At 47.9% G+C, this 57,671-nt stretch carries 49 protein-coding genes and 1 riboswitch (2 of these 50 cut by a window edge); of the genes, 25 read left to right on the forward strand and 24 right to left on the reverse strand.

The features are described 5' to 3' along the window. The 3 genes in view from NDA01_RS19410 to NDA01_RS19420 are tightly spaced (at most 30 nt apart) and all read right to left on the reverse strand, a layout consistent with a single transcriptional unit that may run on beyond the window. A protein-coding gene (locus NDA01_RS19410) for an MBL fold metallo-hydrolase (protein ID WP_348229233.1) crosses the window boundary here: on the reverse strand, positions 1-283 show its beginning. It extends 500 nt beyond the left edge of the window; only the first 283 of its 783 coding nucleotides appear in the window; the start codon lies at positions 281-283; its stop codon lies beyond the left edge, outside the window. Positions 284-313: 30 nt separating this feature from the next. After that, entirely contained in the window at positions 314-1,309 is a 996-nt protein-coding gene (locus tag NDA01_RS19415) for an ABC transporter substrate-binding protein (protein ID WP_348229234.1), read from the reverse strand. A gap of 23 nt (positions 1,310-1,332) precedes the next feature. Then, positions 1,333-2,193: an ABC transporter ATP-binding protein gene (locus NDA01_RS19420; protein WP_431193456.1), complete on the reverse strand. Its 861-nt coding sequence runs from the start codon at positions 2,191-2,193 to the stop codon at positions 1,333-1,335. A gap of 173 nt (positions 2,194-2,366) precedes the next feature. After that, a riboswitch (guanidine-I (ykkC/yxkD leader) is annotated at positions 2,367-2,486 on the reverse strand. A gap of 244 nt (positions 2,487-2,730) precedes the next feature. Between NDA01_RS19420 and NDA01_RS19425 the strand changes: the two genes are divergently transcribed. Then, complete coding sequence (locus NDA01_RS19425) at positions 2,731-3,252, forward strand: AAA family ATPase (RefSeq protein ID WP_348229235.1); 522 nt, start codon at positions 2,731-2,733, stop codon at positions 3,250-3,252. Here NDA01_RS19425 and NDA01_RS19430 read toward each other — a convergent pair. Beyond that, on the reverse strand, positions 3,249-4,109 hold the full coding sequence (locus NDA01_RS19430) for a cysteine peptidase family C39 domain-containing protein (protein ID WP_348229236.1): 861 nt from the start codon (positions 4,107-4,109) through the stop codon (positions 3,249-3,251). The two genes, NDA01_RS19425 and NDA01_RS19430, sit on opposite strands and share 4 nt — an antisense overlap. A 366-nt stretch (positions 4,110-4,475) precedes the next feature. Here NDA01_RS19430 and NDA01_RS19435 point away from each other — a divergent pair, with 366 nt between their 5' ends. The 5 genes from NDA01_RS19435 to NDA01_RS19455 all read left to right on the forward strand — a co-directional run bounded on the left by NDA01_RS19435 (position 4,476) and on the right by NDA01_RS19455 (position 9,343). Continuing rightward, positions 4,476-5,549 carry a DUF2382 domain-containing protein gene (locus tag NDA01_RS19435; protein ID WP_348229237.1) on the forward strand — a complete coding sequence of 358 codons (1,074 nt, stop codon included), beginning with the start codon at positions 4,476-4,478 and terminating at the stop codon, positions 5,547-5,549. Between the two features lie 110 nt (positions 5,550-5,659). Further along, on the forward strand, positions 5,660-6,169 hold the full coding sequence (locus NDA01_RS19440) for a BON domain-containing protein (RefSeq protein WP_190553182.1): 510 nt from the start codon (positions 5,660-5,662) through the stop codon (positions 6,167-6,169). A 212-nt stretch (positions 6,170-6,381) separates the two neighbouring features. After that, positions 6,382-7,239 carry an aldo/keto reductase gene (locus NDA01_RS19445; protein WP_348229238.1) on the forward strand — a complete coding sequence of 286 codons (858 nt, stop codon included), beginning with the start codon at positions 6,382-6,384 and terminating at the stop codon, positions 7,237-7,239. Between the two features lie 146 nt (positions 7,240-7,385). Beyond that, complete coding sequence (locus NDA01_RS19450) at positions 7,386-8,654, forward strand: family 10 glycosylhydrolase (RefSeq protein WP_348229239.1); 1,269 nt, start codon at positions 7,386-7,388, stop codon at positions 8,652-8,654. 176 nt (positions 8,655-8,830) lie between these two features. Then, positions 8,831-9,343 carry a 2OG-Fe(II) oxygenase gene (locus NDA01_RS19455; RefSeq protein WP_431193457.1) on the forward strand — a complete coding sequence of 171 codons (513 nt, stop codon included), beginning with the start codon at positions 8,831-8,833 and terminating at the stop codon, positions 9,341-9,343. A gap of 6 nt (positions 9,344-9,349) precedes the next feature. On the opposite strand, the gene NDA01_RS19460 is transcribed toward NDA01_RS19455, so the two are convergent. From NDA01_RS19460 to NDA01_RS19475, 4 genes are all read right to left on the reverse strand, one after another. Then, complete coding sequence (locus tag NDA01_RS19460) at positions 9,350-10,090, reverse strand: diacylglycerol/polyprenol kinase family protein (protein ID WP_348229241.1); 741 nt, start codon at positions 10,088-10,090, stop codon at positions 9,350-9,352. Between the two features lie 615 nt (positions 10,091-10,705). Further along, entirely contained in the window at positions 10,706-11,539 is an 834-nt protein-coding gene (locus NDA01_RS19465; RefSeq protein WP_431193458.1) for a class II glutamine amidotransferase, read from the reverse strand. A gap of 38 nt (positions 11,540-11,577) precedes the next feature. Next, positions 11,578-12,243, reverse strand: coding sequence for a Uma2 family endonuclease (locus NDA01_RS19470; protein ID WP_348229242.1), 666 nt, complete (start codon positions 12,241-12,243; stop codon positions 11,578-11,580). Between the two features lie 121 nt (positions 12,244-12,364). After that, a complete protein-coding gene (locus NDA01_RS19475; RefSeq protein ID WP_348229243.1) occupies positions 12,365-15,934 on the reverse strand; it encodes a HEAT repeat domain-containing protein in 3,570 nt (1,189 codons plus the stop codon). A 169-nt stretch (positions 15,935-16,103) separates the two neighbouring features. Here NDA01_RS19475 and NDA01_RS19480 point away from each other — a divergent pair, with 169 nt between their 5' ends. Continuing rightward, on the forward strand, positions 16,104-16,712 hold the full coding sequence (locus NDA01_RS19480; RefSeq protein ID WP_348229244.1) for an outer membrane beta-barrel protein: 609 nt from the start codon (positions 16,104-16,106) through the stop codon (positions 16,710-16,712). Positions 16,713-16,764: 52 nt separating this feature from the next. Here the strand turns inward: NDA01_RS19480 and NDA01_RS19485 are convergent, their stop codons facing one another. Beyond that, positions 16,765-18,099 (reverse strand): ATP-binding protein, encoded by a 1,335-nt coding sequence (locus NDA01_RS19485; protein ID WP_348229245.1) that lies wholly within the window; start codon positions 18,097-18,099, stop codon positions 16,765-16,767. Between the two features lie 98 nt (positions 18,100-18,197). Here NDA01_RS19485 and NDA01_RS19490 point away from each other — a divergent pair, with 98 nt between their 5' ends. After that, complete coding sequence (locus NDA01_RS19490; RefSeq protein ID WP_199295732.1) at positions 18,198-18,530, forward strand: TMEM14 family protein; 333 nt, start codon at positions 18,198-18,200, stop codon at positions 18,528-18,530. A gap of 69 nt (positions 18,531-18,599) precedes the next feature. Here the strand turns inward: NDA01_RS19490 and NDA01_RS19495 are convergent, their stop codons facing one another. Further along, positions 18,600-20,708, reverse strand: a complete 2,109-nt coding sequence (locus tag NDA01_RS19495) for a cytochrome-c peroxidase (RefSeq protein ID WP_348229246.1) — start codon at positions 20,706-20,708, stop codon at positions 18,600-18,602. Positions 20,709-21,070: 362 nt separating this feature from the next. Next, the gene (locus tag NDA01_RS19500) at positions 21,071-21,805 is read right to left on the reverse strand and encodes a PPC domain-containing protein (protein WP_348229247.1); all 735 of its coding nucleotides are present in this window, start codon (positions 21,803-21,805) and stop codon (positions 21,071-21,073) included. Positions 21,806-22,590: 785 nt separating this feature from the next. Between NDA01_RS19500 and NDA01_RS19505 the strand changes: the two genes are divergently transcribed. Next, positions 22,591-24,588 (forward strand): glycoside hydrolase family 10-like protein, encoded by a 1,998-nt coding sequence (locus tag NDA01_RS19505; RefSeq protein ID WP_348229248.1) that lies wholly within the window; start codon positions 22,591-22,593, stop codon positions 24,586-24,588. 189 nt (positions 24,589-24,777) lie between these two features. Then, on the forward strand, positions 24,778-25,563 hold the full coding sequence (locus NDA01_RS19510; protein ID WP_348229249.1) for a histidine kinase: 786 nt from the start codon (positions 24,778-24,780) through the stop codon (positions 25,561-25,563). Between the two features lie 143 nt (positions 25,564-25,706). Here NDA01_RS19510 and treS read toward each other — a convergent pair whose 3' ends face one another. Both treS and NDA01_RS19520 read right to left on the reverse strand, forming a co-directional pair. After that, on the reverse strand, positions 25,707-29,042 hold the full coding sequence (treS, locus tag NDA01_RS19515) for a maltose alpha-D-glucosyltransferase (protein WP_348229250.1): 3,336 nt from the start codon (positions 29,040-29,042) through the stop codon (positions 25,707-25,709). A gap of 266 nt (positions 29,043-29,308) precedes the next feature. Continuing rightward, positions 29,309-30,991: a R3H domain-containing nucleic acid-binding protein gene (locus NDA01_RS19520; RefSeq protein WP_348229251.1), complete on the reverse strand. Its 1,683-nt coding sequence runs from the start codon at positions 30,989-30,991 to the stop codon at positions 29,309-29,311. 816 nt (positions 30,992-31,807) lie between these two features. Between NDA01_RS19520 and NDA01_RS19525 the strand changes: the two genes are divergently transcribed. The 3 genes from NDA01_RS19525 to hemJ all read left to right on the forward strand — a co-directional run bounded on the left by NDA01_RS19525 (position 31,808) and on the right by hemJ (position 34,883). After that, positions 31,808-33,226 (forward strand): LCP family protein, encoded by a 1,419-nt coding sequence (locus NDA01_RS19525; RefSeq protein WP_313930053.1) that lies wholly within the window; start codon positions 31,808-31,810, stop codon positions 33,224-33,226. Between the two features lie 108 nt (positions 33,227-33,334). Next, entirely contained in the window at positions 33,335-34,141 is an 807-nt protein-coding gene (locus NDA01_RS19530) for a Nif3-like dinuclear metal center hexameric protein (protein ID WP_348229252.1), read from the forward strand. Between the two features lie 145 nt (positions 34,142-34,286). Beyond that, on the forward strand, positions 34,287-34,883 hold the full coding sequence (gene hemJ / locus NDA01_RS19535; protein WP_348229253.1) for a protoporphyrinogen oxidase HemJ: 597 nt from the start codon (positions 34,287-34,289) through the stop codon (positions 34,881-34,883). A gap of 141 nt (positions 34,884-35,024) precedes the next feature. On the opposite strand, the gene NDA01_RS19540 is transcribed toward hemJ, so the two are convergent. The 5 genes from NDA01_RS19540 to NDA01_RS19560 all read right to left on the reverse strand — a co-directional run bounded on the left by NDA01_RS19540 (position 35,025) and on the right by NDA01_RS19560 (position 40,989). Next, positions 35,025-36,197, reverse strand: coding sequence for a SpoIID/LytB domain-containing protein (locus NDA01_RS19540; protein WP_348229254.1), 1,173 nt, complete (start codon positions 36,195-36,197; stop codon positions 35,025-35,027). A 92-nt stretch (positions 36,198-36,289) separates the two neighbouring features. Continuing rightward, positions 36,290-37,357 (reverse strand): arsenosugar biosynthesis radical SAM (seleno)protein ArsS, encoded by a 1,068-nt coding sequence (gene arsS / locus NDA01_RS19545; RefSeq protein ID WP_431193459.1) that lies wholly within the window; start codon positions 37,355-37,357, stop codon positions 36,290-36,292. Between the two features lie 19 nt (positions 37,358-37,376). Then, the gene (locus tag NDA01_RS19550) at positions 37,377-38,492 is read right to left on the reverse strand and encodes an inorganic phosphate transporter (protein ID WP_348229255.1); all 1,116 of its coding nucleotides are present in this window, start codon (positions 38,490-38,492) and stop codon (positions 37,377-37,379) included. Positions 38,493-38,515: 23 nt separating this feature from the next. Continuing rightward, positions 38,516-39,481: an arsenosugar biosynthesis arsenite methyltransferase ArsM gene (arsM, locus tag NDA01_RS19555; RefSeq protein ID WP_348229256.1), complete on the reverse strand. Its 966-nt coding sequence runs from the start codon at positions 39,479-39,481 to the stop codon at positions 38,516-38,518. A 188-nt stretch (positions 39,482-39,669) separates the two neighbouring features. Further along, positions 39,670-40,989: a TIGR04283 family arsenosugar biosynthesis glycosyltransferase gene (locus NDA01_RS19560; RefSeq protein WP_348229257.1), complete on the reverse strand. Its 1,320-nt coding sequence runs from the start codon at positions 40,987-40,989 to the stop codon at positions 39,670-39,672. 568 nt (positions 40,990-41,557) lie between these two features. On the opposite strand from NDA01_RS19560, the gene NDA01_RS19565 reads away from it, so the two are divergent. Next, on the forward strand, positions 41,558-41,761 hold the full coding sequence (locus NDA01_RS19565) for a DUF2949 domain-containing protein (protein ID WP_190437468.1): 204 nt from the start codon (positions 41,558-41,560) through the stop codon (positions 41,759-41,761). Positions 41,762-41,827: 66 nt separating this feature from the next. On the opposite strand, the gene NDA01_RS19570 is transcribed toward NDA01_RS19565, so the two are convergent. Both NDA01_RS19570 and NDA01_RS19575 read right to left on the reverse strand, forming a co-directional pair. After that, on the reverse strand, positions 41,828-42,730 hold the full coding sequence (locus NDA01_RS19570) for an alpha/beta fold hydrolase (protein WP_348229258.1): 903 nt from the start codon (positions 42,728-42,730) through the stop codon (positions 41,828-41,830). A gap of 141 nt (positions 42,731-42,871) precedes the next feature. Then, positions 42,872-43,123 carry a hypothetical protein gene (locus NDA01_RS19575; RefSeq protein ID WP_348229259.1) on the reverse strand — a complete coding sequence of 84 codons (252 nt, stop codon included), beginning with the start codon at positions 43,121-43,123 and terminating at the stop codon, positions 42,872-42,874. A gap of 592 nt (positions 43,124-43,715) precedes the next feature. On the opposite strand from NDA01_RS19575, the gene NDA01_RS19580 reads away from it, so the two are divergent. The 3 genes from NDA01_RS19580 to NDA01_RS19590 all read left to right on the forward strand — a co-directional run bounded on the left by NDA01_RS19580 (position 43,716) and on the right by NDA01_RS19590 (position 47,085). Continuing rightward, a complete protein-coding gene (locus tag NDA01_RS19580; protein WP_348229260.1) occupies positions 43,716-44,450 on the forward strand; it encodes a Nif3-like dinuclear metal center hexameric protein in 735 nt (244 codons plus the stop codon). 156 nt (positions 44,451-44,606) lie between these two features. After that, positions 44,607-44,993, forward strand: a complete 387-nt coding sequence (locus NDA01_RS19585) for a hypothetical protein (RefSeq protein ID WP_348229261.1) — start codon at positions 44,607-44,609, stop codon at positions 44,991-44,993. 157 nt (positions 44,994-45,150) lie between these two features. Beyond that, the gene (locus NDA01_RS19590) at positions 45,151-47,085 is read left to right on the forward strand and encodes an ABC-F family ATP-binding cassette domain-containing protein (protein WP_348229262.1); all 1,935 of its coding nucleotides are present in this window, start codon (positions 45,151-45,153) and stop codon (positions 47,083-47,085) included. Between the two features lie 67 nt (positions 47,086-47,152). Here NDA01_RS19590 and NDA01_RS19595 read toward each other — a convergent pair whose 3' ends face one another. After that, complete coding sequence (locus NDA01_RS19595) at positions 47,153-47,956, reverse strand: cobyrinic acid a,c-diamide synthase (RefSeq protein ID WP_348229263.1); 804 nt, start codon at positions 47,954-47,956, stop codon at positions 47,153-47,155. Positions 47,957-48,430: 474 nt separating this feature from the next. Between NDA01_RS19595 and NDA01_RS19600 the strand changes: the two genes are divergently transcribed. The 8 genes from NDA01_RS19600 (at position 48,431) to NDA01_RS19635 (ending at position 54,431) form a co-directional block, all read left to right on the forward strand. Next, positions 48,431-48,742, forward strand: coding sequence for a BMC domain-containing protein (locus NDA01_RS19600; protein WP_190437449.1), 312 nt, complete (start codon positions 48,431-48,433; stop codon positions 48,740-48,742). An 80-nt stretch (positions 48,743-48,822) separates the two neighbouring features. Then, positions 48,823-49,182, forward strand: coding sequence for a carbon dioxide-concentrating mechanism protein CcmK (locus tag NDA01_RS19605; RefSeq protein WP_190437446.1), 360 nt, complete (start codon positions 48,823-48,825; stop codon positions 49,180-49,182). 111 nt (positions 49,183-49,293) lie between these two features. Next, a complete protein-coding gene (locus NDA01_RS19610; RefSeq protein WP_431193460.1) occupies positions 49,294-51,120 on the forward strand; it encodes an ABC transporter ATP-binding protein in 1,827 nt (608 codons plus the stop codon). 73 nt (positions 51,121-51,193) lie between these two features. Beyond that, the gene (locus NDA01_RS19615; protein ID WP_348229264.1) at positions 51,194-51,556 is read left to right on the forward strand and encodes a resolvase; all 363 of its coding nucleotides are present in this window, start codon (positions 51,194-51,196) and stop codon (positions 51,554-51,556) included. A gap of 119 nt (positions 51,557-51,675) precedes the next feature. Then, positions 51,676-51,864, forward strand: a complete 189-nt coding sequence (locus tag NDA01_RS32210) for a TLTLP motif-containing protein (RefSeq protein ID WP_348229265.1) — start codon at positions 51,676-51,678, stop codon at positions 51,862-51,864. Positions 51,865-52,271: 407 nt separating this feature from the next. Then, a complete protein-coding gene (locus tag NDA01_RS19625; protein WP_190437442.1) occupies positions 52,272-52,790 on the forward strand; it encodes an inorganic diphosphatase in 519 nt (172 codons plus the stop codon). A 338-nt stretch (positions 52,791-53,128) separates the two neighbouring features. Continuing rightward, positions 53,129-53,536, forward strand: a complete 408-nt coding sequence (gene panD, locus NDA01_RS19630; RefSeq protein ID WP_348229266.1) for an aspartate 1-decarboxylase — start codon at positions 53,129-53,131, stop codon at positions 53,534-53,536. Further along, entirely contained in the window at positions 53,523-54,431 is a 909-nt protein-coding gene (locus tag NDA01_RS19635; RefSeq protein WP_348229267.1) for an MBL fold metallo-hydrolase, read from the forward strand. The genes panD and NDA01_RS19635 overlap by 14 nt, the downstream gene beginning before the upstream one ends. On the opposite strand, the gene NDA01_RS19640 is transcribed toward NDA01_RS19635, so the two are convergent. The 3 genes from NDA01_RS19640 to NDA01_RS19650 all read right to left on the reverse strand — a co-directional run. Then, positions 54,399-55,487 carry an anthranilate phosphoribosyltransferase family protein gene (locus NDA01_RS19640; RefSeq protein WP_348229268.1) on the reverse strand — a complete coding sequence of 363 codons (1,089 nt, stop codon included), beginning with the start codon at positions 55,485-55,487 and terminating at the stop codon, positions 54,399-54,401. The two genes, NDA01_RS19635 and NDA01_RS19640, sit on opposite strands and share 33 nt — an antisense overlap. Before the next feature lie 80 nt (positions 55,488-55,567). After that, positions 55,568-56,530 carry a LysR family transcriptional regulator gene (locus tag NDA01_RS19645; protein WP_370587952.1) on the reverse strand — a complete coding sequence of 321 codons (963 nt, stop codon included), beginning with the start codon at positions 56,528-56,530 and terminating at the stop codon, positions 55,568-55,570. A 272-nt stretch (positions 56,531-56,802) separates the two neighbouring features. Continuing rightward, positions 56,803-57,671, reverse strand: partial view of a hypothetical protein gene (locus tag NDA01_RS19650; RefSeq protein WP_348229269.1) — the 3' portion only. The gene runs 88 nt beyond the window's last position; 869 of the gene's 957 nt are visible here — the last part of the coding sequence; its start codon lies off the right edge, out of view; the stop codon is at positions 56,803-56,805.

Consider the following 57,671-nt stretch of genomic DNA (forward strand, 5'->3'; position numbering starts at 1 on the left):
CCGCATGAATGGCTCGCTGATCAAACTCATATAGTCCGCCCGCATGGTCGAAATGAATGTGAGAGGCGATCGCTAGCAAAGGTTTATCAATTAAGGCAGCAATATGTTGCCGCAGACTCGCCACTCCTAACCCGGTATCAACCAGTAGATCTTGGGTTTGGCCTTTGATTAGCCAAAGATTGGCGCGATTATAGGCGTAGTAGTGAGGCTCTGTAATCAAATACAGGTTGTCTCGGACTTGTTGGGTGGAAAACCAATGCTCACAGACGGGTTTGTTGCACATGATGATAACGAGCAGATGAGCAATGGATGATTATGCTGCTTTCACGATGGAAGCGTCATATAAGGACTCGACTTTAAGAGCTTGAGGCACAAACTTAAAGTCATAAGCGGCTTTGGCAGTCATGTCCAAATTGCCAATCAAACTGTTGGCATTACTAGCATTGAAACCGACAGATTTATTGCCTTCTAAATCAAATAGTTTTACGCCTTCCAATTGCGTTTTGATCTCCTCAGCGCTCACCCCTAGCCTTGTACCTGCAAGCTTCAGAGACTCGGCATCGTTTGCATTCAAAAGCTTCACAGCTTGATCGACTGCTTTGAGATAAGTTTGTAGATCTGCCTGACGGGTTTGCAGCAACTTGTCATGCACCGCAATCACATCTGCAATCAGATTGGTATCCTTGGTGGAGAAAATGATTTCTCCTCCTCCTTGCTGTGCGGCTTTACTCAAGTAAGGTTCATAGGAAACGGCAACATCTACTTGTTTGGCAGCGAAAGCGGTTGCCGCATCAGCCGCTGCTAGATCTTTAACGATCGTATCTGCTTCAGTCAGCCCTCCTTTTTCTAGGTAGGCTCGTAGCAGAACTTTTTCAAATAAAATATTTTCACGAGCGATCGTTTTGCCTTTGACATCTTGAGGAGATTTAATCCCACGGCCAATAATGCCATCCGAGCCATTGGAGTAGTCCACCAAGTAAATCATTTTGATCGAAGGATCTTTAGCCGCCATTTGAATGGCATCTCCAGAGGTAAACCAGCCAATATCTACTTTTCCTGCTAGGAACGCGGTCATCTCTTCTGTAGCACTCTGGAAAAACAGATCTTGAACTTTTAGCCCTGCTTGGGAGAAAAGATTTTTGCCTACTGCTACGTGATGACCAGAATAGCCCACCCAGTTATTGGTAGCAGAAACCAACGCTTGAGATTGAGGTGCATTGGTATTGGGTTGCTGAGAGCAGGCAATGCTGAGGACTAAAGACAAGAACGCTAAACCCAGCAACCGAATCAAAGAAGGGAACTTACGCATGGAGTCTGATTGAGTTTGATTAACTAAAGAGAAACTGTGGCAACATCGTGACGGAGGGTATGAATAATTTGCCGTTTAATATCGACAAAGGTGGGAGAAAGTTTAATATCCAATTCTCGACGTTCTGGCAATTGAATCGTAATCTCGGCTTTGATTTGACCCGGATGGGCACTCATGACATAAACCCGTTGCGATAAGTAGATGGCTTCCTCAATGTCATGAGTAATCATCATCACGGTGACATGAGTCTGTGCCCATAGCTCTAGTAAGAACTGTTGCATTTGTTCTTTAGTCTGGGCATCCAAAGCGCCAAAGGGTTCGTCCATCAGTAACACAGCGGGCTCATTGGCTAAGGCTCGTGCGATCGCGACTCGTTGCTTCATCCCACCCGATAACTGTTTGGGGTAGCTGCTGGCAAACTTTGACAACCCCACCACATTCAGGAAATAACCTACGCGATCGCGCTGTTCGGCTTTTGACATTTGGCGGAGTTGTAACCCAAACGCCACATTCTGAGCTACGGTCAGCCAAGGATAGAGCGTATATCCCTGAAATACCATGCCGCGATCGGAACCAGGGCGACCTGTCACCAACTGACTATCGACAAAGACCGCACCAGAGGAAGGGGCAGCCAGCCCAGCCACAATGTTGAGTAACGTGGACTTGCCGCAACCAGAGGCACCAACCAAACAGACAAATTCTCTAGAGTGAATCTGTAGGTTGATATCGTCCAGTACTCTTAATTGCCTACCCTTGAGACCGTAGGATTTGCAAACATTGTGAACCTCTAGTTTTGCACCTGTGGGAGAAGGCATTGGATGGGTTGGTTGGGGTTGAGCAGCGCGCTCTGGCAACTTAGGAGATTTTGAATCAGTACTGAGCATTGCAAAAAGCTCCTGAGGCGGGAAGGATTACGGTGCTGATCCGAAGAACCGAGGCAGATTGAACCTCTACAAATTCTTTAGATTTTCCGATAACGAAAGTTGCCATATGCAAACTCAACTGTAGGAAATAGAACAAAAAAGCCCAGGAGAGAAGCAACTGCTGTAGCAGTAAACTCTCCCGGGCTTTTATCCCGCCGTGTAACCTATCAAACTCTATAAAAGTTAATAGATCCGCTTCTCTCGGACCAGGCACTTATCTCGATGGATAGGTCGGAACCCTAGAAGCTGTAACAGTTTTCAGTTTTTTTAACTTCTCTAGAAAGCTTTTTTCAAGAATAATGAATGACCCAGACTATATATAGCCAGTTGCTAACAGGAGCCGTTGTATCAGAAGTGACGAAATTGCAGGGCATTGCTAAAACCCTAAAAGTTTAATCAAGGGCGATCGCGGTCTCAACCTAACTTCAGCAGGCTCAGGGAATTGATTCTCACAACCTTGTAGAGATTGAGTAGTGATTTCGTGGAACTAGGGGTTGCATGCAGCGTATTTCAGTAGTTGGAACCACGGGTTCTGGTAAAACAACTCTGGCTAGGCACATTTCTCAACGTCTAAACATCTCGCACGTTGAGTTGGATGCTTTGCACTGGAACCCTAATTGGTCGGAAAGTGCCACCGATGTTTTTTGCTCGCGAGTAGCTGAAGCTTTGAGTGGCGATCGCTGGGTGGTAGATGGAAATTACAGCGAAGTACGAAATCTAACTTGGTCCAAAGCCGATACTTTAGTCTGGATAGATCTACCCTTTTCCACTACCTTTGGGCGACTATTGCGACGCACGGTGCGACGAGTGGTGACTCAAGAAGAACTCTGGAGTGGCAACCGGGAGACGCTCACCAAAGCACTAAGCCAAGACTCGATTCTGTTGTGGCTATTTCGCACCTACCACAAGCGCCGACGTGAATATCCCGTCCTACTACAGCGACCAGAGTATGCTCATCTAAAAATCATCCATTTGCGATCGCCCCAGGTTGCTCAAACCTGGCTAAAGGAACTGGGCTAGCTTGGCTGAATTAGCTCACCAGAGACGAACACAGCCTCTTTCAGCCAATAGTCTTGCATCTCAGCAAAGGTTTTGACTTGCCTACCATAGAGGGGATTGCCTAGCAACAAGGTACGTTTTACTGGATCAATGGCTAACAGAGCGATCGCATGAGAGATCTTGCTCTCTCCTACAGGCTCCATGACATGCAAAACTGCTAGTTGCTGACGATTCACTAGATCTTGAATACTTAAATTACGCTCGTATTGAGGATCTAGCCCTAAAACCTGCATGGCATAAATCTCCGCGATCGTACTGGTACCCGTGCGGTCAGTCCCAGCTAGCTTCGTCACATCTAGCTCAGTGATGGATGACTCAGGTTTGATTATTTGAGCGATGGTGGCAATAGATGCAGCAGCACATGTGTAAGGAGTGGTTTGCAGCACAACTTCCTCGGAAACTCTAGCGGCTTGGACCAAGTTGTCGATTGGCAACTGGTAGTACGCCAAGAAGCAGGTAGCCGACAAGCTCACCACCAAAAACAAAACTAATTGTTGTAGGCGCTGTATATCTTTCCAACCAGGTAACTCCAACGATAGGATCAGCCCAGTGCAGAAGCAGCAAACCGCCAAAACAGCATCCCAAAGGTAGGCTCCCACATATAGCAAAAGAAAGTTGGGCACCCAAGGGCTGCTGCGTCCTGCTACTAGTACGATACTCAGCAGGGTGCCAACACCTAGTGACAATAGGCTAATCACATACACTTGTTTCTGACGGTGCTGTAGGGCGTTGGCAGCGGTGAAACCCCGCCGAGCTAAGGCTTGACCTGTAAAGATACCTGGCAAAAAAGAGATTAGGGAGATGATTAGTAGAAACACAAGCTCAACTGCTGTTTGCAGCACGCTATGGATGAGTTGAGCCTAAAGTTCCCAGATAGGCAGCTTTAACCCCAAAAATAGCTCCACCAAACTCAACTATTTTGTAGTTCAGCGAAGTCAGTATCTCTACCAAATGAGTGACCGAGGAGTAGGAGATTACATCTATGGATGAATGCCCAAAAGACTTTAGTAGAGCAAGATTAAGGGGCTGTAGTCATTAAAACAGTTTTATAAACATACGGTTAGAAAAGTAAAATCTTGGGTTTAAGCGATCGTCTAAATTCTTGTTTGAACTCTTAATAACCTTGCTGAATATACTTCTAAAAAACAAATTTTTTCAGAAAACATACGAATCAGGAGGGAGAAATGACTTTAGAACAACATAGAAGAGCGATCGGTATATTTCCCAGTCGTGAACAGGCAGAACACGCATTGGGAGAATTGCGTGACAGCGGCTTTCCGATGGACAAAGTTTCTGTTGTAGCGAAAGACTCAAATCACAACGATGAGCGGCTGGCAGGCACTGAAGTCACACATCAAGTCGGCAACAAAGTCGGTAACAAAGCTGATGAAGGTGCAAAGACAGGCGCGATTACGGGCGGTGCGTTGGGTGGTTTGGCAGGTCTGCTAGTGGGTCTTGGTATCTTAGCAATCCCAGGAATTGGGCCAGTAATGCTAGCGGGAGCAGGAGCCACTGTCTTAGCTACAGCGCTCTCAGGTACGGCCATTGGCGCTGCTACAGGCGGCTTGCTGGGCGGGCTAGTAGGGCTAGGCATCCCTGAAGATCGGGCTAAAGTCTATAGCGATCGCGTGGCTCAAGGACAATACATGGTCATAGTGGAAGGCACAGATGCAGACCTGCGTCGCGCTGAAGCGATCCTCCAGCATCGAGGCGTTGAGGAGTGGGGCATCTATGACACTCAGCACTCCGAGGGAGTTGGCTTCACCGCCATTGTTGAGTCACCTGTTAAGTCACCTGAAATAGCTAACTCCGCCGCCACAGTCGCCGCAGTTGAGTCAGAAAATATCCAATCTATTGACTTGTATTCAGAACGGCTGGTGCCAGATAAGACTCGGCAAAAGACAGGGGAAGTCTCTGTTGGTAAGCACGTTGCCGTAGAAACCCAAAGTGTTTCAACTTCAATTGAGCGAGAGCGCGTTATTGTGGAGCGGATTAAAATAGAGGACGCTGACCGACCTGTAGCACTTGATGAGACTAGCTTTCGAGCCGGAGAAATCTTCCGCATGGCAGTGTATGAGGAGACACCAAACATTCAAAAAGAGGTGTTTGTTCGCGAAGAGGTCAGCCTACGGAAGGAAGTTACCCGAGAGGTGGTCAGCCTTGAAGATACAGTACGTCGCGAAGAAATTCGGGTCGAGACAGAAGGGCATCCCGCTGTGAATGCAGACCGCGATCGCCTGCCTCAGGATCGGATCTAAGCTTTATCTTCACGGGTAGCAATCGCCCCTCTCAGATTAGCTTTGAGGCTTAGGTCAGCGATCGCCCTCAAACAATAATTGATAAATAATCAGCTTTTGCAAAGAAAATTATGAAGACGTTAACTCCATTGTTTCTGAGTAGTGTTTTGCTACTGGGCTTAGCAGCTTGTGATACTGCTAGAACCAGTAACAGTTCACCGGATACAGCGACACAGCCAGAGAGCAACTTAAAAGAGCCTGTTGCCCAGAAAAACCAAAATGATGCTACTTCCGAACTGCGAAGAAGGCAATTAAATTCTGACATTCGTGCCCGTGAGCAGCGCAATGATGCCACTGGCGATGACGCTATTAGAGCCGATGGTGATCTACAAAGCGAAGTGCGCTCAAAGTTAGAAGCTAATCTGCCTCAAAGTGAATTAACTATCACTGCGGAAGAGGGAACAGTCACGATCGCTGGAACGGTCGTAGATGATCAACAACTGAGAAAAATCGAACCTTTAGCAAAACAAATTAAAGGCGTTCGCGCTGTGACTGTCAAGGCTAACGTTGCTTCCCATGCCCAGCCAGATGAACCACCCGCAGCAGACTCCAAAGAAGTAACAGAAACTCACACAAATTAGAATTCGTGGTCCTAGCTGGTACGATTTAGCTCGGGCAAAACAACCGAAAATTTGAAAATCTATTAGTTGGGTTGAACGTCAACCTCGCCAGAGATCTCATTTAGCCGGCTGGGTTCAATATCTAAAGAGTTGTCGCTAGCTTTGATCTGCTTAATTGCAAAACTAGCGAATAATCTTTAGGTAAACAGATACGTGATTTTTGTGAAGATATTGTGAGGCCTCAGTCCCTTCACGCAGCGATCGCAGACTTTTTTGACATAGATATGGAACTAAAAACGATCGCTGGAAATCCCATTAGTTGCTTGGGTTTAGCTAGCCGACGAGTACAAGAATCGGCTTGTATAGCTCAAGCATTTGAGGCTGGGGTTAACTACTTTTTCTTCTATAACTTGGGTTCTGAGCGATTTTTAGAGGCATTGAAATTACTGGCGATCGCTCAACGAGAAAATTTATGTATCGCCACAGGCAGTGAACAACGCAGCTCTACTGCCCTTAGAGAGTATCTAGATCAAGTAAGAAAAACATTAGCGGTTGATGTAGTAGATATCTTTTTTGCGCAATATGTGTCTCCTAGCGATAACCCTACCGAGGTTGCAGCAGTGCTAGAGGAGCTATACGAATGGAAAGCACAAGGATATGTCCGCTATGTTGGCGTCAGTACCCATAACCGAGCGATCGCTCTGGATATGATCCAAAGTCAGCGCTGTGATGTCTTGATGCATCGCTATAACATGGCGCACCGTAAAGCAGAAGTAGATGTTTTGCCGACGGTAGTTCAAACAGGTATCCCAGTAGTGGCATTCACTGCGACCCGCTGGGGCACTCTATTGCGATCGCCCGCCGATTGGCCTCATGATCCCCCTAGCGCTACTGATTGCTATCGCTTCTCCCTGCAACCCTCGGCGATTCCAGTTGTTTTGACTTCACCTGCCAACTTGACGGAACTGACTGCAAATCTTAGCGTCTTACAAACTGCATCCCTGACTTCTCCAGAGCTAGTTCACTGGCGACAGTATGGGGATTTCGTTTATGGCAATGGCCTGGACAAATTTGAGACGCAATGGCTTTAGTGCTCAACCAACCACAATTATTTATTGGGTAAGTCCGGTTTGCGGAGCAATTTTGCTGTAACTACAAATACCTATACAATAGTTGACTTGGATTTCACTACGAAAGCATGCGATCGCACAACTGGGTAGAGCACTCATTCAAACCAATGAAACGACCACTACGCTTTCTGTCTAAAAGCTGGCGGCAGTCGCTCCAGTCCTGCTTCCTATTTTGCTTAGCAGCGTCCCTGACTATCTTACTAGCGGGTCAGCCCACCAAAGCGATCGCGCAAAGTCCAATTCCAGAAATGCCTTTGCCAGAGGTGCCACTGCCAGAGGTCAGCGTTCCACAACCTACGCCGAAGCCCCACCAGGAAATTCGGGGAGTTTGGCTAACCGAGAATGATAATGACATCCTGAGAGATCAGGCTAAGCTTCAAGATGCTGTCGGTCAACTGGCTCGATTGAACTTCAACACACTTTACCCAGTAATTTGGAATTCAGGGTATGTGCTGTATCCAAGCGCTGTGGCTCAACGCCATGAAATTCAACCTTTTGTACGCAAAGGCTTGCAGGGACAGGATATCCTTGCTGATCTAGCAACTCAAGCTCATCAAAAAGGATTGCTCGTGATCCCTTGGTTTGAGTTCGGGTTCATGGCACCTGCGGTTTCGGAGTTAGCCGCCAATCGTCCTGAGTGGTTCACCCACCGCCGCGACGGTAGCCTAACCACAGAGATTGATGCTGGTGAGGTGATGTGGTTAAATCCGTTCTTGCCAGAGGTGCAGCAGTTCATTAGCGATCTGGTGCTAGAAGCGGTGACTCAGTACGATGTCGATGGCATCCAGTTTGATGACCACATGAGCTTGCCTGTTGAGTTCGGTTACGACCGCCATACCTTAGCTTTATACAAAAAGGAAACCAAGAAAGACGCTCCAGCCAATGCTCGTGATCCAGAGTGGGTGCGCTGGCGGGCTGATAAAATTACGGCCTTCATGGCTCAGTTAAATAAAGCAGTCAAGGAGAGAAAGCCAAATGCGATCTTCTCTGTGTCTCCTAACCCCTATGATTCGGCCTACAGTGGCTATCTGCAAGACTGGTTGAGTTGGGTACGGAAGGATATTGTAGATGAGCTGATCGTGCAGGTGTATCGTCCTGATATGCAGAGTTTCCTAGGACAAATCGCCCGCTCGGAACTCCAAGAAGCTAGTCAAAAAATCCCCACGGGAGTTGGGGTGCTGACAGGCTTGAGAAACAAACCTATGCCGATGTCGCTGATTCAGTCAAAAGTCAGAGCCGCTCGCGATCGCGGTTTGGGCGTATCCTTCTTCTACTACGAAAGCCTCTGGGAGCATACCCCCGAACCCGCAGCAGAACGACAAGCTAACTTTCAGGCGCTTTTCCAATCGCCAGTGGCGCGGGCAGTAACAGAGTAGGAATTGCAGCCCTAAGTGGTTGAGCGCCAAGAGGGAGGGGTAACATAGTAAACGCTCAACCTTTCAACCTAAATTAGTTCAGGCGCTTGAAATATTATTCTCAAGAACGGGATGTTTTCCCTACTCAGTACCTTAGGGACCTTCGAGGTCAGATTCTCGCTTGCTCTTATTTAGCGGTGAATAATCTCAATCGTGACTTTGTGGGAACCAAAGGATTTTCGGTCGTGTTTCAACGCTCAGAACTGGGGAAGGTAGAGCAGCAATTCCCGTTCTTTAAGCCTTATCTCGATCGAGCCTTACTGCCCAACTGCAACGCCTTTTACCTCAACCCTTTGTTATTGGGGGAAGGCTCCCGTGTTGACCCCCATATCGATCGCTCGTTGCGGTCCTACTGCAAAACCGTTGAGCCACCAATGGCAGTGAGCGTGCTCTATGTACAGGTGCCAGCCAATCTGGAGGGCGGAGAATTAGTGCTACGTCGCCAAAAGCAGCAGGTTGGGCAAGTGAAACCTCTAGCCAATACGTTGGTGTATTTTCAAGGGGATTTGACCCATTCTGTGAATGCGGTGAAAACAACCGGAACGCGGCTGAGCTTAGTCTGCGAACAATACAGCCTCTGTGATGCAGAGCTGCATGACATCCCGACCTTGACCATAGAATCGAGGGCCATGAAGCCAAAACGCAAATAGCGAATGCTACAACAGCCACAACCCCATTGCGATCGCGACCCCTACCAGCGTGATGTTGTCGATGTCTGGAAATGGTAGAGCTTCTACGAGAGTTGCCACAAACGTGATCGCTGCTACTGCACCTGCGGTATTCGCAAAATTGAGAGGTAGTTGAAAGTGGCCCAGGTGATTGAAGAGCATTAGAAATCCTAGGCCAAATCCGAAACTGCCCAAAAACATAGCTGTTGACCCTGCCCAGCTTTTATGAGAGCTAAAGGGTAACTTGTGTTTGCCTAGTCGTCGCCCCACAATATCTGCTAAGCCATCACCGCCACACATCAGCATTAAAGCCAAAATTCCAACAGGGGAGTTGCGCCAGAACAGCACTGTGCAGAGAATAAAGGCAATGCCGTAGTACAGCGGTCCCCGCAAAATTTCGGTGGGCTTGCCCTCACGGGTCATGGCTTGAACAGCGGCAGGATCGGCAATCAGTTGGGTGCCGATCGCTAAAAACTGAAGGGTGATTGCGAGAGGTACCAGGGCTGCAAAATACCGTGCGAGCGCCTGCTCGCTGTAGAGATGCCAGCAGAGGACAAACAACGGCCCTGTCCCAATATGAATAATTTTGCGGCTGAGTTTCTGTTCTAGCCAGCCTCGTTGCGCCAGCGTATTTACTAGCTTGAGCCAACTGAGGGCGATCGCAAAGGTGATTGCCGTAGCTGCAATATCTCGAACTAGGGAATTAGCTAATAAAGCACTCAATTCCATTTTTTAAGTCAAACAACAACAGCATCCAGAATCTTTCCTTACAATAATCTCCTCCAATACGATGAGCTTGCCTAGAGTTGTGCTGAAAAAAGATTTAGTTTAAATCTTTCTGGCAAAAGTATCAGCAACAAGGCTCTCTTTTAATCCAGAAGGGAGATATGAGAAACAGAATTGGATGCTGTTGTAATTTCGGTCGATAAATTCACAAAGGAACTTACTTGTAATCTGCATCGATCGGAAACTGGACTACTTACGACCCAGAACGATTCTTGTGATTGACTTCCCCAAATAGGTTGAGGTTACTTGGAGTTGGGCTGATGCAAGACTTCATTGAAGCGTAAATTTCAGTGAAACTATCAGCAACAAAGCTCCCGATTAAAGTGGAGAGGAAATACCAAGAACCAGTTTAAATGCAGCGGTAATTTGGTCCAGTAAACAGGATGAGGAATTAATTTTTAACCTCCTCTTGACGTGCAACGTAACGATTTACTCGTCTCAGAAGCTAATTAGCTTCTATTAACAGAATACTCGGATTTTATCGGTTTCATGACATTGAAACCAAAGTTTACGATCGCGCAATTACACACTCTTAAAACTGGACTAACCTGAGCTGGGTTAACTTGGGCGATCGCCAGTTGAGTTGGTAGCTGTCTCTGGTTTCAACGGTAAGCCATCCCGAAAGACAAGTAGCTCTCCGGGTTGAAAGGGTGTCCAAACTTCGTTATCGGTGAGCGGCACAGTGGCAATAATGGCAACGCGATCGCGGGGGGTAGTCAGCTCCTGAAAATCCACGGTGAGGTCAGCATCAATTAGATGGGCTGCGGCAAAGGGAGCCTGACGCACGATGTAGCAAAGCTTGGTAGAACAGTGAGCAAAGAAGTGTTCACCATCGGAGAGCAAGTAGTTGAAGCTGCCTTGCTGGGCGATCGCGCGAGTGACTTCGTCCAAGACTGGATAAAGTTGTTCTAGGGGCGGTTTATCTTCTGGGAAGGCTTGCCGCAAAGTATTCATGATCAGGCAAAAAGCTCGTTCACTGTCGGTCTGTCCTACCGGACGGTAAAAGCCATTGCTTTCTGGGTAAAAGTCGGGCAAGTCGCCATTGTGAGCAAAGATCCAATAGCACCCCCACAGTTCCCGGCGGAAGGGATGGCAGTTTTCAAGCGCCACTCCCCCAAACGTTGCTTTACGGATATGGGCAATCACATGGGTAGATTTGATCGGATATTGCCGCACTAGCTCGGCAATGGGGGAGGTGGAGGAGGGTTTTTCATCTAGAAATAAACGGCATCCTAACCCCTCAAAGAAGGCGATTCCCCAGCCATCTTGGTGTTCATCGGTTTTGCCCCCTCGCGCCGAGAAGCCTTCAAATGAAAAGCAGATGTCGGTGGGTACGTTGCAGTTCATTCCCAACAGTTGGCACATGGAGGCAATGTCTCGATAGTCCTTCAAACCCTATGCCCATTGATTGTACGTGCGGATCGCCCCCATTACTGAAACTGAGCCAATAACCAAGCCCCTACTTGAGACTGGTCCATCTGCCGACTGCGTTGCAATGCCTCTTCTAAAACGGATATGGCTAAGCTCGGTAAAACTTGCGATTCGCGAATCCGCCGACTTCCTTGCTCAGCCATGCCACCTTGAGGATTGGCGGGCAGCATGGCAAAGGCGAGAATCTGCCCCTGCTGGACATCTACAATCCAGTATTCTTTTACGGCTAAGTCTTCGTAGAGTAAGCGCTTGGCTCCTTGATCGGCGAGTAAGGTGGTGCTGGAGATTTCGATGACTAAATCGGGGGCGGGATAGCGGTCTAGATCAATGATGTTAGTGCCCCAAGGAATTGCTTGAGCTTGTGGCCCAATGTAGTAAGAAATATCAGGCTGGCATTCTTGGTGGTTGGCTTTGCGATAGGTGCAGTTATTGAGGCTCTTAAGGGCAATGTTTTTGGCAATCCCAAAGAGATTGACTGCTAGGGCGATCGCGGAATCAGCAGCCGCGTGATCGTGACCAACTGGCAGCATTTCTATTCTCATGTGGCCGTTGTAGTAGTAACCTCTGGCTGTTGCATAAGCAGGATTTGCGATCGCCTGCAAGTAATCCTCCCAAGAGGCAGCAACCCAGGTATCAGTTAGCGGTTTAGTCTGTAGGTAACTCATCAGTTTTTCCTACGTCTCGCGATCGGCACATGGTCTATATTCGCTTAATTGAAGGAAGGTGTACTCTTTTTAATTCATCCCACTACCACACAGAAGCAAACTACATCCCTCATCCCTCTTTTTACCCTTCCACTATCTCCCACAGCGCATCAATCCCACTACCAAGATACTTTGAATCCCTATGCTGCTCGATCCAGTCAGCCACAGTAGAAGCAATATTGAAAGACTTTTTACCTAGGTTGCTCAACGCATTGGTAGCCCTGAAACGAACATGAGAATTTTCATCTTGAAGCAGGCCCAGCAGTCCTTGCAACACAACTTCAGAACTATTGCCCAATCTGCCTAATGCATCGGCGGCGCTAAAGCGGACACTAAAATCTTCATTTTGAAGTAAGCTCAGCATTTCTTGCAGCACAACTTCAGAACTATTGCCCAATCTGCCTAATGCGTCGACAGCGATGTAACGAACACGAGAATTTTCATCTTGAAGCAGGCCCAGCAGCCTTTGCAACACGGCTTCAGAACTATTGCCCAACTTGCCTAATGTATCGACAGCAACGTAACGAACACGAGAATTTTCATTTTGAAGCAAGCTCAGCAGTCCTTGCAGCACAACTTCAGAACTATTGCCCAACTTGCCTAATGCATCAGCGGCTTTGTGACGGACATCAAAATCTTCATCCTGAAGCAGGCCCAGCAGTCCTTGCAGCACAACTTCAGAACTATTGCCCAACTTGCCTAATGCATCAGCGGTACTAAAACGAACACGAGAATTTTCATCTTGAAGCAAGCTCAGCAGTCCTTGCAGCACAACTTCAGAGCTATTGCCCAACTTGCCTAATGCATCAGCGGTACTAAAACGAACACGAGAATTTTCATCTTGAAGCAAGCTCAGCAGTCCTTGCAGCACAACTTCAGAACCATTGCCCAACTTGCCTAATGCGTCGGCGGCGATGTAGCGAACATCAGAATCTTCATCCTGAAGCAGGCCCAGCAGTCCTTGCAGCACAACTTCAGAGCTATTACCCAACTTGCCTAATGCGTCGGCGGCGATGTAGCGAACACGAGAATTTTCATTTTGAAGCAGGCCCAGCAGTCCTTGCAGCACAACTTCAGAACCATTGCCCAACTTGCCTAATGTATCAGCAGCTCTGTGACGGATATCAAAATCTTCATTTTGAAGCAAGCTCAGCAGTCCTCGCAGCACAACTTCAGAACTATTGCCCAACTTGCCTAATGCGTCGGCGGCGATGTAGCGAACATCAGAATCCTCATCCTGAAGCAAGCCCAGCAGTCCTTGCAGCACAACTTCAGAGCTATTGCCTAAGTCGCCCAACACATAAGCTGCTCTGGAACGAACACTCAGGTTTTCATCCTTGAGGCGCACAAGCAAAGTTAGAATCGCTTCCTTTTGTTCTCCTAAAGCCGCTTGATATTCCAGTAAGCGCCATTGGTCAATTCTTTCTATTTCGTCTTTGAGTAATAAGAGTGTTTGAAGTTCAAATTCTGTTTCATCCAAGCTACACAGGGTTTGAAATACCTGTGAACGCAGCTTGTTACCAATTTGCAGTGGGTCACTGACTTCCAGCTCAATCAGTGTCATTAAAACTTCTTGGCTGAGTTGATTATCCGCGACTTTTAAGTTTCTAGGATTTTCAGTAAGGCAACTTCCAGCAAATAGCAGATCTCTGTGTATCCATTGTTCATACTCACTCTGAGCCTCAAGCACAGCTCGAATAGCTCTAGCTGCTTTTTTCGGTTTTTGCTGAGCGATTAGCAATAACAGTACTTCTCGCCAGTGAGGGTCATGCAGATGAGTTTTAATAGCATCAAGCACAATATCAAAATTGTCTTCGTTATCAGCTTGGTAATTGATTTCTTGAGCACACAAGTACTCCTGAAAGGTTTTATGAACAAAGGCGTAACAGTCTTGGCCTTGCTCGTTGAGTAGCCCGGTACGATCGCGAATGAAATCAACAAAACGTTTAGCTTCCTGTCGCGCCTGATGCAGCTCAACTTGCTTTTGAGTTTTAATTGCTTGGCTCAACTGTTCAATCAGCTCATCACGATCAATTAATGTGCCTCCTTCTTGATCACCTGTGCTACCCTGACGATGAATCCAGCAAGCCAATTTTTCCATCAAGCGCCGTAAGTCATCTAACTCTAGATATTTCAGTTCTTGATGACTACTAAGTTCCTTATTGGCATCCCAAGAAGTTAGTAATGTTTCAACAGCTTTGTCATAAAGCTTGTGGCGCTCTTTAGGCAGTAAGGCTTGGTAGCGGTGAATCAGCGCAATGATTGTGAGTATCAGAGGATTTTTTGCCAAAAGTCTAATTCGGTCATTTTGAGACAGAGCTTTTTTCAGACTTTCTTCTCGGCGTTGTGCTTCTGCTTGATCCTTAAAGCGGCTTTGATACCAACAATGAATAAACTCGTTAACTTTAGGCTCATCAAAGGCCTGTAACTTGTAATGGGGAAACTCCTCAGTGTGGAAAAAGTCTCGCTTGTATCCAGCGGGTCGAGACGTAATAATGGCCTGATTTTGCTTAAACTGCCCTAAGAAATTCTCGATTAATCGCACCACCTCATAACGCTTTGCTTCTTCCGGTACTTCGTCCAAGCCAGCCAGCAAAATCAACGCTCGACCATCTTCTAGCCAATACTCAAAGAACCCAGTTGGCAAGGTTTTGACAGCCATGCGATTCTTAGCAAACTGCTTGGCATACTCCAAAATACTAGTGTTTGGGTGTTTGGCTAAATCTCGTATCCGAATCAAAATCGGTAACCAATCCACATTAGTCACTAACCCTAATTTCTCTGGCTGTTTCTGCGCCAACATTAACGCAAAGTAGATCATCAGCGTAGTCTTTCCAGACCCCGGTGCTCCCAGCAGCACAACCTTAGAGGTTTGGCTTTGATGGAGCAACTGCCGAGCTAAAAATTTCTTACCAGAGCGACTACCTAGTTTTGCCCGCTGCCTTTGCTCATGTAGTAACTCTTTCTGACGATTTCTGGCTTGCAGCTCAAATAAGATTGGATTTCCATCCTCATCGGCGAGTATGTTTCCAGCTCCATCACCTAGCAAGCCGAAGCGTTCTCCATCTTTTTGCCAAACCTCCTCCACTACATCTGGCATCACAAATATCTGAGCTAGTTTTTCCGATTGCTCTACCTCCTGACCAGGCACCGCAATACCAGCGAACTTCACATCATCAAACCAGTTCACCAATTGCTTGAAGTAATCTTCCTTAGCAACCTGAAACCTCAAGTAAGTACTGGTGCGCTCAAAATAAGCACTGGCAAACTCTTTTATCCATCGTTCTAAACAAGCCGCATTTAACTTGACTGTGGGATCAGTAGCGATCTGCTTAAAGGCTTCAATCAAATAAGTAGTATCAGGGACACCCGCATTTTTTAGGGGCTTCTCCAGTTCACCCTGAACACCTGAATGCTCAAACGCTCGCGTTAAAAATGTATCTGTTTCCTTGTCTCCACAGTAGTAGAACAAAGACTGACTGATCGCCAAAGTTTTCTCCTGGGCTGTTGCAGCGTTGATGCCCGCTTCTAGCGCCTTCTGCAAATCAGTGGGATTGAGCTTACTGCTGACCTTAGAGACGATCGCCTTAGAAATGTGAGGTAAAGCAGCCTTAACTAAACCGCCACCAATCGTTGCTAGTTCTACACTCATGCTGCCCTAACTGACTTGCTTTGACTGTATTATGGCCTCTTTCAAAACATTGAGCCGCAAACTGTAACGTTCAGCAGCACAGCGATCGCCCCTCAATAACTTTCCTGAAGCAATTAGCGTTACCCTGTAAGGGATGAAATAACATAACGTAGCTTTCAATCAAAACCTTATGAGATTGGTTTTAGGTTTGCCCCGCCTCGCCCTAACTGGCTTTGGTTTAGCGATCGCCCCCACCGCTTTGTTGGCCCAGACTGCCACCGCTCAGCCGCAAGGGATGCAGGGTAGCTATGTTGGCGTGACGGTTGATAGCAGCAAAACCAACGAAATGCTGCAATCCTTCATAGAACCAGGAACCTGGGATGGTAGCCCTACTTGGTCGCCAGCAGAGCTTTGGCAAGAGCCTACTGACAACTCCAGCGTCGGGGTCGAAAATCAGTTTCAAGGCCGCTTGGATTTGCCCAACAGCAAAATCTCGGCAAGAGGGTCCGTCTTTTTGGTGGATAAAGAAGTGAAGGCCGTGATGCCAATGCTCTCCTACGACCTTGCTGTGAGCGGCAACACCAACATTTATGCAGGAGCAGGATATACCTTCGTCAAAACGCCAGAACAAGCCACACCGCTAGGCGATCGCAATGGCGTCGTCCTGACTACAGGTGTAGAAGCAGCCGTGAGTGATGGCATTGTGATTTACGGAGATGCCAAATTGAGGCTCAACCGCGATCGCGCTGACACCAATCCTCCCGTGAGAGTGCAGGTAGGAGCGGGTTACCGTTTTTAGAGCATGAAATTCCTCTCCGAATCGGGGAGGGGCTGAGGAGAGGACTCCCAAGTCAGCTAGAAAGCGCTAAATCCGCTTGCAAGAAGTCGATAAATTGCCGAGCGGTACGGCCAGAACGACCATTGTGGCGCGTCGCCCATTGCAAGGCTTGGAACTCCAACTCTTCGCGATTGATGGCAATTCCTGCCTGAACCGCGAGGTGTCGCACCATCTGCAAATACACATCCTGGTTAGCAGGCTCAAAGGTTAGAGTTAGTCCAAAGCGATCGCTAAAAGATAGCTTCTCCTGCACCGTATCCCAATTGTGGATTTCGTCACTATCCTTCGGTCGGGGGCGATCGCCAAAGAACTCGCGTACCAAATGCCGTCGGTTGGATGTGGCATAAACGACAACATTTTGCGCTCGAGCCGTCAAGTTACCTTCCAGTACGACCTTTAAGGATTTGAAAGCATCATCATCTTCTTCAAACGACAGATCGTCCACAAAAACAATGAACTTCTGGGGCAAATTCCGCAGTTGCTCCACGATTACAGGTAGCTCTTTTAGGTCAGACTTGGCGACTTCAATCAAGCGCAACCCCAAGTCGCTGTACTCATTCAACAACGCCTTTACTAGGGAAGACTTGCCAGAGCCACGACTGCCATAGAGCAACACATGCAACGCTGGGTAACCAGACAGCAAAAAGGCTGTGTTTTTCATTAAAGCTTCCCGTGCCGCCTCATAACCCACCAAATCTGTGAGCCGAATTGGGTCAGGGTGAGCAATTCCCACTAACTTTCCAGATTGCCAGCGACAGGCGCAATATTCCGCGAAGAAGCCAGTGCCAAAACGTTGGTAATAGGCCGCCAAATCTTCTAAGGCATCCGACCAGTCATCCATCGTTTGCAGTTTGGTAATCAGCAGTTGCTCCTGCATGGTTTCATCCGTATGCAGCGCGATCGCAGGGCTAAAGCAGGTCAAGTCATCCACCCAGGAAACTGGAGCTGCAGGCAGTTGGGCTATTACTTGCACCCATTGGCTCAAGCGATAGCTCGTGCAGCCATACAGCGTTTGCAGCACCCGCAAGTCATGCCGCGCCGCTGTGACTAAAGCCGGAGGTAGTTCGGTTAATTCCGTTTGCTGCACGCGCCGCGAGAAGGGATTATCAGCCTTGAGGAGTTGCATCAGCAGGTATTCTTGCCAGCCTTGATTGCTCGCGGCCAAAGATTGAAACCAGCGCCCATAGGCTTGCACACAAGCCAACCCGTCTACATCCGTGTGGCGTAGGGCTTGCAACAGTTCCACAAACCGCCGACCGACTTCCTCCTCAAATAAAAATTGGTAGAGCAAGAGGGACGCGGCTTGACGTTGGATAAATTGAACTGAAGCAACAGTTTGGGCATCCATGAATGAATCAGGTAGTTTACTTGAGGAATGCGCGATCGTCCGTTAATCTCTGGACTAAGTGTACAAACTTCAGCCCTGATAGCCAGGGAATTGACCTTATGGAATCAGCTGTGATTAACCCAGGTATTTTGGCCGCGATCGCCTACGGAACTTTAGCTATTATCGGGGGAATCGTGGGCTTCCTCCAAGTTCAAAGTAAAGCATCCCTCATTTCTGGTAGCATCAGTGGCCTGTTGCTAATCGGTGCGGCAGTGCTACAACTGCAAGGATACGCTTGGGGTTTGCCTTTAGCCGCTGCGATTACTGCTCTACTCATCATTGTGTTTGTGGGACGCTGGACCAAAACTCGCAAATTTATGCCTGCGGGTCTAATGATTATTTTAGGGGTAGGAGCTTTGGCGGTGATGCTGTACACCCTCCGGGGCCAATAAAAAACCTAGCTTCCTGTGAGAAGCTAGGCAAAGCTAGGAGAACTGCTTGATCTGGATTACAGCGATCGCTTACATACAGGCATAGCCACCAGAGATGAACTTTAACGTGGTGCCTGCTGGGCAATCTTGTTGAGTGATGCTGCCCTCCAGTGAATTAGTACTGGTAGTTGATGTGGTTGTTGTAGGGGTCAAATTAGCCATTGGTGAAACATTCAAGAAGTAGGGTAATGGCTTACCACCGCTAGCTCCCACCGCAGGGATATTGAGCAAGCTATCCGTTGCATTGCCAGTGCCATCATTAGTAACAGACTGAGTATCACCGGGATGACCATTGGGAATGAACAGTTGAGGATGATCAAAAGGTGCCTTGCGGTTGCGAACTCGCTCATCTGTCAGCGCTTTCATGAAAGCGACCAAATCATCCTTTTCTGTTTCAGTTAGACCCAGATTCACGATATCGGGATCCAAGTCATTGATATTGGCTTCGTGGAAGTCTCCGCCTCGGTTATAGAATTCCACCACTTGACGTAGAGTGAGCTGACCGCCGTTGTGGAAGTAAGGCCCAGTGAGTTCCACGTTACGCAGCGTTGGAGTTTTGAAGGCTCCATTCACGGCAACTCGCTCATTCGGGTCTAGCGGTGCTGCCTCAATGTTTTCTTCAGGAACACCCTCCAAGACAGGAGCAGGCGCACCCGCAGCCACTTCTTGCTGAGTCAGCTTGCTAAACGATAGCGGCTTACCAAATGGATCGGTACCACCTACACCCAAGTCTTCCCCAGTGGGTCGCACAGCAATGTTGTAGAAGCCATTGTCATAGACAGCAATGTTGTTGTCGCCCATCCGCATCCGTTCGATTTTCTGGTTTTTGACGTTCGCTACAGAAGCGTTGGTAAACTCTGGACCACTATGACAGTTAATACACTTTGCCTTACCCTCGAAGAGTTCTAAGCCGTGCTTCTGTTGGGCAGTCAGAGCGCTAGTGGTTCCGACAGCATATTTGTCAAAAGGAGTTTGGTCAGAGACCAAAGTCGCTTCATAAGCTTGGACTGCCAAACCAAAGAAGAGGGGGAAGTTGTACTCCATTTGGGTAAATTGATTACTTGCCAAAGGAGTTCCAGGATGAGGTTTTAAGACTGGATTATTGTTGGCATCAAACTCTACGATCGTATTGGTGTTGTTCCACCACACATCTTGAAAGACATTGCGAATCAAGGTGGCGTAGGTAGAGGTCTTGAGGCCAGGTAAAGGATAGCGGCTAGAAGACCCTAGAGCACTATCTGTAGAACTGACTTGCTGCTTAGAGAGCGGACGCAGGGAGAGCATTTTTCGTGCCAATTGAGCGAATCCGCGCTTTTGGAAGGACATCTCAAATCCGCTCAGCGGTGGGCCAACTGCCTGAGAAGCCAAGCTGGAATTCTTAATGCTGATTCTTACCCAATCGGCACTTGATCCTGATGTTTTTAGAACTCGTGCATTGGGATCGCGATCGCCAAATGGATTTTGTCCGTTGAATTCATGCTGCGCTCGACCATCCCAGAAGTTACGGAAGTTAAAAACAGCATTGATGACGGTGGGGCTGTTGCGAGGCTCTACCCGACGTACATTAATGCCCTGTATTTCGAAGGAGTCGTTGTCTGTCTCAACGGTCCCTGCATCGGCTGATTTACGGGGCACCACCTCGGTTAGGAACCCATTGAATGCTCCCTGAGAAGAGGAAACATCGTTGGCATCCGCTAGCACCGTTGAGTTGCGGTCATCGGGGTTTGCCAGTTTGTGAAAGGGAAAGTCACTGACCTGCAATTGGTAGTTAGGTGCGCCACCAATTTGATAGGTTTTGTCCCCAGCAATTAAAGCAGGGTTGATTTGGTTTTTGGAGCGGTTGTCTGCGCCAGCGCTAAAGTGACAAGAGGCACAAGCTAACACGCCATCGCTTCCTACCTGCATATCCCAAAACAGAGATTTTCCTAAAGCGATCGCTGCTTTTTCGTTCTTGATGTATTCACTGATGTTAGGTGGTTTGGGGACTGGAACCGTACTCAGCGAAACTAGTGGTGGCAGCGAGTCAGAAACTGTTTGAGCCGATAAAGTAGATGAAACCGCCTGACCTGCAAAAATTGCCAGAGCAAATAGAATGGCAATCCGCAAGTGCTTAAACGGTTTCCCTTTAAATCTAGGCATCTTGGAAGTTAGCCGAAGGCAACTTCGCCAGATGGCTAGAGGGAAGTTAAACATATTCCTTTCTCTAGTCATATAGATCTGAATGGATGAGGTAAATACCTACGTCTTTAGGTAGATGTCGATCCTTCTGATTGAAGCACTACGTAGAGGTAATAATGCAAGTACCTACGTAGTTTTCACTAAAACTTTGTACTAGTTGTTACTGAATTGCTTAGGCGATCGCCTGTTCCTCTTGGTATTACTAGACCTTGGAAGCCAGGCAGCTTTGTGAAGTTACTATTAATACCTGTATCTTCAACGCTTACTAATATTGCTTCTACAGGCGATCGCTCCTTTGACCTAATCACAGTATTAGGTGAAGTTTAAGCAGCTTGGTCTAGACCAGTAGCTTTCTTTCGCTTGTGGATCGCTCTTGCACCTAGAGCACCTACACTGAGAAGACCCAATCCAGAAGCGGGCTCAGGAACACTTGCAGGCACGTCTTCAGTCCGTAAGGAAACATGCAATGTGTAGTTACCTTCTATTCGGCCTGCTGTAGCGGGAGGAATAAAGTTGACACCTAAGTAGTAAGTGCCTGGGTTACTCAGGTTGAATCCCAAAAAAGAATCACAAGAGAAGTTGGGATCAAAAATTGAGCAACTTGCCTGACTACCCTTAGCTCCTAAACTGGCTAAAGCATCGTCGTTGAAAGCGAGTAAAGTCAAATCTGGTAGGCGATCGAACAAAAAGAGTTGAGTGTCTAGATCTCCAGTTGTGCGATCGATGTCAAAGAAGCTAAAAGTCCGCTTGCCTGTAGGAACTGTGAATGAGTAAAAGTCGAATTCATCTAAGCACTCATCTTGCGTGATGCACTCTGAAAAACCACTACCCCAAATAGAGGCATGGGGGATTTCCAAAGAATTCAAAATGTCTTCATCCCAATCGAGCGAAAACAAGGAATCCAGGCTCTGGGCTTCTGTAAACAAATCATTGTTGGGTTCTTGTTCCGGAGCATAGCTCGCGATCGCAGGTCGTACTACTAGTGGTAAGCCAACCGAAAAAAGAGCACCAAGCGCTGCAACCGTTCCGGTTTTCCAAAGGTTAGATACGAAGTTCATTGCTCTCATTGGGTGAATGTTGATGATTGAGACCCCTTGAGAGACAGATCAATTTAGGTATCAAAAGTACCTTTTATCTACGTATTTCTCGGCTCATTTTTTTACTCTGAGCATTATTAAAGAGGTCTCTGTATATAAATTGACATGAATTGTACGGAGGCAGTAGAGCATCTAAGTATGATTTATCAAAAAAATATACTAGGAAATTAATTTTAAAGTACTTATAAATACTTAGGTTTAGCCTAAATCCATCATTGTCTAATGCTTGTGGAGCTGATTCCAAAAAGCTTGTATGAGCTACTTTGAAGTTTTAATGAGCCCAAAGCTATTTTTTATACGACAATGTTCTGTAATCTAGAGCTGCTACTCTGGAAGTGGTACGACAGTGTTATTAATTATTTAGGCCAAGGTTAAGTAAATTTGGTGTAACTATTGTTATGCGTACTAACTCGTTCTGGTGCGATCGCGCTTACCAAACTAGTTGATATCACTGAATAGCTAGAGGAAAATCACCTATCTCGAATTTCATCAAGCTTTGCTGCCAAAGAGATAGGGTTTGGTACTGTCAGGAACAGGAGCAAGTTTAAGGGATTCTAGATGTAGTGCAGAAGATGTATATTCTGGCGCTAAACTCGTACCAATCTACGGCTCATAGATGAGCTAGCAATCGCTACCAGCCAAGCAGCTTGGGGGAAGTACTAATTTGGCTCTAGGCCGAGTGCAAATAAGCGTGCTTGGCCTGGGAAAAATATAAACCAGTCGCTGCATTTACATTGAGGTTACTGATGGTTTACACGACTGCTCGCTTCCCGGATATTCAAACTCATTGGGCTCGTGCTTTTATTGAGAATTTGGCGCAGCGTAACATCATTAAAGGGTTTGAGGATGGTACCTTTCGGCCCAACCAATCCATCACGCGGGCCGAGTTTGCGGCATTGATGCAAGCGACCTTTCCCAAGCCCGCCATTCGTCCCTATGTGCCGTTTGTTGATGTGCCTACTACCCACTGGGCGCGAACAGCCATCCAGAAAACTTACGAAACGGGGTTTCTGTCTGGCTATCCCAATAATCAGTTTCAACCGAACGAAAAGATTATTCGGGCTCAGGTTTTGGTTTCCCTGGTGAATGGCTTGGGCATCAACAAAATGGTTGTGGCCGATCTCAAAGCGGCTCTACCAACGGTGCATCAAGATGCAGCTCAAATTCCTGCCTATGCGACTGAGGCGATCGCAGCGGCTACCAGTGCAGGGATGATCGTCAACTACCCAGACCTGAAGCGGTTGAATCCTGCCCAAGCTGCCACCAGAGCAGAAGTTGCCGCCTTGCTCTATCAGACCCTAGTGTATTTGGGACAAGCACCCGTCATTTCATCCAACTTCATTGTGAATTATCAGCGCACTGCCGCCGTATCTCATACTAGAGAATTTCGCGGCGTGTGGGTAACATCGGTCTGGAACCGCGATTGGCCCTCTGCCTCAAAGCTATCTGTAGAGCAACAAAAGGCAGAGTTTGTTAGATTATTGGATCAGTTCCAAGCGTTGAACATCAATGCGGTGATTCTGCAAGTGCGACCAGAAGGAGATGCCCTGTATGCTTCACAGCTAGAGCCTTGGAGTAGCTGGTTAACCGGGACGCAAGGAAAAGCCCCAGAGCCGTTCTACGATCCTTTGGAGTTTGCGATCGCGCAATGCCATCAGCGCAATATGGAGTTTCATGCTTGGTTCAATCCCTACCGCGCTAGAACCGATAGACAAGACAAATCTTTAGCTGCACCCCATATTGCGGTAACGCATCCAGAAGCCGTTCTACCGTATGGAGATGAGCTGTGGATGGACCCAGGAGCAAAAGTAGTCCAAGATTTGTCTTACAACGTGATTTTGGACGTAGTTCGCCGCTATGACGTAGATGGGATACATTTGGATGATTATTTTTATCCTTATCCGATCGCAAACCAGCCATTTCCAGACGAGAAAACCTATCAGGCGTACCAAGCAAAAGGCGGTACACTCTCCTTGGGAGATTGGCGACGGGAGAATGTCAATCAACTGATTCAGCGCCTTGCCACCGGGATTCGAGCCACGAAACGTCATGTCAAATTTGGCATCAGCCCTTTTGGGATTTATCGCCCTGGACAGCCTCCTAAGGCTCAAGGATTAGATGCCTACGATCGCCTGTACGCCGATGCCTTAAAGTGGATGCAACAAGGTTGGGCCGACTATCTCGCCCCACAACTGTATTGGCGCATTGACGCTCCCGCCCAGAGTTACCCGATGTTGTTGCAGTGGTGGACTGAGCAAAATTCCCAACGTCGGCACATTTATATCGGCAACCACTTAAGTAAATTAGACAGCGTCAAGTGGCCTGTTGCAGAGGTAGAGCAGCAAATCGCCATCACTCGCAGCATGGCAGCTCAATTAGCCTTGGGCAATATCTTTTTCAGCGCCAAACCCTTGCTTGACAGTCGTTTAGGCATTACAGACACTTTCAAAAATGTCCTCTATACCAAACTTGCTTTAGCACCTGCAATGACTTGGTTGAGTAGCGATCGCCCCTCTCTCCCGATTAACCTGAAATTGCAAAACGGAACCCTCACTTGGAGCACCACAGCCAATAGTACAGTGCGATCTTGGACCCTCTATCAACAGTCAGGAGAAACTTGGACATTGCAGCGAATCCTACCTGCTGACACAAAAACTGTCACCCTTACAACTGGCACCTACGCTCTCTGCACTGTTGATAGATTAGCCAACGAAAGTGCTGGAGTGTTAATTACAGTGAAGTAAATTAGGCAGAGCAATGGCGCTGAGGCAACTCAGGTTCTGTTCAGGTTATGTCTAAGGAGGGTGAACAATCTAAGCTCGGCTGCGACAAGATCAAACAATACTCCAGCTTATTTGATTGTTACAGTGCGAGTTTTATTGGCTTCAAGTGTGAGCTTGAAACAGCCCCTACCTACAACATGAGTGCTTAATATGCCTAGCAATATCAAAGAGAAAATTACCCAAGATTTGCAACAAGTCAAATCTACTGGACAAGTGCGATCGGACCGCATCCGAGACATTGTCAAGTCGGCAGTTTCCCAAGTTAGCTCTGAAGTAAAGCAAGGTTCTGGTGAACTTCGGGATATTGTCAGAGATGCCATTTCTGCGGTTGTGGAAACCTTTCAAGAAAAAGGTGGTGAGCTAAAGGAAGAAGTAACGGCTTCGCTGGAAGGCGCTATTGAGGGCGTAAGTGAGCTGAGACGCCGCTCGATCGCTCAAACCCAATCGGAGATGAAGCAATTGGAAACCAGATTAGACAGCGAAGAGGCAGAACTGCAACAAGAAATCGATCGCCTCTTAGTTGATGTGGGTGAAGCAGACCACGGTGAGACTTCACCTAAGGTCAAGACAGCCATTACATCCGCAGTCGATAGCTTGCGAGATAGCGATGAAGTCTCTTTGATGAAAAAACGCTATGCTCAACTCCAAGCACAACTGGCAATTCTCCGAGCTAACTTAGCGGCTCGTTATGGTGGACGCACCGAAGATATCCAAGGATATTTAGACGAAGCCAAAAACTGGTATGACCGCTCTCGGCCCCAAGCGGAAGCGTTGGCTGAGCAAGTAGAACAGAAGCGATCGCAGCTAGAGGAGCGCTTGGGAGATGCAGGGACAGCCGTAGCGAAAAAAGAGCGCCAAATTCGGCAAATTCTCAGTGAGCTACTGCACTCTGCGGGTGATGCTTTACGCGAGAAAGAGCGTTCTAATAAGCGCTAATTTTGGTTCAATTTCTTTGTTAGAGATTTGTTAGAGATTAGATAAAAAAGAGGGCGATCGCTCTTCTGTTAACCAGAGGCGATCGCCCTCTTTTTTTACACGAAACCCTGTAGGGGCGAACGGCCATTCGCCCCTACGAGTTGCTAACTAACGTTAATCAACTGGAGCAATCGCTGTAAGGAGATCTCTACCTGGGCAGGATAGTGGTTGAGGTCGTGGCCGAGGCTGTAGATTGCTTTTTCCAAAAGATAGGCATTCAGCAGCACCTGTAGCTCCTGCTCGGTTTGAGGCACGAAAGGATGCTGAGCCGCAGTCTCAAGGTAGGTGTTGAGGAATGTAGCACTGACAGAACCATGCCAAAACTCCGTCCATTGCTCCATGAGAGCTAGGTTGTCGGCATGAATCAAGCCACCTTCAATTTCATTGCGCAGAGCTTGGTTAGCGGCGTAATAGAAGGACTGGAGTATCCCTGCCACATCTCGTAAAGGCGATCGCTTCATCCGGCGTTCGCTCAGAGTTCGATTCGGTTCTCCCTCAAAATCAATAATGATGAAATCCTTCCCGGTATACAGTACTTGCCCCAGATGATAATCTCCGTGGCAGCGAGTCCGCATCGCGGTAATTTTTTGGTTCAGAATGAGTTGGAAGCTATCCAGCGCTTTCTCCTGAAGATCACAAACAGACTGAGCCAGCGGTTGAACATCAGCAGATAAAGTGCCTAAGTTCTGCTTCAGCAACCGGAACACTTTCCCGGTCAAATTGCGCGCATATTGATAAATAGAGCGCTGATAGAATGTGGAGAAGGGTTCTGGTGCAAAACTGGCATTCTCTAGATCAGAAGCTAAAGCACTGTGCAGTTCTGCGGTCCGCTGAGCCAAGAGCTGGACATTAGCCAGATAAGAACCAATCTTACTGAGGTGAGAATCAGGCACTGTAGCTTTTTGCCAATCAAACAGCGTTCCTGAAGGAATTGAAATTTCCGTGATTGCTTCTGGCTGAATCAGAGCATGATCGAAATAATCCCGTAAACTATCGAGGGTGTAATCCCAACCGCTTCTGGTATCCAGAACAAATTCTTGCAACCTACCCAGAGTCATGGGTTCTTTATTGGGTTGGCGATACTCGAGAGCGCCTGCAACCGAAGCAAAATGCTCTAGACATTTCTTTTCTTCCAAAAAGATCCCAATTTCTAAATCCGGGTTAATACCCTCCTCAACTTTACGGAATAGCTTCAGAATCAAGCGATCGCCATAAATGATCGAGGTATTGTTGTGCTCTCCTTTCATCAGCGTCGGCTCTAGGGGAGCAGCATCAGCCGTTAAAGGAGAGAAGATATCGGTTGGTGTAGCCGCCAGTTCTCCTGCTGTCCCCTGATAGCGATGATTTTTTGCTACTGCATCTAAGAGAGCCGTGAGGAAGTTTTTGTCGGCTGTGGCATCAAATAAAACGCCAATGTCGTCTTTGCCAGTAATATGCAGGCGGGCTACCACTAGTTGCGGATTATCGGCCAATAAATGGATTGCTTGGTCTCCTTCTGCATAGCCCAGAGGAAGTAAGTAGGTTTCTGACTCTCCTTGGATATACTGCACTTGCAAGCAAAGGAGATGGGCTTCTCGGTCTTGGAAAGGAATCGCGATCGCCTCTTTAATGTGAACCGATTGCACCGTTTGTGCTTTACCAACAAACCAGCGGCAGGTATAGAGATAATTTGCTAGCACCGATTCCAAATAATCCCGTGAGTCGCGTTGGGATAACACCATCCGCCACTCACCCTGAACCGTCAATGTCGGTAGATCAGCTTGAGATTTTGGTGCTTGTAAGGCGCTGGGTTGAGGTTGTAAGGTGAACCAATAGAAAGCATAAGGCCCAACGCTGAGGAAGTAGGAAGAATCCGTAATCGGGGGGAACTGTGTACGACCAAAGATCTCTACAGGCATCATGCCTTGAAAGTTAGAGAGATCAATTTCTACAGTTTGCACAAAACGAGATAAGTTAGCAATCACCAAAATTGATTCGTCTTCGTAGGTACGAATGAAAGCCAACACCTTTCGGTTATCTGGGTGCAGCAACTCAAAACTACCCCGTCCTAAAGCTTGGTAGCGCTTGCGAGTGGCAATTAAGCGCTTCATCCAATGCCAAAGGGAATTAGGGTTAGCCCGCTGAGCCTCAACGTTGATGGCTTCGTAGTGGTACTCCGACTCGACAATAATCGGCAAATACATTCGATGAGGATTGGCACGGCTAAAACCAGCATTGCGATCGGCGCTCCATTGCATCGGAGTTCGCACGCCATTGCGATCGCCTACATAGACGTTATCCCCCATGCCAATTTCGTCTCCGTAATAGAGCACCGGAGTTCCTGGGAGGGCCAGTAGCAAGCTGTTAAGCAATTCAATTTGACGGCGATCGTTCCCCAGCAAAGGAGCCAAGCGACGGCGAATGCCCAAATTCACGCGCATATCTCGATCTTGGGCATAGACGCGATACATATAGTCGCGGTCTTCATCCGTCACCATTTCCAGGGTTAGTTCATCATGGTTACGGAGAAACAATCCCCACTGACAGTTATCTGGAATCGGCGGCGTCTGATGCAAGATATCGATAATCGGGAAGCTATCTTCCATCCGCAATGACATAAACAAGCGCGGCATCAGGGGGAAGTGGAAATTCATATGGCACTCGTCCCCGTCGCCATAGTAAGCCGCCGCATCCTCTGGCCATTGATTGGCTTCCGCTAGCAGCATCCGGTTCGGATGTCTTTCGTCCACATACTGCCGCATTTGCTTCAGAAAGTCATGGGTTTCTGGCAAATTCTCACAGTTGGTACCTTCACGCTCGTAGAGATAAGGCACCGCATCCATTCGGAGGCCATCCACCCCCATACTGAGCCAGAAATCCAGCACCTCGAAAACGGCTTGCCGTACTGCTGGATTGTCGTAGTTTAAGTCAGGCTGGTGGGAGTAGAAACGATGCCAATAGTAAGATTTCGCGATCGGGTCCCAAGCCCAGTTAGAAGTCTCAAAATCCTGGAAAATAATTCGAGCTTCCTGGTATTTTTCGGGAGTATCGCTCCACACATAGAAGTCTCGCTCTACGCTACCTTTAGGAGACCGACGCGCCCGCTGAAACCAAGGATGCTGATCAGAAGTATGGTTAACAATTAGCTCAATAATGACCCGAATGCCCCGTTGATGGGCTGCGGCCAGAAACTCCTGAAAGTCTTCTAGCGTGCCGTAAATCGGATTGACGTTGGTGTAGTCGGCAATATCGTAGCCATCGTCTTTGAGTGGCGAGGGAAAGAACGGCAGCACCCAAAGGGCAGTAGTGCCCAAATCTTGTAGATAGTCTAATTTCTCCGTCAGACCTCGAAAGTCCCCGATGCCATCCCCGTTACTGTCAGCAAAAGCCCGAACTGGCACCTCATAGATGATCGCGTTCTTAAACCATAAAGGTTCATCTTTGATCACTGAACGTTGCATCTTTTCCACAGTTCAATTCCCTATCGCCACTGTAATAAGGTAGAGAGTCTATCCCTAGCTTGCCAATAGCCTACAGGCTGAAACTTAAGGGGTATACAGTGTCTTGCCCATCAATATTTGGCTTCAGCCTCCCCCGCTCTTACTATGGTCGGCATACGATTACTCCTGAAGAAATAGATAGGTCTATGCCAGAAGAAATAAATTCACAAAAAAATGGGCGATCGCTAAGGACCACCCATTTCTATGACTCCCGGGTTACGTTGGTATTAGGCGGGATAAATGCGTAAGCGACGATGCGGTTCTGAGCCAAAGCTGCTGGACTGGAGTTGGTAATGCTCCACCAGTTCATGTTGCATCTTACGGATATGGGCTGCGCGAGGCAGCAACTCCACAGGCTGACCTTTCGGTAGCACAATTTGCTCTACTGCTAATCTGGCTTCCTCCAGCGCATCCATTTCATCACCCTCATCATTTCTGTCAGCCGCTAGATCAAAATCAGGTTCAGCGATCGCTTCTAGCCCTGGCATCCCCAACACCTGGCGTAACGTGCGGGTAATTTGAGGAGTTGTGTTGGACTTAATGGCATAGATTGGGATGTCGTGCGCTTGGGCTAGGTGCCGTAGGTTGGCATGCTTTCTCAGGTGCGATCGCAACGCCAAGATCGCTTCGGCTTCTGCCAACCCTTCAACCAGGACAACTGGTAAATTCAGCATGCTGATCACCTGTTCCAACTGCTGACGACCTGTGCCGTAGAGGTAAAGCCGTAGCGGTTGATGGCCCGATAGCTCTAAAGCCTCTCTTGGTGACAACTCACGATCAACTTCTGCTAAGCTCCTGCTTCTAGATAGATTTTGCGGAAAAGGTAGAAGCTGTCCTGTGCTTTGACTACTGGTTTTGCTAAATGAGTCATTTGCCGCAGGCGCATTGGGTCGTCTTACAGGCGATAGGCTGGGCACTTCTCGAGTAATGGTGACCTGGCCTTCGTCATTGATAGTTCTGACTTGCGGGCTAGGTTGACGACCTCTGAGCAAAGCATCTACCGTATCTGCCACCGTTTCATGCACAACCCAACGCTGCCGCTCTAGCATCTCCACAGCAATGTCGAAAGTCGGGGGAGCTTTGCGTTCCAGGACGCTCTTTTGACTACCTCGCCGTCTGGCTTCTTCATCTCCCAGCGTCACAGACTGAATTCCGCCCACCAGATCGGAAAGGGTTGGGTTTTTAATTAAGTTCTCGATCTGATTACCGTGAGCGGTCCCTACGAGTTGCACGCCTCTTTCCGCGATCGTGCGAGCAGCCAAAGCTTCGAGTTCTGTACCAATTTCATCAATGACGATTACCTCTGGCATGTGGTTTTCCACCGCCTCGATCATTACTTGATGTTGCAGTTCAGGACGAGCCACCTGCATTCGTCTAGCGCGACCGATCGCAGGGTGAGGAATATCTCCGTCTCCAGCAATCTCATTGGAGCTATCAATGATCACCACCCGCTTATTTAAGTCGTCTGCCAGGACCCGCGCAATTTCTCGCAAGGCTGTGGTTTTACCGACTCCTGGACGACCCAACATCAAAATTGACTGGCCTGTTTCCACCAGATCTCGAATCATCGCGATCGTACCGAAAATAGCACGACCTACCCGACAAGTAAGACCGACAATTTCACCAGAGCGGTTTCTGATGGCGCTAATCCGGTGCAAGGTTTGCTCAATTCCGGCGCGGTTATCTCCCCCAAAGTCGCCTACGCGATCGATGCAGTCCTGAATTTGAGCCCGAGTCACTACCTGCTCAGAAAGATACTCGGCTTGGTGCGGAAAACGAGCTTCTGGTCGCCGCCCTAAATCTAAAACGACTTCAACTAAGCGATCGCACTCTGGATGTTGTTCTAAAACCTGTTGAATCTCCGAAGGCAAAATATTTAACAGTTTCTGGAGATCATCTGTAGTTTGCATGCTTCTATGTCAGCGTTGCTAGACGCAAATAAAAGAGTTAGTAAAACCTGCTTGCCATCTCATCTAACATTGTGGCGATCGTCCCACTTTTTATCAGCCAGAGAGTACGACTACCTAAGTAGGGATTCCACCCCTGAGTCTCAGTTCTACCAATCTACCTCCCCAGATCTAGGGTTAGCCTCTACCGCTGAGTAGACGAGTAGACGGCAGATAATCATTAAGATGGCACATACTCAATTGCGGAGAGCTAAATGCTCGCACGTTTAATCAGATCCCTTAAGAAACGGCTTGGTATGACCAAAACTCAACCTCTTGGTCGAGCCAACTTGTCTGAAACAGATTCGTTTGACACCTTGCCTACCCCTTGGCCGATCGCCCAAGTTGAAGAGGAAGAAGATCCTAAGGTTGTATAGTTTCGCTCTAATAGTTTTTCTCTAAGCGGTAGGGTGACTGCTCAAATAAATCCTCTCCATCAGCCTGACGCTTCAAAGGCTAGGGAGATTGTGTTAAATTTTCTACAAAGAAATAAAAGTAATTACCTAAAATTGATGAATCTGCTTCTAGGCGATCGCCCAGGGCACAAACTCTCTATTTCCCCACGACGCAGCGGAGTAAGTTGGGGTTGGTAAGAGCTTTGGGCGAGGCACCTGGCGTAGATTCCACCCAATACTTCAGGGCTCTCACGTAGTTGAGAATTGTGATAAATACCTATTTTGTTACCGAGAAATAACAGTAGTAGGGGTATAATCGCGTTAAATTAACAAAACTACACACGTAAAATCCGGTTGTTCGGGTGAAGGAAAGGTGATAGAAGGAGTGGAACAATCTACCAGCAATTCCAAATTGCAACAACCCGATGGCACGGAAGAATCGGTAGGTTTCTCTCCGCCAGTCACTCCATTTGAATCGCCCATGTCCAACCCGGTCGTAACTGCACCTTTGTCCCAACGTACTACCCTGGCCAAACGCCTCTTTTGGAGTTTTGCCTTCGTTTTAACGACCACCGTCTCTGCGTCGATTGGTGCAAGTGTGGCTTTGCTGACTCCTTTAGCGCCGTCTTCGTCTCCAGAAGAGCAAAACGTATCTCTGAATAACCTGTGGCAGAAAGGGCTGCAGTACAAAGTGTCTCGGCCAGTCAACATCTTGGTGATGGGGGTCGATCGCGTTCCTGGGGTGACGGGTAATTCCTCAGAAGTGTTTGACGGTCGTAGCGACACCATGCTGCTGCTGCATGTTGACCCCAAAGCTCAATCAGTCAGCATGCTCTCGATTCCCAGAGATACCCAGGTGGAGATTCCGGGAATTGGGATCACCAAAGTTAACCAAGCCAATGCTAGTGGTGGACCTGCTCTAACGGCGCGGGTGGTTAGTCGAACCTTAAATGATGTCCCGATTGATCGCTACGTTCGCGTCAGTACTGATGCTTTCCGCGAGATTGTGGATTTGCTGGGCGGTGTTGATGTCTTCGTGCCTACGCCAATGGCCTATGTAGACCAAACCCAAAAGCTAAAAATCGACTTAGCGCAGGGCTGGCAAACTCTAAATGGGGAACAAGCCGAGGGCTTTGCTCGTTTTCGCAACGATGCATATGGTGACATTGGCCGAGTTCAACGCCAGCAGGCCTTAATCAAAGCTCTACGCGATCGCCTCACCAGTCCTAGTGTGCTACCGCGCCTCCCCAAGGCAATTCGCATTATGCGGAAGTACATTGACACCAACCTCAGCCTAGAGGAAATGCTATCTCTCATTGGCTTTGGTCTCAACTTAGAGCGCGACCAACTCAAGATGGTGATGCTACCCGGTCGCTTTAGCCAAGCCGATGAATACATTGCCAGCTATTGGCTCATGGACGATCGGGGGCGCGATCGCGTCATGCGAGAGTTTTTCAAAATCGACTCCAGCGGGTTAGCCCTAGACAACCAATATCGCTTGGCTTCCGATAGCGCTCCCCAAGGCCTAAGAATTGCCATCCAAAATGCCTCTGGGCAGCCTGACCTAGGTAGCCGCGTGGCTCAATTGCTAGAGAACCAGGGTTTCCCTAACGTTTACATTGTGCAAGACTGGCCTGACCATCAACGCCAAACCCAAATCATTGTGCAGCAAGGTGACTTAGAAGGGGCAGCAGTCCTGAAAAAAGCGATCGGACTGGGTAATATTGAAGCCACTTCCACCGGGGATTTGGAATCTGACCTCACTATTCGCATCGGAGAAGATTGGCTGCAAAAGGGAATCTAGAACCGTGGGCTAGATTAGTCTAGATTAGTTTGGGTAGAGCTGCGCCTGAATTAATATCCAAGCGGTCTCGTGCTAGGTTGGGTGCAGAATGTCGGTGGCTGAAGTGGGATGAAAGTTGCAGATTTAATTACCTGGTTTGAAGCTTGGGCCAATCCAAGTTGGCAGGAAAGTTGGGATAACTGTGGCTGGCAAGTAGAGCCAGGAGTTCTCGATCAACCCGCCTACGTTTTAGTCTGCCTCACCGCCACGCTCAGCGTCATGCATGAGGCGATCGCCCTCCAACATGCCGGAATTCCAGTCAGCTTAATCTTTGCCCACCATCCGTTAATCTTTGGCCCCCTGCAATCGCTAAAAAAAGGCGACCCAATCGGGGATATGGCCCGCTTAGCCTTCACTCACCAAATTGGTATTTACACAGCTCATACTAACTTTGACCAGGTGAATCACGGTACAGCAGATGTCTTAGCCGAAGTTTTGGATTTGGCTCAGGTTGCCCCGATTGTGCCGACGCAAAATGGCTTTGGTTACGGACGAGTCGGCTTGCTTGAACCAGCCCTTTCCTTACAAAATTTGCTAGCCCGGATTCAAACTCAGCTTGCACCCCCTGAGTTGATTTTTTCGCCCACGGCGGATCTGCATCAATCAATTCAAAAGGTAGCCGTTTTAGGAGGTTCTGGCGCGAGCTATATTTCCGCTGTGGTCAAGACGGGAGCGCAAGCCTACCTGACTTCGGACTGCAAGTTTCACCAGTTTCAAGAAAGTCGCGATCGCGGCCTAATTTTGATTGACGCTGGGCACTACGCCACTGAACGCCCTGCCTGTGCTCGCTTAGTCGAAAAATTGCGGGTACTAGGACTGGAATGGGTGCAACTCAGCAGCGAAGATGAAGACTTTCGGCAGTTTTACCATCATTAAATTGGTAATAATTTTGATGGTTGTGGGTTTTGCCTCCACTACTACAGCTCGTTAATTTACTTGCCAAACAACTTGTCAGCAGCTCGGCCAGTGGCATACTGTAACGGATACTCTGGTTATGAGGCTGTTTGGGAGAATTGTATTCATGGCTTATTTCTGGTTTAAAGCATTTCATATCATCGGCGTCGTAGTTTGGTTCGCCGGACTTTTCTATTTAGTGCGTTTATTCATCTACCACGTAGAAGCCGAAGAAAAGCCAGAACCCGCCCGTTCCATCTTGCAAGAGCAGTATGCCCTGATGGAAAAGCGCCTATATAACATCATCACCACGCCCGGAATGGCGGTGACAGTGGCAATGGCGATCGGCATGCTCTATACCCAACCGGATCTGTTACACGATCGCTGGTTGCACTTCAAGTTGGGATTCGTCGCCATTCTGCTGGTCTATCACCATTACTGTGGTCGCTTGCTCAAACAATTGGGTAAGGGGGAATGCAAGTGGAACAGTCGGCAATTGCGAGCCTTAAATGAAGCCCCAACGCTGCTGCTAGTCGTGATTGTGATGCTGGCAGTGTTCAAAAACAGCTTGCCCACCGATGCTACAGCCTGGGTAGTGGTCGGCTTAGTGGTTACAATGGCTGCCACAATCCAGCTTTATGCCAAGATCCGCCGCAAAAACGAGGAGAAATTAGCTGCCGCTGCTACCCAAACAACGGACAACTCTTTACCCGCTAATTCTTAAAGAGAACGAAGCAAATACTTATCAAAGTTTCCAACTTGAGTTGATCTCTCCGATCCCTCTCCGCAACGGAGGGGGATTTTGAGTTTTGCTCCCCTTCTGTATGGCTCTCCTTCTGTACCAGAGAAGGGGAGCTATAGCTCTTTATTCTTGATCTACTTCGATTCGGGCGAGTCCTGTGCCTGGGTAGTAGGTGCCTAAAATTTGGCGATAATCATATCCTTCCTCTGCCAACTTCAAGGCTCCTAATTGGCTCATTCCTCGCCCCCCATGCGCATCAATCACAATGTCATCAGAAGCGGCATAGAGCGACTCTACAATCCCACCGCGATAACTAATAAATTCTCCCGCAGTTTCGTTCACCGCTTGATAAGTCCTGTCCGCTTCTTTTTCAGCACCCGCATAAACTTGGTACTGTTCATCATCCCCTATGTGATAAAAGTCGGTTGCAGGTTTGAAATAATAAGTCAAAGCATAGGAGCGAGCCGCGATCGCCTGAGCCTTCAGAGCCGCCATCGGCCAACTCGGAGAAACCTCAGCGCCAACCACACTGTAGAGATAATCTCGCAATAGAACATGGTTAACCGCTAACAAACCACTGGGTCGTACCATCATCAGCAAACGGCCCCGGTACCAGCGATCGCCAACATAAACCAAACCTCCTTCTGTGGGTTCAATATAGACCGCACTGGGAAGCTGCCATGAATTTAAGGTGATGCCTGATCCATCGAGCTGAGCAGTATAAGCAGATTCGGCAGGTAGCTCCCGGAGCACTTGACCATTGGTGTCTAGAATAACTCCAGGTGTTGAGGTGCCGACAGCTAAAGAGTTAGCTTCTACTGCGATCGCCACCTGGATCTCCAGCACACTATCGATTGCTGTGGAGGACTTAGCGGCTGCCAATCTCTCTGCGGCACTAGCACTGATGGGTGCTGCACTAGCCTGGGCAGAAGTTTTCTGTTGCTTGGCAGGAGCCGTAGACTTAGCTTTAGCTTGTGGTTTGAGATTTTTAGCGGCAGAGGTCGTACTGGTTTTGGCGGCTGGCTTGGCAGGGCTTACAGATTTCTGAGTAGATTTTTTGGGAGAGGCAGTCGGCGTTTTTACGACACTCTTAGCAACAGTTGGCGTTGTAGTGGGAGACGGAACTGCGAGATTGGCAGTCGGTGAAGCCGAAACGACTGTTGAAGTTTCTTGAGCAACTGGGGCACTTTGGCGACTTTGGCTGATCAACAAAATGCTCACGAGCGGCACCATACCCAGCACAGGAATTAGTGGCCAAGGGCGGCGTTGGATCAAGCTAAAGATAGGCTTTACCATAGAACGGCTCAAGGTCTGGACTCCTATTTAACTGTTGGGCCTATAGCTATTTATTCCTACGGTTTTCAACTATAACTCGGCTTGGGAATCAGTTACACTAAGGCTCCGCCACAGCTAGATCCACTTCCAGCCGTACAACCATAACAGAAATTGGCAGTACGGACAGCTTCAATTACATCTAGAGTCCCAGCTTCCAGTAGCTTTGCGACGGTCAACATTTCTCTAGCGCCAGTTCTAGCAGGCAGGTTTTCCATTTGGTTAAAATCGCAGTCGTAAATATTGCCTAAATAATCAATTGAGAGTTCGTTGCGACACATTAAATTGGCTAAAGTAGCAGGGTTGAAGTTGTCTTCTAAAAACTGCAAATAAGGCTGATGCAGATGACGATGCTCTAGGTGAAACTTAGTTCGACCAATGGGCAGGTTGGTGATTGTGAATAGTTGGTTGAATTGAATTCCAAACTGCTCTTTGAGATAGGTTTTATAATCCTGCTCTAGTTTCTGTTGATTAGGTGTGAGTGAGAACTTCTCAGTGGTCGGAATTGGCGGGTTATAAACTAGATCCAGAATTAAGTTGGGGTTGTCGCCATATCCCAATTGATTGACCTTTTGCAGAGTTTGAATAGAGCGATCGAACACCCCATTGCCCCGCATTTTATCTACGTTATCTGCTTGGTAGCAGGGCAGGGAAGCCACTATTCTGACTTGATGTTGAGCAAAATATTCAGGCAAATCTTTAAATCCTGGCTCAAAACAGATGGTCAGATTGGAACGCACAATCACTTCTTTGCCTGTCGCTCTTGCCGCTTCGACTAGAGGCCGAAAGCCATAGTTCATCTCTGGAGCCCCACCCGTCAGGTCAACGGTTTTAATTTGAGAAAAGCGGTGAATTACTTCAATCAATTGCTGACACACTTCTGGCGTGAGTTCTTCTGTGCGTTTTGGCCCCGCTTCCACATGGCAATGACTACAAGCTAGATTGCAACGCCTGCCTAAATTAATTTGGAGGACGTTGATCGGTTGTTTGGTGAGGGGCGCACCCAGCTTTTGGGCGAAAGGAGTCACGGTTTTAGGACTTGATTGTGATTGAATCATCCTCTCTTCCTGTAGAGTTTCCTGAGCTAAGCGATCGCAACAGTAGACATACTCACAAACCGTCATTAGGGAGTGATTCGTCAAGCTATCGATGGAGCAGCAAATAACTTCCTGCGCTAATAGAGGCTGCGATCGGTAAAGTTAAAATCCAAGACAGCAGAATTTGATAAAACACCTGCCAGTTCGCTTGGCGAGAAATTAAACCACCACCAAAAATCGAACCCACTGAAACATGCGTCGTTGATACAGGTAAGCCATAGCGACTCGCAGCAATCACTAGGGCGGCTGTGACCAAGTTGGCCGAGAAACCTTGTCCCGCATTCATGTTGGTAATTTTTTGGCTCATTGTGATGGCAACTTTTTTAGCGTTGATTAAGCCACCGATCGCCATTCCCAAGCCAACTGCCAGCATGCCCCATTGCACAGAGAACGCTTGCCCGACCAACAGCAAGGAGACGATTTTAGGTGTATCATTCAAGCCCCTGGCAAAGCTAACCGTCCCAGCACTGACAAAGTGGAGGGCATTAATCAGTTGTTGACTTCTTACCCCTAGAAACTTACCTGTATAACGCTGCGTACAACGGTCCAAAGAATCTACCGCAATGTCGGTGGTTGTCACACACTTGAGCAGATTCGTGGCATCTGGTTGCGGAATCGGAATCACCTGCTGAGTCTCTCCTACGCACAAACACCATTCTTTTTTAATGCCAAGGGTTACTCGCAAAGTCCGAAACAGCCCGTACAATAAGCTTCCCAGTACGATCGCCAGGACAGGACTGACCAATAAAGGCAGCAAAAAAGAGCTTCCTAGGGCACCAAAATTTACCTGGCTACCGATCGCGACTAACCCAGCACCTACTAAGGCACCCGTTAACCCATGAGTGGTAGAAATAGGAAATCCCGTGAAGGTGGCTAGGATGACCGTGATTCCTGCCCCTAAGGCTACAGACAAGTGAAAGTCAGCGGCACTGGCGATCGCATCAGGCACTAGCCCCTTACCAGAAAAGTTCTTGAGTAGGGTTGCCGCTAAAAAAATTGAGCAGATTGACCCTAAAAATGTCGTTAGGGTAGCCCAAGCGATCGCGACTTTGTAGCTGGTGGTTTTGCTGCCAAATAGAGTAGCAACTCCTTTGAAGTTGTCATTGGCTCCATTGGAATATGCAAGAAAGCAAGTAGCTAGAAATAGCACAAACAAAAGCATGAGGCTTGTCCCTAACAATCCACCTAACAGCAACCACCACCGTCATAATGCCAAGTGGATGAAGTCACAATCACATCCGGAATGGTAGCTGCAAGTTTGGTAGCGGTTTTGTCGCATACGGCTGCGGGGAGACCGCGTTGTAATACGTGCCCTGCTTGGTCGTCAAAAAAGGGTTCTAACCCCGTGTAGATGGCGGTTTTTCCTGTAAAAATGCAGGCTCCATCATCCGGAATCGGCACTTTAAAGGAAACTGAATCGAGACTTTCTAATAAGAGATGTTCCCCTAGACCATAGCTTTGGCGATCGAGCAGACGATAAGGACGACGCGCCCGAATTTCTACCTGCCCAAAGCCAGCCTGGACAAGATGCTGAACATAGCGTTCATAAGTTAAGGCTCCAGATAAGCACATAGCCCGTAGACGCTCATCTTGCTGTAGATGCTCTGGAATGGACCGCGTGGCGATCGGATCACTCATCAAGAGACGACCACCCGGTTTAAGGACTCGATAAACTTCTTGAAGTGCTTTAGCTAGATCGGCAGGTTCAAAAATATTAAACAGACAGTTTTGGGCCACCACATCTACAGAAGCATCGGCAACGGGTAGATGAAAAGCATCTCCTTCCCGAATTTCCACGAAGCTAGGGTCAAACCAGTCATTTTCTTGGGCAGCCATCTGTAGATTTTGGCGAGCCGCTTCCCGCATCATCGCGACGGGGTCAACCGCGATCACCGCTCCGGGCTGGCGAGAGAAGTAGGCAAATTGCAGTGCCTCTAAACCGCCCCCCACTCCGACATAAAGAACAGTGGGGTTACCTGCTAGTTCTGTTGCATGTACGGTGGTCCCACAACCGTAGTTCATCTCCTGCATCTTGCCAGGAATGTTTAAACCAGGCAGTTGCAAGGGGCTACTTTGCACACAGCAAAGCCCCACCTGTGGCGTTTCTGCAACTTCACTATAAAACTGTGCAACTGATTCAAGATAACTCACAGAAACCCTCTCTCGTGATCTGACCTCAGTAGCTCATGGCTACGATTTCACCCAGTTAATTTTGTTGGTTAGATGGACTTTCTCAGCCCTACCCGAACCCACAAATTCGCTGTGGTGAATGACTACTTCTGGTCAGTGTAACGTCAGAAATACGTTTAGCGTGCGGTTGGATGAGCTTTAGCTTTGATTCAATGGGAGCGATACCACCGAGCCAAGCGATCGCGCGGTACTCCCAAAAAGTAAGCCAAAATTATCAGTTGATTGAGCAGTGTGGTTCGGAGCACGCCGAGTCTTGCCCAACGGCGACCAGAGGTAATAACTGGCTCAGGAACAATCACGATCGCCCCCTTTTGCTTCAACCGTTGCATCAGCTCAAAATCTTCCATAATTGGCAAATCAGCAAAGCCACCCATTTGCTGAAAGGTTTTGGCTCGGAGAAACATAGCTTGGTCGCCGTAAGGCATTTGTCCGTAGCGCGATCGCCAGTTAGCTAACCGCTCAATCAGCCGTATTCCTAGTAATGCACTATTAATACTGAGAGCAAATGCTCCAGCAATCACTCCTGGGGAAATTAAAGCTTGCTGAATTTGAGTAGCAAAATCAGCAGGTAAAAGCGTGTCTCCATGCAGAAACAGCAACACTTCTCCTGTTGCAACCTTTGCCCCAGCATTCATCTGCTGAGCGCGGCCTGGGGCAGTCGTGATTACCTTGGCTCCCAGTGATTGCGCGATCGCCACTGTCTCATCTTGGCTGCCACCATCTACCACAATAATTTCTGCATTTTTCGCCCGCTGAGCCGCCGTTAAAGTTTGGGCGATCGCGGCGGCTTCGTTGAGTACCGGAATAATAATCGAGATTTTCTCCTTCCCGAGCTGAGCAATAGATGATTGGCTGACTCGCTCCCAAATCGCTAAATCTTCAGGGCGATCAATATCATCTAAGGGCGGTAAAGAGCCAACCGATAAATCATGCTGTTGGGCGATCGCGATCGTTTGCTCCCAGACGCGATCGGTGCTCCATGTAATGCCTTGAAATAATTTTGGAACAAATTGCCGCAAACCAATCAAGTAATAGCCGCCATCGGTAGCAGGGCCTAATACTAGATCATGCTGCTGTAATTCCTGAAATGCTTTGCCGAGAATGACCATATCTAAATCGGGGCAATCAATTCCCACAATCACCACGCGCTGCATCCCGGCTCGAAAGGCAGATCGGAAAGCCTGGGCCATCCGTTGCCCTAAGTTTCCTTCACCTTGCGATCGGTAAGCCAAATTGGTTCCTAACCAGGATCGCATCAGGCGAACATTACCGCCTGTGAATCGCACCTCTAAATCAATGGGTGAACTTGCCTGGAGCAGTTGCGCTTGCGCCAATGTATGTTCTGTCATGCGCTGTTGCAAAATCGCCGCTCTCTCTGGCCCTAACGCCGGAATCAGTCGCGTTTTCGTTTTGCTAGGTTCAGGGTAACGCGTAAAAATAATCAGGCGTTCTCTCACTGCTGTCGCCACTCAGTACAGCTACTTATCCTACACTGGCGCAATTGATTAAGTTTCTCCAGGCAAAACTCTCTGTTAGCTGGAAATGTAATATAGCGATTCTTAAATGCGGTGTGCCTCTCACAACTCGCCAACTTCATAAATCATTTAGAACTGCTGTATGCCTAGTGCCAATCGGTTTGATGCTCTCCACAATCACCTAGTCAGGTAATTCAGTCGGATGAGGCACCATTTGTTGTCCATTTGTAGGATAATAGCCACAATTATTTTCTGAGGAACAATCGCACTACATCATTAACTTTTAAGATAATTTTTCAAACTGTAAAATTTCAGTAGAGAATAGTCGGCTTACTGTTCTATTGTCTTCACCTGTTTTAAGATATCAACTTGCGATCGCTCAATCAGCAATCGGTATTTCATCAAGATTGCTCATTACTATAAAGCTTCAACATAGAGTTTAAAAACAAGTGATCTGTTTGGCACCAAAAGTGATAACTTGTCCTAACAGCAAGCGCTTAGATACAGCTTGATTCAAAATTACTCAACCAAAACTGTTGCCAGGAAAGGAGGTGAATATTCCATGATTGAAACCGGACGCAGTAAAGCTCAACTCATTAACTTTCTGCAAGACGAACTCGCAGTTTCCGCTGCTTCCATGTCGCTGGCTCTACGACGATGTGAGCAGGAATCTGGTTCGCTGCCCATTATCCTTTGGCAATACGGCCTCATTTCCCTGGAGCAACTAGAACAAGTTTTTGACTGGCTAGCTAGTGCGCCTGTCTGAAGTCTCTTGGAGATGATCAGGTCGCTAGATTAGTACTGACGCGATCGCACTTTATGCCTGCCCAAATTAGATCTGGCCAGACTTAACTTGACCGAACTCAAGAATATATTGGGCAGTAAGCTGAGGCTTTTCTAAATGTGGCACATGACCACATTCGGGAATCCAAACGAGCTGACTGTTAGCGATCGCCTGCTGGAATTGAGTGGCGTCTTTAGTTCCGAGGATCTTGTCAGCCTCTCCCCACAAAATCAGCGTCTGCTGCTGAATGTGCGCTATTTTGTTGCTGAAAGAACCATAACCGCCACTTTGAGTAAAAGCAGCAAGTGCCTCACGCCAACCCGGTACTTCGAGGTGTAGGGCTGCACAGAGTTGAGCGTCTGGAGAAGCAAAGGTGGGGTCGTAGTAGGCGGTACGGCTAATGCGATCGCGAACTTTAGGACTGCGGAGAATTCCTGCGGCCAGATGGGCTATGGGTGCTACTAAAAACTTGCTCAAGGCTGGCCCACTTCTAAAGCCTGCACTATCAATCAGTACCAGCTTTTGCACGCATTCGGGGTAGGCGAGCGTGAAATCTATAGCAGCCGCTCCTCCCATCGAAGCGCCGACTAGAATCACAGGCTGATTGATCAGAGTTTTCCAGAAAGAATAGAGGTGAGTCTTAATTGCCGTGGAGCTGAAGGGATGGCCTGCCGTGCGAGCGGTAAAGCCAAATCCTAATAAATCTACAGCCCAGGTTTCAGATTGAGCCGCTAGAAGGGGCAGAAGCCGACGAAACTCAAAAACAGAGCTATCAAAGCCGTGCAGTAACAAAATCGGAGTGCCACCACTGCCCTGATGAACATAAGCTGTCGCGATCGCCTGTGAGCATAGGGGGGTAGGAATACCTTGGCATTCGATGCTTTGCGCTAGAGCAATCGAAGCGGGTTCAGTTAGGTTTTTAACTGAGGGCGGAAGAAAACTGGTGAGCATAAGCTCTAGTTTACCTCGCAACCTGGTCAATTTTGGTAAATTTCAGCCGAAGTAAGAGTTTGAGAGTGGTATAGAGCTTAAAAGCTCAAAGGCCGAGTTTGTATGTAGCGATTACAGATTCAAATGTGCACTAAGGGCCATTTAGTTAGTGGGAGTTGGGCAGGGAATCGGTTCTGGGGCAGCTAACGCCAAGATGTGATAGCAAGAAGGAGTTTCTTCACCTAAAACTTCGTTTAGTCTGCTTCTGATTAGAGCATGTAGGTCACGAATCGAATCACCGAAATCATGCTTGATGTGCAGCAAACCTGTCCGTTGTTGGTAGTCCCGGCCATATAACGCAATGAAGTAGGTGTAGCGTTCTTGGTTGGGAGCGTCCAAAACAAAATCTCTCATTGGTTTCTCCTGCGGATTAGGTAAATCCAGTTGTTGCGGCTGAGATACTTGGATAGCGGGGGCAGCCTGGTTATAGAGTGTTGCGGTTCTTTTTCTTGGCTCTAGAAGCGATTGCTGCGCGGTTCCTTAACTGTCTTGAGATTAAAACGATCTGGCTGGAACCTCTACTGTATTTCTACCCTGGTAAGCAGTAAGTCTCTAGTCTCTTTGTGTAGAATTCGGTAGTTTTACGCCCTCATCTTTAGAGATACCTGAGTAAGGCCTTGATTAAATCCACACCTGCATTAATGTGTTTTCCGGAGGATTTGCAGCGTGATCGCTCTTTATTTAAGCCTCAAACTGCTGTGCTGGCTAATTTTGAGCAATTGTCCACCTTGAAGCGGTTAGCAAGACGGACACCAAAAGAGATCTCCTTCAACTTTATTTCTGCCGCCGGGTACATGGTATCGCATTTAGCAGTTTTGGAGAACTTCAAAATACTGAACTATAGCGACTCTTTACACTAGCTAGCCAATTATGACAGCCGGTGGATCTGTGTACTGCAACTTTATCGCCGCAGCCGTGATTTGGTAGAAATTAGGCACTGCTTGAGGTGCAACTGCGATCGCTACTATATATCTTCTTTATGATTTATCTCGCGCAACTAGCTGAATTTCTAGATCAATTCTTGCGAGTTCATCAATTTGAGCTTGATCCCGGTGGTATTTATCGACCTTCAAATCGCCCAATTCAGCGCTTAGGCTTAGCTTTAGAGCCTTGGTCCGATTTAGCAGAATGGGCAACTGAAACAGAGATAGATGCATTATTTCTGCATCGGCCTTGGAAGCTTGAAGGAGATCAACTTCCGGCGCATGTAGGAGTAGTAACCTACCACTTAGCCTTCGATGAGCAGATGACTCTTGGCTTCAATCCTTTGCTTGCCAACACTTTGGGCCTCTTTGATCTAGAAGTCTTGGGCCAAAAAGCTGGACGACCGATTGGCATGCTGGGTAGTACTTCAACTCAGTGTCTTGAGAGTTTTTGCGAGCGCGTACAACAAGCATTTGGCGGCTGCGAAGCAGTAGAAAGAGGTTTACCTCAGATAGTCACTAAAGTCGCGGTTGTAGGAGCTATGACAGGGGCTTTAGTGCGAGATGCCAAAACACGTGGCGCAGAGATTTACATTACAGGGCAGTTTCGCCAGCCAGCCCGCTCTGCTGTTTTAGAAACGGGGATCAATGTCATTGTGGTAGGGCATCGTCGTAGTGAAGAGTGGGGATTGCAAGCGTTAGCTGGAGTTCTACGCGATCGCTGGCCAGAGTTGCAAGTCATTTTACCCCCATCTTAAGCAGTATTTTTGTACTATCAAGATCACCTTCTTCTGGAAGACGGCTGTTCTTCTTAAACCCTTTATAAAAGAAGTGGCTAAGTCGCTAGGTGAGCTTTAGCCGAGACACCAAGTAGCGATCTCAACCAAAATTGATCTCCCAGGAAATTTGAATTTATGCCAGTTGAAGAACTCCGTAAAAGCAAGATGATGGTGCATCTCTTAGATGCTTTAGATGCAGGCCAGGATATTGGTCACTATGGCAAGTTGACATTCGCCATGATCGCGCGTCACTTTATGGAAGAAGACGAACTGATCAGTTATTTGCAAAAAGCGCCTGATTGCAGCGAAACCGATGCCAAAGCGTTGTTTCAGCAAGTGCAGGGCAAAGACTACAATCCACCCAAACGCGATCGCATTTTGGAATGGCAACAGCAGCAAGACTTCCCCATTTGCCCAGATGCCAATGATCCCGACGCTTGCAATGTGTATAAGGAGCTAGAGTTTCCAGAGCATGTCTATGAGCATATTTCCAGCTACTACGCGCACAAGTCAGAAACTTGACGGAAGTCGCATTAACTGGGGAGCTCATGAAAAAACAAATTCTCTAGGTTGCAACGTTTACTATTGAAGCTGGGGCAATTTAATTCTTGCCAAGAATTCTGTCGGTAAGATTTAATTGCTCCACCTAGTCTTCAATTTTGCTTGGTCCAGCAGCTCCATGAGTATCTTCACACTACAGTCGGTTCAGAAAGACTTTGGCATTAAGGAAATCCTCAAAGATGCCAGCTTCAGCCTTAATGCTGACGATAAAGTTGGTCTGATTGGCACTAATGGCTCTGGCAAATCTACTCTCCTAAAGATGATTGCGGGGCTAGAACCGATTGATGCTGGACAAATTCTGGTCAATTCTAGTATCAAAATTGTTTACTTACCCCAGCAGCCTGACCTGAATGAAGAGTACACCGTTCTAGAGCAAGTTTTTGCTGACAGCGGAGAAGGAATGGCGCTGGTACGAGAGTATGAGGAGCTTTCGGACAAATTAGCGCATGGACACGGTGATGCAAATCAGTTGATGGCTCAGTTATCCGTTGTTTCGCAGCGCATGGATACTGTAGGCGCTTGGGAACTAGAAACCCAAGCCAAAATTATTTTGACCAAACTGGGAATTGAAGACTTTGAAGCTAAAATTGGCTCTCTTTCGGGCGGATACCGGAAGCGAATTGCCTTAGCGGCTGCTTTGATGGCTGGTCCCGACGTGTTGCTGATGGATGAACCTACCAACCACTTAGATGCGCTCTCTGTGGAATGGTTGCAAAGCTATCTCAATCGCTTTCGAGGTGCGTTGCTCTTGATTACTCACGATCGCTACTTTCTCGATCGCGTGACTAATCGCATCATCGAGATCGATCGGGGGGATCTGTATAGTTACTCCGGTAATTATTCCTACTACCTAGAGAAAAAAGCCCTGGCTGAGGAATCTGCCGTTAGCACTCAGCGGAAGCACCAAGGAGTTTTGCGGCGAGAACTAGAGTGGTTGAAGCGTGGCCCTAAAGCTCGCAGTACCAAGCAAAAAGCTCGGATTCAGCGCATTCAAGATATGCGATCGCAGGAATTCAAGCAAGGCCCAGGCAAAGTGGAAATATCCACTCCAGGCCGTCGCATTGGCAAAAAAGTGATTGACCTAGTCAATATCTCTAAAGCCTACGATGACCGCACTTTAATCAAGGACTTTACCTACAACTTCAATCCCGAAGATCGCGTGGGCATCATTGGCGGCAATGGGGCAGGAAAGTCTACGCTGATGAACATTATCACTGGGCGGGTGCAGCCAGACATAGGTACCGTTGAAATCGGTTCTACCATTCACATTGGCTATTTTGACCAACATTCAGAAGAGTTGTTGACCGCTCTCAACGAAGATCAGCGGGTAATCGACTACATCAAGGAAGTGGGAGAGTTCGTTAAAGTCGCTGATGGCAGCCAAATTAGCGCCTCCCAGATGCTGGAGCGCTTTCTGTTTCCTGGCAATCAACAGTATGCTCCGATCCACAAACTTTCTGGGGGAGAAAAACGTCGGTTGTTTCTCCTGCGGATATTGATGAGTGCGCCCAATGTGCTGATCTTGGATGAACCGACCAATGATTTGGATGTACAAACGCTAGCTGTTTTAGAGGAATATCTCGAAGATTTTAATGGTTGTGTGATTGCTGTTTCTCACGATCGCTATTTTCTCGATCGCGCCATAGATACAATTTTTGCCTTAGAACCGGGCGGAAATCTACGTCAATACCCCGGTAACTACTCAGTTTATCTAGACTTCAAGAAAAAGGAAGAAGAAGAGGAAGCCAAGCAAGTTGCGGCTGCAAAGCCAGACCAGCCAGCAGCGTCAACAACCTCAGAGCCAACTGCTAAATCGGCAGATGGCGATAAATCACGAAAAATCTCATATAAAGAAAAGCGGGAATTTGAGCTGCTAGAAACTAAAATTCCTGAGATGGAAGCGGAGAAAGAAGCGATCGAAAAAACGCTCTACAATAACCCACCTTCTGGTTTTAGTGAGGTGCAACAACTCTCAGAACGCTTAGCGGAGCTGACCCAAGCGATCGATCAGGCGACTGAGCGCTGGATGGAGTTGGCAGAGCTAGTTGCTTAAGCCAATAAGGGGCGATCGCCGATCGAAAGTGTGGATGAGAGGCGAAGGATGAAAGGCGATCGCTGAGCTATTGAAAAATTGCTTCAGGCTCAGGTTCAAACACGTATTCGTAATCGAAACAGAAAGATTTCAGGTGACGAATAATCGAGAAGCCAAAGTTAGTTACCACGTCGGTTGTGAAAGTAGCCATTACCAACTCAATGAGCTTCCTGTCAGAAACCTTGGGCTTTTGAATAAAGTGATCGCGCTTGGCAAAGAAAACATCTATATCTCTAGGGACAATAATGCCGTTAATTTCGTGCGCTCTTTGAATCGGCTTGATATAGGTTTTGATGAATGCTTCTTGGTTGCGTTGCAGTCGATATAGCTTCTCGTGCTCCCACCAACTCATACGAAACATCATTTTAAGGAGCTCAAAGCCCAAGATATAGTTGAAGACGTTATTTCTTTCTTCTATATTGGTGACCAACTTAAGAGCAGATTCTAGATAGAGATCTGGTTGGCGATGAGCATCTTGAGCAGAATGAATATAGAACTGCCTAATATAATTTCTTAAAACTAATTCGCTCAGTTCTGTATGAATATGAAACCCGTTTAGATACCCTTTTACTCTTTCTTTGTTGTCTCGATCCTGCAAAACCCTAGAAACTAAACCATCAGCGGTGTAGTCATCCAAAAACTCAGCTTGCTTTTCCGGAGGCGTAGCACAGATCAAATGGCATAAAGATAAGACATAACGGCGTTGTTCCCAGGGTAAGCTCTCCGCCCATTTTTGTGCTTCTAAGGGCAGCTTAGCCAGAATACCCTCTGCTATGGGGGAACTCGCAATGGAGTCCTTTCTAGACTTTCGCTGAGGCATAAGCTGAGGCATTTGTATGATTTGAGCTCTGAAATAAGGTATATGGTTTAGCTAGTAGATAAAGTTGCGAGATTTCTCGGGTCCTTCAAAAAAGTACATTACGGTAGGTAACCAATCTTGATGAATCTAATTAATTTTCTTAATGGAATTAAGTAATTAAAACTTTAATAGTGATCTATTCATCTAACAGATGGTTGGTTAGGGTGTACCTGAGAAATACCTGGAATATCAACTTGCCTTTGCGAGCATTCTAGTTTTTATCCGTGAAAGTTCGGTTGACGATCGCTTGGCCGAGACTAGTTATGAGTTAGCGGCTTATATCAATAGCTTCTGAGCAACTTCTTAGTAAGTTCACTCTTAATAATCGCTCGGAGAAGTACTACCTCTAAAGCCAAAGTCTACGAAAAGGAGCTGTCCATTTATGCCAATTGGTGACGAAGCCTCGTACAATTGATTGCACGTATTCTGTGACTCAGGAGCTTAGCCATGCCAGCGGCAGTTGGCGTTATTCAAACACTAGGGTTTCCAGGGGTGCTGGCGGCAGCAGATGCCATGGTCAAGGCGGCATCAGTCACTCTGGTGTATTACGGTCTGGCCGAAAGAGGCGAGTTTCTGGTGGCTGTCCGGGGGCCAGTTTCAGAAGTAAAGCGGTCTGTAGAGGCCGGCATTGTATCCGTAGAACAGGTATTTGGGGCTGAGGTTGTTAGCCACTACATTATTCCCAATCCTCCGGAGAATGTAGAACAGGTGCTCCCCATCCATTACACCGAGCAAGATGAACCGTTCCGCATGTTTTAATCAGGACAGGGATCTGGCTCAATCATTTCCATAGCGGTTTTTAGCTCTCTTACTTAACTTTTTAATTCAGGAGATTGGCAATGCCTCCACAGGCGGGTAGTTCAGCACAAGCTGTTGGCTCAATTGAGACGAAAGGTTTTCCGGCGGTGTTGGCTGCCGCCGATGCGATGGTCAAAGCAGGCCGCGTGACGTTAGTGGGCTACATCCGAGCGGGTAGTGCTCGTTTTACCGTTAACATTCGTGGAGATGTATCTGAAGTTAAAACAGCTATGGCAGCTGGTATTGAAGCCGTAGAAACTGTTTATGGCGGTGCCTTAGAGACTTGGGTGATTATTCCTCGCCCTCATGAAAACGTGGAAGCAGTGCTACCCATCGGGTACACCAACGAAGTGCAACAGTACCGCGATGCTGTTAATCGCCCCATCGCGCCACGGGGTTAAGCTTTTACTAGCTTTGCCAATTCGTTATCTTAGTTTTTATCAGCGACTGCCATCTGAGCTATTTTGCTGTTGGGTTCCAGGGTTTGAGAAACTTGCAGCGACCTCTACGGCTTGTCGCTGTTTTTTTCTTTGCGATCGCAACACCGCATGCCTCAGCAACCCAGACCATCCCACTCACAGCACCCGCTACAGCGCCTGATTCAGTATGGGCATCAGTATCACTCACAAATTCGCTGGGCGATCGCCTGCTCCATCCTGAACAAAATTTTTGATTTAGCTCCGCCTGCTCTGATCGGGGCGGCGGTTGATGTGGTGGTACAAAAACAAAATTCCTGGCTGGCCCAGTTTGGCGTCCGAGATGTCTTTGGGCAGTTAGTAATTTTATCGGTTCTCAGCGCTGTGATTTGGGGTTTGGAATCCGCGTTTGAGTACGCCTATGCTCGACTGTGGCGCAACTTGGCGCAAAACATTCAACACGATCTGCGCTTAGATGCCTACGGCCACCTCCAGAACCTAGAACTAGCCTTTTTTGAGGAACGTAGTACTGGCGATTTAATGTCGATTCTCAGCGATGACATTAACCAACTAGAACGGTTCTTGGATTTTGGCGCTAACGAAGTGCTCCAAGTTGCCACCACAGTTGTGATTATTGGTGGAGCCTTTTTTATCTTGGCTCCTAGTGTGGCTTGGCTCGCCATGTTGCCCATGCCATTTATCCTGTGGGGATCGATCGCCTTTCAGAAACGTTTGGCTCCTCGCTATGCCGAGGTGCGTGAGAAAGTTGGCTTGCTCAACGGTCAGCTCTCTAACAACCTCAGCGGCATTACGACGATTAAAAGCTTTACGACCGAGCAGTATGAGCGATCGCGCATTGCAACGGAAAGTGAAGGCTATCGTCGCAGCAACTACCGGGCCATTCGGCTCAGTGCCGCCTTTGTGCCGCTAATTCGCATCATCATTTTGTTTGGCTTTATTGCCATTCTTTTGTTGGGTGGCATGGAGGCGGTGGCTGGCAGACTCTCAGTGGGGAGTTACAGCGTCATGGTATTTTTGACGCAACGCTTACTCTGGCCGCTGACTCGCTTGGGTGAAACCCTGGACCAATACCAGCGGGCAATGGCTTCGACCAATCGCGTGATGAATCTGCTCGACACCCCGATTGAAATTCATTCAGGCCATTTATCTCTGCCTGTGAAATCGGTGCGCGGCGAAGTGGATTTGCAACACGTCACGTTTGCTTATCGCGATCGCCAAGCCGTGATAGAGGATCTATCGCTTCATATCCCCGCCGGCAAAACGATTGCCATTGTCGGTTCTACAGGGTCTGGTAAAAGTACCCTGGTTAAATTGCTGCTGCGCCTGTACGAAATTCAATCGGGGACGATCACGCTAGATGGCATTCCTCTACAGGATTTGCAACTACAGGACTTGCGAGGCGCGATCGGCTTAGTGAGCCAAGACGTATTTCTCTTTCACGGTACGGTTAGAGAAAACATTGCCTATGGCAGCCCTGAAGCAAATTGGGACGAAATTATTGCAGCAACCAGAGTCGCCGAAGCTCACGACTTCATCATGCAATTGCCCCAGGGTTACGACACGATTGTGGGTGAACGCGGCCAAAAGTTATCTGGGGGGCAGCGGCAACGTCTCGCGATCGCTCGTGCTGTGCTCAAAGACCCACCCATTTTGATTCTGGACGAAGCCACCTCTGCGGTGGACAACGAAACCGAAGCCGCGATCCAGAGGTCTCTAGAAACAATTACTCAAAACCGCACTACTATTGCGATCGCCCATCGTCTCTCCACGGTGCGGAATGCTGACTGCATTTACGTCATGGAGCAGGGTCGCTTAGTTGAAAAAGGGCGACACGACCAACTGTTAGACCGCTCAGGCATTTACGCTAGCTTATGGCGTGTCCAGACGGGCTTAAGAGCGTAAGATTGAGATTGTCAATCTTAAGTTAATACAAACCTTAAGTTAATTCAGTAGTTCATCCATTAGAAATTGACGCATGGAACTCGAAGTTGGAATGGCTCAGCCTGAGTTGATGGATGTGGAAGCAGTACAGAAAGCGTTGAATCGATCACGAGCCTCTGTGTATCGATATGCCAATACTGATCCACAGGAATTGAACTCCTCTTACGATCCCAAGCGTCTCAATCCAGAATTGCGCTTAAATCCTAACGATCCGCTCTTGTTTCACCCCAACGAAGTGGCTCGGTTTGCCAAAGATGTTTTAGGAATTCGGCAGGTCACCATTGAGGTGCAAGAGTCAGCCCAAAACGCTAGTCTCGAAGTCTTGCGGGCAATCTTAGCAGAACTCAAGAGTATTCATCAGTTGTTGAAATCTCAAAGCTCTAACGTAAATTCTTGAGACTGTAGGCTGCAAGACAGTCCCCTCTGCGGGAATAGTTAAAATTATATCTAGAGGGGCTGACGACCCAGCCCTCAGGCAAGTTAACCTATCAGAGTTAGTTAAAAACTAAGCCCTTTATGGAATCAGGTGGCCAATCCGCCAACCCTCCTGGCCGATCTAGTCATAGATTGGCAGATGTTGTTGGCACTGCAATTGCCTTGTTGACCTTGACTTTACCAATTTACGTGATTGCTCATTATTCGCCTAATAGAACAGAACCCTTGCAGCCGCAGCAGACCTACTCATTACCGGGGCCAAGGGATTAGGAGAACTAATGTAAGTAATAGAAGCCCAAATTGGGACAGTTTTAAGTTGCAGACATCATGGTGAGCTTGAACTAGATCGAGCTGAGAATCATGCCCTAAATCTCTGATTCAGCAACGGTTCTCTGTCCTGGCTGTAGCCATTATGGTTGTGAGTGCCGGATTGTCAGTTCGGCGTTAACCGTATTCCCCTAAAATGCTAGTAACTAGTACGAACTGGCTAGACACCACGCTGTGATGGCTGAGCCAAGCCTAGGGTACTTAGTTGAGTTGCAGTAAAGTGAAAAGTTTTGCTAGAAAACTTTTCGCTCTGCCTGCATTTGTTTGGTTTGGCTAATTCAGTCAATGCCAAGATGTCTGCTGACATCTGATTTCAATAGACCGTCATCTTGTTAACTTGGAGAAATACTGTGGACTTATCGCGCATTCCTGCACAACCTAAAGCAGGTTTGATCAACGTCCTAATCGAAATTCCTGCGGGCAGCAAAAACAAGTACGAGTTCGATAAAGACCTGCAAGCCATGGCGCTCGATCGCGTCCTCTACGCCTCTGTCCAGTATCCATACGACTATGGCTTTGTGCCCAATACCTTGGCAGATGATGGCGACCCTCTCGATGGCATGGTGATCATGGATCAGCCCACTTTTCCAGGGTGCGTCATTACTGCTCGTCCGATTGGGATGTTAGAAATGATTGATGGGGGCGATCGCGACGAAAAAATTCTTTGCGTTCCTGACAAAGACCCACGTTACGCTCATGTGAAATCTCTCAAAGACATTGCTCAACACCGCCTAGACGAGATTGCGGAGTTCTTCAGAACCTACAAGAATCTGGAGAAAAAAGTCACCGAAATCTTGGGCTGGAAAGACGTAGACCAAGTGATGCCTCTAGTTGAGGAGTGCATCAAAGCAGGAAGTGAAAAAGGCTGAGATTCTGGCTCTAGTACTTAGTAGGAGTTGTGGAGCTAAGGCTGAGATATTAACTTGAGCTGACCTCTTCCTCGCCCCTCTCCTCTAGGAGGGGGGTGCCGCAGGTAAGTGAGGTTGAACTGTGAACGCAATTACTAGAGATATTTGCTCAACCAGTAAAGCTAGTGAAGTGCCAACTCTTAATATTTGCCTACTAGTATTTACCTAGTTGATCCCAAAGTCTTCCCGACCTTAATAACTTGTGCCAGTATAGACGAAACGAGAGTGTTCATAATTAATTAAGGTGTTTGGGTGACCTGAGGCTTTAAACTTTTTCCTTTAGAAGACTTTCCTCTACTATGCATCGGACGCTCCTCTTAGCCAAAATTCACAGTTGCACACTCACTGCTGCCAACCTCAATTATGTGGGTAGCATCAGTATTGATGAGGTTTTATTGGATGCAGCGGGAATTTTCCCTTATGAGCAAGTGCAAGTGGTCAATGTGGCTAACGGCGAGCGACTCATTACCTATGCAATTCCAGCCCCAGCTAATTCTGGAGCCGTTGAACTAAATGGTGCCGCTGCGCGTCTGGGCATGAAAGGCGATCGCGTCATTATTATGACTTACGCACAGTTTGATGCTGTCGAAGCCCAAACTCACTGTCCTACGGTGATTTTGGTGGACGAGCACAATCGGCTAGCGGAAGTGCTCCGATACAATCACATGCTACCAAGGCCTGGTTTGATCGAAGATGTCAGAGTCTAATTCAGTCCCTCAGAACTCACCGTCTGCCTACGAGTCAGACACCCAGACCACAAGCGTTGGCTCTCAGGAGTTTCTAGTGCAATTCTGGGGTGTCCGTGGCAGCATCCCAGCTCCTGGAGCTGAAACGGTTCGCTATGGCGGCAACACGTCCTGTGTTGAAATGCGGGTGGGCGGTAAGCGGCTAATCTTTGATGGCGGCACTGGCCTAAGGGTTTTAGGTCGAGAACTGCTCAAGGAGATGCCCGTAGAAGCTTACATGCTGTTTACTCACTCTCACTGGGATCATATTCAAGGGTTTCCTTTCTTTACCCCCGCTTTCGTTCCCGGTAATTGCTTTCACATCTATGGGGCGATCGCGCCGAATGGGGCGACGATGAAGCAGCGTTTGAGCGACCAAATGTTGCATCCTAACTTTCCGGTGCCGATTCAGGTGATGCAGTCAGACCTCAAGTTTTATGACTTAACCCCTGGAGATGCGTTCACACTAGATGACATCGCGATCGAAACAGGTTCGTTGAATCATCCGAATACCGCAATGGGTTATCGAGTGACTTGGCAAGGTCGAACAGTGGTTTATGCCACTGATACGGAGCATTTCCCCGATCACCTAGATGAAAGTCTGCTCCACTTGGCTCGTGATGCTGATTTATTAATTTACGATGCTTGCTACACCGACCAAGAGTATCACGACGTTAAAACTCCTAAGGTAGGGTGGGGGCATTCTACTTGGCAGGCTGGAGTCGCGGTGGCCCAAGCAGCGGGTGTAAAGCGTGTTGCGATGTTTCACCATGACCCCACTCATGACGACAACTTTTTAGACCAAGTGGGTGAGCAACTAAAAGCAGTATTTCCCAGCGGATTATTAGCCCGCGAAGGCATGATCCTGGAGATCTGACGCTAGCCCTGCTATTGCCTGTTGCACTTTTTGTAGTTGGGCTGCTGCTTGTCCTTGGGTGAGTAGTGCTTCGGCTCGGGTTAAGCCTGTGGCTAAGTCTGCACAAGCGCCACAGCGCCAGAGATAAAATCCCCCATTCCAAATTGCCGATCGCTCTAGTTCAGAGCGATCGCCTTGCAAAACGGCCTGCATTTCAGCTATGAGCTGAGTCGTTTCCCCTAGAGGCACATCTATGCCAGCAAAATCGTAATCGCGGGGAGCCAGCAGCAAGCGCTCTAAGGAGAAATCAACTCCGCCCTGTCCCAAACCGATGATCGCTGTGCGATCGCGCGGCAAGTCGCAACTGCCTTCCAACCCTTTGACTGTCGTGAAACAAGCGGGAAACCCTCGCAACTGGAAGGCATCTTGGAGCATGACTTCAGTGGGCGGGTGGACAAAACCAGACACAATATTAGCGCTTCCAGCATAAGGACCCCAGAGTAGCTCTAGCGTAGCGAAGGGCGGGCGTTTGCCAATCTGGTCGCGGTAAGGCACCAGACCATGAGCCTGAGGAAAATGTTGGGGCAGATAAACAAAACCGAGTTGAGTAGTAGCTAGCACTTGCTGCACTTGCTCTAGGGTCAACCGAGTCCAATCAATTCCTAACCCTTGCCAAACTTCAACTAGCGGCAATCCTTGCTTGGTGGGCATGCGATCGCCCCCATGCATAATCACAGGGTAGCCTGCTGCCGCCACGATCAACGCGGTGAGGGGGCTAATGGGAGCAGTGCGCGATCGCCCGTCGTAAGGGGAGCTAAGCACGAGTACAGTCTGCTCTGAGCCTAAAGGCTGCAACTGGGGGCCTAGTTCCGCATAGGCATCGAGCATGCCTGCCAATTCTTCTCCGGTCGGTCGCTTGATGCGGTGAGCGATCATAAAGGCTCCAATTTGGGCTGGAGTCGCCTCTTGGAGCAACATCATGCGGGTGGCTGCGGCTGCTTCTAAGCGATCCAAATTCTTCCCTGTATGGGGGCCACTGCCAACTTTCCGCAGTAGTTCTCTAAATGCATCGCTCATGGTCGCAGCTCAAGTAAAACGGTCTTTAGATGTTTTCTCAGGTGTTTGGCTCGAAATTGGGCAGAAACACCGCTAAAGGATCATACAGCCTGCAGTGAGCCTGTGGCATCTAGAGCCAAAGTGCTCTCAGAAAGTCCAGAAATTTGATCTCGAATCAATTGATAAACTAACTCGCGAAATCGCTGAATCGGAGGAATTTGCAGGCGATCGCGGGTCGTGACTAACACCACTTGACGCAACAACAGAGGTTCATCGGTGGGTCGTATCGCCAAGGTAGGGTCAATATGGGCATCAAAAATTGCTGCTTTGGGCAGTAAGGCAATTAGCTTACCTTGGCGAACAATGCCTCGAAATGCATCTAGTGTGTTTAATTCTAAGGCGGCGTTTAAGGTTGCCCCTTGACGTTGAAACTGCTCTTGGACGAGGCGCTGCATACCATAGCCATCCTTAAACACCACTTGAGGATACCGCACCAATTCTGCCCAAGGCACTCGGTCGTATTGGGTCAAGGGGTGGTTTGCTCCCATCAAAATTTCGATTGATTCGTTATAGAGCGGGTCAACGACTACTTCTGGCCCCGTCGTCAGCAAACGATTGTTCATCACAATGGCTAAGTCAACTAAGCCGTCTTTCAAAACCTTAAGGGCGCGATCGCTACCCAAGGCAGTCACACGCAATTGAATGTCTGGGTAATCCTGACAAAAATGCTGTAGAACGGGTGGTAGGTAATGGGCACAGACCGAATGGATAGCGGCAATACACAACTCTGGCTGCTTGCCTGCCATTAAATCAGCTAATTCGGTCGCAGCTAATTCCCACTCCTGGCAAATTTTGCGAGCCCGTGGCAACAGCCGCTCCCCTCCTAAAGTCAGACGAGCTTGGGCTGTGCGGTGAAACAGTAACAAGCCCAAATCCCCCTCCAGCGCCTGAATTTGGCGGCTGATGGTAGATTGGGTGACTCCACATCGACGGGCCGCTTGCTGAAAACTGGTGGTCTCAGCAACGGCCAAAAAAGCTTGCAACTGTTCCAGGCGCATAATCATGTAGCCTAAGTTACATGTAGAGATTTAGCTGATCTGCCTAATCAGTTTGGTAGAGCTTGATACAGACTGAGGGCGATCGCTCAACTAAAAGCTAGATCTCTTTAGATCAAATTTTGAATCAACCAAAATCCTACGCTTCAACCTGGTCTGGTGATGCTACGAAATATGTTGTGAAAAAAAATACAATGGCAAGACTTGTGGTTTAATCTTGCCATTGGTTTTGTGATTTGTAGTTTCGTTTAATCTGGGATAATGGCTCTCAGGTTAAGCGTTTAGGCGATCGCTCTAGCAGCGGGTAAAGATTGAGCGCTTGAGCCATAAAGGGACACAAACCGTCCAAATAGCCACATCGTCTCATGACTGGGAAGGCGGCTAGAGTTAACCAAGCGATCGAGGTTTCTCTGAGCCAGTTTGTGCAAATAAGGTAAGTCTTCAAACAAAGTCAAACAAGCAGAAACATGCAACACAGCCTGCAAAAGCGGTTTTGGCCAAGGCAGATCGCTGTAGATGTCGATGAGAAATTTATGTTCTGTCTCGCTCAGCGGAATGGCATTGAACAAAACTGTAATTCGTTTTTCGTTATAAACCGGAATGCTCAACTCAACGGTGTAAGGACTGTGCAAGATCAAATCAACTTCTACAATTGGCTGCCGCCAAATTCTTAAAACGTTAAATGGAGATTCTAAAATGGTTTGAAACTTGATGTGGCCACCGATAGAAGTAGCGTTTACTTGACTAACCTTAACGATTCTCAAGTTATTTAAGCTAAAACTGTGCACATTTTCTAAATGCTTCAGGTTTAGCAAGTGGTAAATCTGACACAGTTGAGGAAACGGTAGGTCATATTCCTGCCGAATCATATGTTGATCCTCTAGCTCTGTCATTCTCGCTTGAGCCAGCTGAAGAAAAAGTTCATGCTCAGATAACTCAGAACCGGGTGCAGGTTCCCAGGCAGTCCCAACAGTATCGCTCTGTGAGGACTCTTCTGGCTTGAGACATAACCAGCTGACAAAAAACAAAGAGGCCATGCTCAAATGGAGAATTTCAACTGCCGAAAAGCAGCTATCCGCTAAGGCAGAAAAGCTTCTATCAATAATTGCAAATAACCAAGCAGGGATGCCAAAAAGCCAAACACCATGTC

Source organism: Trichocoleus desertorum AS-A10 (assembly GCF_039962155.1).
In the GTDB taxonomy this organism is placed as follows: domain Bacteria; phylum Cyanobacteriota; class Cyanobacteriia; order FACHB-46; family FACHB-46; genus Trichocoleus.

Coding starts and splice junctions, on each gene's coding strand:
- NDA01_RS19415 (WP_348229234.1), bottom strand. CDS start 1,309: ATGCGTAAGTTCCCTTCTTTGATTCGGTTGCTGGGTTTAGCGTTCTTG.
- NDA01_RS19420 (WP_431193456.1), bottom strand. CDS start 2,193: ATGCTCAGTACTGATTCAAAATCTCCTAAGTTGCCAGAGCGCGCTGCT.
- NDA01_RS19425 (WP_348229235.1), top strand. CDS start 2,731: ATGCAGCGTATTTCAGTAGTTGGAACCACGGGTTCTGGTAAAACAACT.
- NDA01_RS19435 (WP_348229237.1), top strand. CDS start 4,476: ATGACTTTAGAACAACATAGAAGAGCGATCGGTATATTTCCCAGTCGT.
- NDA01_RS19440 (WP_190553182.1), top strand. CDS start 5,660: ATGAAGACGTTAACTCCATTGTTTCTGAGTAGTGTTTTGCTACTGGGC.
- NDA01_RS19450 (WP_348229239.1), top strand. CDS start 7,386: ATGAAACGACCACTACGCTTTCTGTCTAAAAGCTGGCGGCAGTCGCTC.
- NDA01_RS19460 (WP_348229241.1), bottom strand. CDS start 10,090: ATGGAATTGAGTGCTTTATTAGCTAATTCCCTAGTTCGAGATATTGCA.
- NDA01_RS19470 (WP_348229242.1), bottom strand. CDS start 12,243: ATGAGTTACCTACAGACTAAACCGCTAACTGATACCTGGGTTGCTGCC.
- NDA01_RS19475 (WP_348229243.1), bottom strand. CDS start 15,934: ATGAGTGTAGAACTAGCAACGATTGGTGGCGGTTTAGTTAAGGCTGCT.
- NDA01_RS19480 (WP_348229244.1), top strand. CDS start 16,104: ATGAGATTGGTTTTAGGTTTGCCCCGCCTCGCCCTAACTGGCTTTGGT.
- NDA01_RS19485 (WP_348229245.1), bottom strand. CDS start 18,099: ATGGATGCCCAAACTGTTGCTTCAGTTCAATTTATCCAACGTCAAGCC.
- NDA01_RS19490 (WP_199295732.1), top strand. CDS start 18,198: ATGGAATCAGCTGTGATTAACCCAGGTATTTTGGCCGCGATCGCCTAC.
- NDA01_RS19495 (WP_348229246.1), bottom strand. CDS start 20,708: ATGCCTAGATTTAAAGGGAAACCGTTTAAGCACTTGCGGATTGCCATT.
- NDA01_RS19500 (WP_348229247.1), bottom strand. CDS start 21,805: ATGAACTTCGTATCTAACCTTTGGAAAACCGGAACGGTTGCAGCGCTT.
- NDA01_RS19505 (WP_348229248.1), top strand. CDS start 22,591: ATGGTTTACACGACTGCTCGCTTCCCGGATATTCAAACTCATTGGGCT.
- NDA01_RS19510 (WP_348229249.1), top strand. CDS start 24,778: ATGCCTAGCAATATCAAAGAGAAAATTACCCAAGATTTGCAACAAGTC.
- treS (WP_348229250.1), bottom strand. CDS start 29,042: ATGCAACGTTCAGTGATCAAAGATGAACCTTTATGGTTTAAGAACGCG.
- NDA01_RS19520 (WP_348229251.1), bottom strand. CDS start 30,991: ATGCAAACTACAGATGATCTCCAGAAACTGTTAAATATTTTGCCTTCG.
- NDA01_RS19530 (WP_348229252.1), top strand. CDS start 33,335: ATGAAAGTTGCAGATTTAATTACCTGGTTTGAAGCTTGGGCCAATCCA.
- hemJ (WP_348229253.1), top strand. CDS start 34,287: ATGGCTTATTTCTGGTTTAAAGCATTTCATATCATCGGCGTCGTAGTT.
- NDA01_RS19540 (WP_348229254.1), bottom strand. CDS start 36,197: ATGGTAAAGCCTATCTTTAGCTTGATCCAACGCCGCCCTTGGCCACTA.
- arsS (WP_431193459.1), bottom strand. CDS start 37,357: ATGACGGTTTGTGAGTATGTCTACTGTTGCGATCGCTTAGCTCAGGAA.
- NDA01_RS19550 (WP_348229255.1), bottom strand. CDS start 38,492: ATGCTTTTGTTTGTGCTATTTCTAGCTACTTGCTTTCTTGCATATTCC.
- NDA01_RS19565 (WP_190437468.1), top strand. CDS start 41,558: ATGATTGAAACCGGACGCAGTAAAGCTCAACTCATTAACTTTCTGCAA.
- NDA01_RS19570 (WP_348229258.1), bottom strand. CDS start 42,730: ATGCTCACCAGTTTTCTTCCGCCCTCAGTTAAAAACCTAACTGAACCC.
- NDA01_RS19575 (WP_348229259.1), bottom strand. CDS start 43,123: ATGAGAGATTTTGTTTTGGACGCTCCCAACCAAGAACGCTACACCTAC.
- NDA01_RS19585 (WP_348229261.1), top strand. CDS start 44,607: ATGCCAGTTGAAGAACTCCGTAAAAGCAAGATGATGGTGCATCTCTTA.
- NDA01_RS19590 (WP_348229262.1), top strand. CDS start 45,151: ATGAGTATCTTCACACTACAGTCGGTTCAGAAAGACTTTGGCATTAAG.
- NDA01_RS19595 (WP_348229263.1), bottom strand. CDS start 47,956: ATGCCTCAGCTTATGCCTCAGCGAAAGTCTAGAAAGGACTCCATTGCG.
- NDA01_RS19600 (WP_190437449.1), top strand. CDS start 48,431: ATGCCAGCGGCAGTTGGCGTTATTCAAACACTAGGGTTTCCAGGGGTG.
- NDA01_RS19605 (WP_190437446.1), top strand. CDS start 48,823: ATGCCTCCACAGGCGGGTAGTTCAGCACAAGCTGTTGGCTCAATTGAG.
- NDA01_RS19615 (WP_348229264.1), top strand. CDS start 51,194: ATGGAACTCGAAGTTGGAATGGCTCAGCCTGAGTTGATGGATGTGGAA.
- NDA01_RS32210 (WP_348229265.1), top strand. CDS start 51,676: ATGGAATCAGGTGGCCAATCCGCCAACCCTCCTGGCCGATCTAGTCAT.
- panD (WP_348229266.1), top strand. CDS start 53,129: ATGCATCGGACGCTCCTCTTAGCCAAAATTCACAGTTGCACACTCACT.
- NDA01_RS19635 (WP_348229267.1), top strand. CDS start 53,523: ATGTCAGAGTCTAATTCAGTCCCTCAGAACTCACCGTCTGCCTACGAG.
- NDA01_RS19640 (WP_348229268.1), bottom strand. CDS start 55,487: ATGAGCGATGCATTTAGAGAACTACTGCGGAAAGTTGGCAGTGGCCCC.
- NDA01_RS19645 (WP_370587952.1), bottom strand. CDS start 56,530: ATGATTATGCGCCTGGAACAGTTGCAAGCTTTTTTGGCCGTTGCTGAG.